Genomic DNA, 56,259 nt, shown 5'->3' with positions numbered 1-56,259 from the left:
GGCTCTGGGGGCGACGAACCGGATTGTCGAGCCACCGTTGCAGGCGCTCGACCAGGGCTGGAGCGCAGTCGTCGATCGATCGGCCGTCGAGGGTGCCGCAACCAAGCAGGTTCAGGGCGCCGTGGTTGGCCAGTTGCACGTATCGACGTTCGTCGAGCACCAGGATGCCGGTGCGCATGCGTTGCAGGATCAGGGTATTGAGGGTTTCGAGGCCGACCACTTCGCTGGCCCGCTGTTGCGCCAGGGTTTCGCTGACTTCAACGCGCCGTGTCAGGCCTTGCACCAGCAATGCCGCTGCAAAGCACAGGGTGCCGAGCGTACCCACTTGCAGGTAATCATTGGCGCTGGCGGAATGATCGAGGCTCAGGAGTACGCTGAAACCGCCAATGCCCAAAGCACCGACAGCGGCAATCAACAGGCCGAGACGCCTTCGCAACAGGGTATTGCTGATGGCCACCGAGACGATCAGGAGATTGCCAATGGCGCTGGCGACACCGCCGGCGGCGTAGAACAGGCCGCTGAGCAGTAGAACGTCGATCAGCGCCAGACTGAACATTTGCCCGGGGCGTCGTGTGTTTCCGGGAAACACCACCAGCAAAATATTCAGGGCCAGATACAACCAACTGCCACTGCGCAATAAAGCGTCGTTGGCAGACGTCAGCAGTGGGTTGTCCATGTCGCTGGAAATCAGCACCAGGATGATGCCAATGGTCAAACGGTACAGATGATAGAGGCGCAGCAGTCGCTTGGCCTGTTTGTCGCCGGGACTGATTGTCTCAGCGGTCACTGGAGCCTGGGCCTTGCTCAAGATGAGCCTGGCTGCAATACCATTGTTGTTCCAGATTCAGGGCACGGTCGCGGGGCAGATGTACACCGCAATGGGCGCAACGGACCATCGGCGCGGCTTCTCGCTCGCCAGGAGATTTTGGGGCAGAGGACTGACCCTTGAACTTGCGCCAGAACCATACTGCTGCGGCAATCAGGGCAATCCAGAACAATAGACGAAGCATGGTGAGCTGCTTTTTGAATGATGAGTTGGCAGTTTAGCCAAGGACCTCGCAGGCGCACAGCGTAATAAAACGCTGAAATAAAAAAGGGAGACTCGAAAGTCTCCCTTTTTATGCAACCCAGGTGTCAGTCGAACACACCGAAGGTCATGTAGCTGAACCAGGAACGGTCGTCGTTGTTGCCTTCCGCCTCGTGATTTTCTTCTTCGATCACGTCGCCTTCGGCGTCTTTAGGCTTGAGCTCGCTAGGGATTGCGTCCTTGGCGGCCTGGAACTGCCGCTGCACGTCCTGGTTGGCGCGGGTTTCGCCTGGTGGCAGCGGCGGACGGGACTCGATCACACCCAGGGTCGCCTTGCTCAGCCACGAACGGTTGTCGGCTTCGGCCACCGACGGTACGAACTGACCATCTACCAGACTTGGGTGGTTCGGGTAGTTGAGCTTCAGGGTTTCCAGGCTGGTGGCGGCCAGTTCATCCAGGTGAAGGCGCATGTAGGACTCGGTCATCACTGCCAGGCCGTCGCCGACCGCAGGGGTTTCCTGGAAGTTTTCCACCACGTAACGACCGCGGTTCGCAGCGGCGACATAAGCCTGACGGGTCAGGTAGTAGTCGGCCACGTGAATTTCGTAGGCGGCCAGCAGGTTGCGCAGATAGATCATGCGCTGCTTGGCATCCGGTGCGTAGCGGCTGTTCGGGAAGCGGCTGGTCAGCTGGGCGAACTCGTTATAAGAGTCGCGGGCGGCGCCCGGGTCACGCTTGGTCATGTCCAGCGGCAGGAAACGCGCCAGCAGGCCGACGTCCTGATCGAAAGAAGTCAGACCCTTGAGGTAGTAAGCGTAATCGACGTTCGGATGCTGTGGGTGCAAACGAATGAAACGCTCCGCAGCAGACTTTGCAGCCTCTGGCTCGGTGTTCTTGTAGTTGGCGTAGATGAGCTCGAGTTGCGCCTGATCGGCATAGCGACCGAACGGATAACGCGATTCCAGAGCCTTCAGCTTGGCGATGGCGCTGGTGTAGCTGCTATTGTCCAGGTCGGCTTGAGCCTGCTGGTACAGCTCCACTTCACTGAGGTTTTCGTCTACGACTTCCTTCGATGAGCAAGCAGCGGTCAATGCGAGGATGGCGATCAGCAGCAGGTGTTTCACTTGCATGGCGGCTTGCGTCCCTATGACGGCCGCTGTCTTGGGCGTGGCCGTCCTGTTATGATGAGCGCCCCGTTGAATAGCCTCGGGGCAAAAGACGCCGTATTTAACCACAAGCGCGCAGCCGAAACCAAAGGCTGTGCCGACGCCTAGTCTGAGCATGTCCGATAAAATTGAACTTCGCGCAGAGGTGCCGTCCGAATTGGGCGGCCAACGCCTCGATCAAGTCGCCGCACAATTATTCGCTGAGCACTCGCGCTCGCGCCTTTCCGCCTGGATCAAAGACGGCCGCCTGACTGTGGATGGGGCGGTTATCCGCCCGCGAGACATCGTCCATGGCGGCGCCATCCTTGAGTTGACTGCCGAGCAGGAAGCTCAAGGTGAATGGGTCGCTCAAGACATTGCCCTGGATATCGTCTATGAAGACGACGACATCCTGGTGATCAACAAGCCTGCGGGCCTGGTGGTGCATCCGGCTGCCGGTCATGCCGACGGCACGCTGCTCAACGCCTTGCTGCACCACGTGCCGGACATCATCAATGTGCCCCGCGCCGGTATCGTGCATCGTCTGGACAAGGACACCACCGGTCTGATGGTAGTGGCCAAGACCATTCAAGCGCAGACGCAGCTGGTTACACAGTTGCAGAGCCGCAGCGTCAGCCGCATCTATGAGTGCATCGTGATTGGTGTGGTGACGGCCGGTGGCAAGATCAATGCACCGATCGGTCGCCACGGCCAGCAGCGCCAGCGCATGGCGGTGATGGAAGGTGGCAAGCAAGCCGTCAGCCATTACCGTGTGCTCGAGCGTTTCCGCTCCCACACTCACGTGCGGGTGAAGCTGGAAACCGGTCGTACGCACCAGATTCGCGTGCACATGGCGCACATCAACTTCCCGTTGGTCGGAGATCCTGCCTACGGCGGCCGTTTCCGCATTCCGCCAGCCGCCAACCCGACCATGGTCGAGTCGCTGAAAAGCTTCCCGCGTCAGGCGCTGCATGCGCGGTTCCTGGAACTGGATCATCCGACGACCGGTGTGCGCATGAGCTGGGAATCGCCGTTGCCGGAAGATTTCGTCTGGTTGCTGACCCTGCTCAAGCAAGACCGTGAGGCGTTCATCGGATGAATGACTGGCTGATTCCTGACTGGCCCGCGCCGGCCGGGGTCAAAGCCTGCGTCACCACCCGTGCGGGCGGCGTCAGTCTGGCGCCGTTCGACAGCCTCAATCTCGGCGATCATGTCGACGACAGCCCCGAAGCTGTCGCCGAAAACCGCCGTCGTCTTACCGAGCATTTCTCCATTCAACCGGCCTGGCTGCAGCAGGTCCACGGCACTGTCGTGGCCCATGCGGACCCAAGCCGGGTGGTCACGGCCGATGCCAGCTGGACGTCGACACCCGGTATCGCCTGCACGGCGATGACGGCTGATTGTCTGCCAGCGTTGTTTTGTGACCGTGCCGGCACTCGCGTCGCAGCAGCCCATGCCGGTTGGCGTGGGCTGGCGGCGGGTGTACTGGAAGCTACCCTCGACAGCCTGGCGGTACCACCTGCCGAAGTATTGGTCTGGCTTGGCCCTGCAATCGGCCCGCAAGCTTTTGAAGTGGGGCCTGAGGTGCGCGAAACCTTCGTGCAGCAGTTGCCGCAAGCGGCTGATGCCTTCGTGCCGAGTCAAAACCCCGGCAAATTCATGGCTGACATCTATCTGCTTGCACGCCTGCGTCTGGCCGCTCGCGGCGTCACCGCTGTCTTCGGTGGCGGTTTTTGCACCGTGACCGACCCGCGTTTCTTTTCTTACCGCCGTGCCCCTCGCACCGGTCGGTTCGCCTCCCTGATCTGGCTCGCCCACTAAGCTTCCCTGACCTGCATCAACGTCGCGACGCTTGAAACTCCCAGAATCGACCTCATCTATTGTGGTATCTGGCAGGTTTCTTCATTCAGGACGTTTTATAGGTCCGGCCTGCTCAAAAGGAAGGTGACCCATGCGTATAGACCGTTTAACCAGCAAATTGCAGTTAGCGTTGTCCGATGCCCAATCCCTGGCAGTCGGCCTCGATCATCCGGCCATCGAGCCCGCGCACTTGATGCAAGCTTTGCTCGAGCAGCAGGGCGGTTCGATCAAGCCCCTGCTGATGCAGGTGGGCTTCGACATCAACAGCCTGCGTAAAGAGCTGACCAAAGAGCTCGACCAGCTACCGAAAATCCAGAACCCGACCGGTGACGTGAACATGTCGCAGGATCTGGCGCGCCTGCTGAATCAGGCCGACCGTCTGGCGCAGCAGAAAGGCGACCAGTTCATCTCCAGCGAGCTGGTGCTGCTTGCCGCTATGGACGAAAACAGCAAGCTCGGCAAGCTGTTGCTCGGCCAGGGCGTGAGCAAGAAAGCCCTGGAAAACGCGATCAACAACCTGCGTGGTGGCGAGGCCGTCAACGACCCGAACCATGAGGAGTCGCGTCAGGCGCTGGATAAGTACACCGTCGACCTGACCAAGCGCGCCGAAGACGGCAAGCTTGATCCGGTGATCGGCCGTGACGACGAAATTCGCCGCACAATCCAGGTGCTGCAACGCCGCACCAAGAACAACCCGGTGCTGATCGGTGAGCCTGGCGTGGGTAAAACCGCCATCGCCGAAGGCCTGGCCCAGCGCATCATCAATGGCGAAGTGCCGGATGGTTTGAAGGGCAAGCGCCTGCTGTCCCTGGATATGGGGGCGTTGATTGCCGGTGCCAAATATCGCGGTGAGTTCGAAGAGCGTCTGAAATCCCTGCTCAATGAGCTGTCGAAGCAGGAAGGGCAGATCATCCTGTTCATCGACGAACTGCACACCATGGTCGGCGCCGGTAAAGGCGAAGGCTCGATGGACGCAGGCAACATGCTCAAACCGGCCCTGGCGCGCGGTGAGTTGCATTGCGTCGGTGCGACCACGCTCAACGAGTACCGTCAATATATAGAGAAGGATGCGGCCCTTGAGCGGCGCTTCCAGAAAGTACTGGTGGACGAACCGAGCGAAGAAGACACCATTGCGATCCTGCGTGGCCTGAAAGAGCGCTACGAAGTTCACCACAAGGTGGCGATCACCGACGGTGCGATCATCGCGGCGGCCAAGCTCAGCCATCGTTACATCACTGACCGGCAGTTGCCGGACAAGGCCATCGACCTGATCGACGAGGCCGCCAGCCGCATCCGCATGGAGATCGACTCCAAGCCGGAAGTGCTGGACCGTCTGGAACGTCGCCTGATTCAGCTGAAGGTGGAATCCCAGGCACTGAAGAAAGAAAGCGACGACGCGGCGAAGAAACGTCTGGAAAAACTACAGGAAGAAATCGCTCGGCTTGAGCGTGAGTACTCGGATCTGGAAGAAATCTGGAACTCGGAAAAAGCCGAGGTTCAGGGCTCTGCGCAGATCCAGCAGAAGATCGAACAGTCCCGTCAGGAACTGGAATCCGCCCGCCGCAAAGGCGACCTGAACCGCATGGCTGAGTTGCAGTACGGGGTGATCCCGGACTTGGAACGCAGCCTGCAAATGGTCGACCAGCATGGCAAAAGCGAGAACCAGTTGCTGCGCAGCAAGGTGACTGAAGAAGAGATCGCTGAAGTCGTGTCGAAGTGGACCGGTATTCCGGTGTCGAAGATGCTCGAAGGCGAGCGCGACAAGCTGATGAAGATGGAAAGCCTGTTGCACCAACGTGTGATCGGCCAGGAAGAAGCGGTGGTGGCCGTTTCCAACGCAGTGCGGCGTTCCCGTGCCGGGTTGTCCGACCCGAATCGGCCGAGCGGATCGTTCATGTTCCTCGGCCCGACCGGTGTCGGTAAAACCGAGCTGTGCAAGGCGCTGGCTGAATTCCTCTTTGATACAGAAGAGGCGATGGTGCGGATCGACATGTCCGAGTTCATGGAGAAACATTCCGTGGCTCGCTTGATCGGTGCGCCACCAGGATATGTTGGTTATGAAGAGGGCGGTTACCTGACCGAGGCGGTGCGTCGCAAGCCTTACTCGGTGATTCTGATGGACGAAGTCGAGAAGGCGCACCCGGATGTGTTCAACATCCTGCTGCAAGTACTTGAAGACGGTCGCCTGACCGACAGCCATGGCCGCACGGTGGATTTCAAGAACACCGTGATTGTCATGACCTCCAACCTGGGGTCGGTACAGATCCAGGAACTGGTCGGTGATCGTGATGCGCAGCGTGCGGCGGTGATGGATGCGCTTTCCAGCCACTTCCGGCCGGAGTTCATCAACCGGGTCGACGAAGTGGTGATCTTCGAGCCTTTGGCGCGGGATCAGATCGCAGGCATCACCGAGATCCAGTTGGGTCGTCTGCGCAGCCGTCTGACCGAACGGGAGCTGAAGCTTGATCTCAGCCCCGAGGCGATGGATAAGCTGATCGCGGTCGGTTACGACCCGGTGTACGGCGCACGGCCGCTCAAACGAGCGATCCAGCGCTGGATCGAGAACCCGCTGGCGCAGTTGATTCTGTCCGGTCGGTTCATGCCGGGCGATACCGCTCACGGTGTGGTGGAGAACGACGAAATCGTATTCGTTTGATCCATAACCGCGGCAAAATCGAAAAGGCCTCGCATTGCGAGGCCTTTTTTTCGTTAGGCTGTTGAACTCAAAGGAAAAGGCTTGTAAAGTGCGCCCCGCAGTAAGTCACCCGCCAGGGTTTCCGCTCCCCAAGCAGGAATCCAAAATAAGTTGCAAATCATTAACTTGAAAGCAATTTAGGGGGTTGACAGAGGTGCTGAAGATTGTAGAATAGCGCGCCTCAGACACACGAACGCAGCGATGCGAACGGGTCGAAGAGAACGCAGTAAAGCTTCAAAGTTGTAAATTGAAATGTGTAGTTCCGTGATAGCTCAGTCGGTAGAGCAAATGACTGTTAATCATTGGGTCCCAGGTTCGAGTCCTGGTCACGGAGCCAATTTCAAACCGGGGTATAGCGCAGTCCGGTAGCGCGCCTGCTTTGGGAGCAGGATGTCAGGAGTTCGAATCCCCTTACCCCGACCATTTTTGGGTCGTTAGCTCAGTTGGTAGAGCAGTTGGCTTTTAACCAATTGGTCGTAGGTTCGAATCCCACACGACCCACCATTTTTGAAACCAGTCAACGCTGGAATCGAATCTTAAGATCAGAGGCCAAAAGCGCTGATCGAAGAAGGCGACTTTTGAAAGGTCGCCTTTTTTTTACCGGGGTATAGCGCAGTCCGGTAGCGCGCCTGCTTTGGGAGCAGGATGTCAGGAGTTCGAATCCCCTTACCCCGACCATATTAAAAATCCTCGTATCGAAAGATACGGGGATTTTTTTTTGTTCCGGTTTTTTGTGGCGCCCATGAGAAGCTTCGCTGGCAAGCCAACTCCTACAAGATCGATGCAGTCCTGTAGGAGCCGGCTTGCCAGCGAAGAGGCCCTCGGATCTTAGTGCAGTTTCAAGCGTGGCTCGGTGCCACGCCCGATCTTGCTGCCCAGCATCAGCATCGCCGTGCGGAACGGTCCGTACAGCGCCATCTGGTGCATGCGGTACAGCGACACGTAAAACATCCGGGCCAGCCAGCCTTCGAGCATCACGCTGCCGGTGAGGTTGCCCATCAAGTTACCCACAGCCGAAAAACGCGACAGCGAGATCAGCGAGCCGTAATCGGTGTACTTGTACTCTGGTAGCGCTTTGCCTTCGATGCGCAATTTCAGCGATTTGGCCAGCAACGAAGCCTGTTGATGCGCCGCTTGAGCACGTGGCGGGACGTTGCGATCACTGCCCGGTTGCGGGCAGGCCGCGCAGTCACCGAAGGCGAAGATGTTCTCGTCGCGGGTGGTTTGCAGGGTCGGTAGCACTTGCAGCTGATTGATGCGGTTGGTTTCCAGACCATCGATGTCCTTGAGGAAGCCCGGTGCACGAATCCCCGCTGCCCAGACTTTCAGGCTGGCCTTGATCTCGTTGCCATCGGCGGTGATCAGGCTGTCGGCCGTGACTTCACTGACCGCCGCATTGGTCATGACGTTGACCCCGAGCTTCTCCAGGGTTTTATGCACAGGTCCACCAATCCGTTCCGGCAGTGCGGGTAATACCCGTGGGCCGGCTTCGATCAAGGTGATGTGCATGTTTTCCGGTTTGATTCGGTCCAGACCGTAAGCCGCCAATTCGTGAGCGGCGTTGTGCAGTTCGGCGGCCAGTTCGACCCCGGTGGCACCGGCGCCGACGATGGCTACGCTGATCTGCTCGACGGTATCGGTCTGCCCCGCATGGGCGCGCAGGTAGTGGTTGAGCAGTTGTTGGTGAAAGCGCTCGGCCTGTTTGCGGGTGTCGAGGAACAGGCAATGCTGCGCCGCACCTTGAGTGCCGAAATCATTGGTGGTGCTGCCGACGGAAATCACCAGCGAGTCGTAAGGCACTTCACGTGCGGGTACCAATTCCAGACCGGCTTCGTCATAAGTGGCGGCGAGCTGGATTTTCTTGTTCGCACGATCAAGCCCGCTCATGCGCCCCAGCTGGAACTCGAAGTGGTTCCATTTCGCCTGGGCTACATAGTTGAGTTCGTCTTCGGAGGAGTTCAGGGAACCGGCCGCCACTTCGTGCAACAACGGTTTCCAGATGTGGGTCAGGTTCGCGTCGACCAGCATCACGCTGGCCGTGCCGCGCTTGCCCAGAGTCTTACCCAGACGGGTAGCCAACTCCAGACCGCCGGCGCCGCCGCCGACAATAACAATACGATGGGACATGGGGATAACTCGCAAGGCTAAAGGAAATCTTTGTCGTTACCCAAGCGAGCGCAAGGCAGCTCATAGCGTCAGGTAACTGATAAGTCGGCTCAACAGGCCCAGACCAATGGTCACTGCCAGGACCAGTACAAGGAGCATCCACGGCCGGAAAGGCCGGCGCTCGACTTGGTGCTGGGACAAGTGCAGGTACTCTTCGACATGCTTCTGGTCGTCGGGGTTCAGGCGGCTGGTCATATTTGGGCCTCGTCAGTAGACGTTGCTAAATGTGTAGAAGCTACAGGGGTTTTACCCGGGGTTGAACGCAGCATAGCCGCTGTCCGGAACAGGCTCGACGTTCACTGTATCGTCCAGGCGAATGATGCCACTTTGTAACACCCGGGCGGTGATTCCGCCATGCCCCCGCACGGCCTGGAAGGTGCCGGGGCCGAGGTTGTTTTCAAGGCGTGCACAGGGTTGGCACCAACCGGTGGTTTCGAAAATCGCCTGGCCGATGCGAAATCGCCGACCCTTGAGGCTGAACAGGTTGATCCCACTGATAACGAGATTGCGCCGCAGATCTTGAGGCCCGACCGGATGATCCTGGGCACGGCCCAGCAGCGAACTGATCACCGCCAGATGTTCCCACTGAATGAGTGTCACCTGCCGCGCATTACGCACGCCGGGGCGGGCGTGATCGCCCGTCAGGCCGGCTTCAAGTCGTGCTTCCACGGCGTCCAGTTCAATCATCTGCGTATGTGATTGGGGGCGTACGCCAATCCAGCGCACGCGCCCTTGTTGCGGCACGTCGGCAATCAGTTGCTGCAATGGGCTCACAGGCTGATTCCGACGTCGAACACAATGCTGCGCCCCAAGTTGCTGCGCAGGAAATCCGGTGCCTCCGGGTGGGCGAACAGCACGCGGGCGAACGTTGGGCCGACTAGCGACAACGATCTCCAGCCCTGGCGCAGATATTCAGTGGGTGGAGGGAAGTGGCTGTTGAGGTCCAGCACCTCTCGCTTGAGGCTGGCGAAGGCGATGATGTCCAGCTCGCCCAGGTCCATGCCGCGTTCTTTGTAGTTGTGGGCTTTTTTGCGCAAGGTCGGCGCCAGTCGCAGCAGGAACTCATTGGCGGGAATGCGTCGTGGCTTGGCCTCGCGGCGCACCAATTGGCTCAGGGAAAACGCGCTGCGCCGACGTTGCAGTTCGTCGCGCCATTCATCGTTGAGGCGCCGGCCTTCATCGAGCACAAAGAACACTTCGAAGTTGGCGTCGCGAAACAGCACGTCCGGCGGCTCCCCGGCAGGGGCGAACTCGTCGGCGCGGTAGGGGATGTTCAAGCCTTGCAACAGGCGCTGGCAGACCCAACGCTCACGCTCCCATTTGCGGGCATTGGACAGGAACGCGTTGGCTTGCTCGGCCGCGATGGTCAGCAGGCGTAAATAATCTGAGTCATCCATAGGCCCAAGCTTAGCGTTCAAATGTGATCGCAAAGAAGACAATTTTCTCGCAGAGGCTCATAGCCTTCCGCTCCCATGCCCGTTTCAGGGCTCTGCACAAAACGGATAGTGATCTGCGCTCACTGGCTATTGCCACGTTTCGGGTAGCTCTACCCTCGGCTGTACGGACGTAAGCCGTGTTACCGACGCTCTAAAAAAACAACAACAAGAGATATATGCCATGCGCAAGATCGACGTACATGAGGTTATCGACAACGCTCGCTTCAACCGTTTTCACTGGATGGTGCTGTTCTGGTGTGCCCTGATCATCATCTTCGACGGTTACGATCTGGTGATCTATGGCGTGGTTTTGCCGATGCTGATGAAAGAGTGGGGGCTCAGTCCTCTGCAAGCGGGTGCACTGGGCAGCTATGCACTGTTCGGCATGATGTTCGGCGCGCTGTTCTTCGGACCGCTGTCGGACAGGATCGGCCGCAAGAAAGCCATCACGATCTGCGTGATGCTCTTCAGTGGTTTCACGGTGCTCAACGGATTTGCCCGCAACCCCACGGAGTTCGGTCTCTGTCGCTTCATTGCCGGGCTCGGCATTGGCGGCGTGATGCCTAACGTGGTGGCGCTGATGAACGAGTACGCGCCGAAAAAAATCCGCAGCACGCTGGTCGCGATCATGTTCAGCGGTTACTCGGTGGGCGGCATGCTGTCCGCCGGGCTGGGCATTGTGCTGATCCCGAGTTTCGGCTGGCAGTCGGTGTTTTACGTGGCGGTCCTGCCGTTGCTGTTGTTGCCGCTGATCATGTATTTCCTGCCCGAATCGGTGGGCTTCATGTTGCGTCAGGGGCGTAATGAAGAAGCGCGAAACATTCTTCAGCGCATCGATCCGGCCTACGTCGCGCAAACGTCTGATCAATTGCACATGGCCGAAGTGAAAGGTACGGGCACCCCGGTGTTGCAGTTGTTCCGTGAAGGCCGCGCGCTGCGCACGCTGATGCTGTGGCTGGCGTTTTTCTGCTGCCTGTTGATGGTGTACGCGCTGAGTTCCTGGTTGCCGAAACTGATGGCCAACGCCGGTTACAGCCTGGGTTCGAGCCTGTCGTTCCTGCTGGTGTTGAACTTCGGTGCGATCTTCGGCGCGGTCGGCGGCGGGGTGTTGGGCGACAAACTCAATCTGCCGAAAGTGCTGGCGGTGTTTTTCGCCATGGCGGCGGTGTCGATCACGCTGTTGGGCTTCAACAGCCCGATGCCGGTGTTGTACCTGCTGATCGCCATTGCGGGTGCCACCACCATTGGCTCGCAGATTCTTTTGTACGCCTGCGCCGCGCAGTTTTATTCGATGACGATTCGTTCTACCGGTCTGGGCTGGGCGTCGGGCATCGGGCGCAACGGGGCCATCGTCGGTCCGCTGCTGGGTGGTGCCCTGCTCGGGATCAGCTTGCCCCTGCAACTGAACTTCATGGCGTTTGCCTTGCCCGGTGCTGTAGCGGCCCTGGCCATGACCGTGTTCGCCATCAGCAGTCGACGCAGCGCCGCTGGCGTCAACCCGGCTCTCTCAGCGACCGGTGCCTGAAATCATGAAAGCGTTTTTCCAGGACTTCTCGTTGTCAGCCGCCGTGGCTGGATTCATTGCCACGGTGATTTCCTATGCCGGTCCGTTGGTGATCATCTTTCAGGCGGCAGAAGCGGCACATCTTTCGCGAGAAGTGTTGTCGTCCTGGATCTGGGCGATCTCCATTGGCAGCGCTGTGCTCGGTATCGGTTTGAGCCTGCGCTACCGCGTTCCGGTGATCATCGCCTGGTCGGCGCCGGGCTCGGCGTTGTTGGTGACGCTATTGCCGGACATCTCCATGGCAGAAGCGGTGGGGACTTATCTGGTCAGCAGCCTGATCATTTTCGTGGTGGGCATCTCGGGCGCTTTCGACCGGATCATCAGCAAGCTGCCCTCCGCCATCGCCGCGGCGATGCTGGCGGGGATCCTGTTCAGTTTCGGCACCGGGTTGTTCGTGTCGATGCAGCACAAGCCGATGCTGGTCCTGGCGATGTTTGCCACGTACCTGATCTGCAAGCGTGTGATGCCGCGTTATGCGGTGATGATGGTGTTGTTGGTGGGGTGCTCGATTGCCGCGATCTCCGGTGATTTGCATCGTGAGGCGCTGGTGATCGGCCTGGCCACACCGGTGTGGATCACGCCGGCGTTCAGCCTGGGCGCGATCCTGAACATCGCCTTGCCGTTGGTGATGGTGGCGCTGACCGGTCAGTTCGTGCCCGGTATGGCGGTGCTGCGTGCCAGCGGATACCCAACGCCGGCGAGCCCGATCATCGCCAGCAGCGCGCTGGGCACGGCACTGTTGGCACCGTTTGGTTGCCATGGACTGAATCTGGCGGCGATCACTGCGGCGATCTGCACCGGTCGCGAAGCCCACGAAGATCCTCGTAAACGCTACGTGGCCGGGGTCGTCGGCGGCCTGTGTTACCTGCTGTTGGGGATCTTCGGCGCCACATTGGTCTCGCTGTTTTCAGCGTTCCCCAAAGAGCTGATCGCGGCACTGGCCGGGCTGGCCTTGTTTGCCGCCATTGCTGGCGCGTTGACGGGCGCGATGGCGGTGCCGAGCGATCGCGAAGCCGCGCTGGTGACCTTTCTGGTCACGGCGTCGGGCATGTCGTTGTTCGGTTTGTCTGCGGCATTCTGGGGGCTGATTTTCGGCATGGTCACCCATGTGCTTTTGAGCGCCCGTCGTCCCGTCCTCCCTCGTAAATCCACTGCACCTGAAGTCCTTCAACCAGTCGAAAAATAACAACAAGAGAAAAACGATGAAACAGATTCTCCCAACAACCGGTTCAGCGTTGTCCCTGGCTGTCGTCTCGAGTTTCTCCACCGGCACGATGGCGGCCGAAAAAGGCTTTATCGAAGACACCACGGCGACGTTGCAGGCACGCAATTATTACTTCAGTCGCGACTACTCCGACATCGTCGGCGCTAACCAGCAATCGAAGGCAGAAGAGTGGGCGCAAGGCTTCATTCTCAACGTGAAGTCCGGGTACACGCAGGGCGCCGTCGGGTTGGGTGTGGACGTCATCGGCCTGCTCGGCCTCAAGCTCGATAGCAGCCCGGACCGGGTCAATACCGGTTTGCTGCCGGTGCAGGACGACGGCCGGGCGGCGGACAACTACAGCCGTCTGGAAGGCGCGTTGAAGATGCGCTACTCCAAAACCGAGCTGAAAGTCGGTGAGCTGCAACCCAATCTGCCGGTGTTGGCATTCAGCGATATTCGCCTGCTGCCACCGAGTTATCAGGGCGCAAGCATCACCTCCAACGAGATCAATGGCCTGACGCTGCAAGGTGGTCATTTGAGTTCAACCAGCCTGCGCAACGAGGCGGGCGACGAAAAGATGCAAGCGATGCTGGGTCATGTGCCGCAGCGTCAGGTCAGCAGTGACGGTTTCAATTTTGCCGGCGCTGATTATGCCTTCAACGACAAGCGCAGCACGGTCAGCGCCTGGTACGGGCAATTGGAAGATATCTACAACCAGCGTTTTCTCGGTTTAAAGCACAGTGAGCCGGTGGGCGACTGGGTCCTCGGCGCCAACCTCGGTTACTACGACTCGCGAGAGGACGGCAAAAAACTGCTGGGCAACATCGACAACCAGGCGTTCTTCTCGTTGCTGTCGGCCAAGCGTGGCGGCCACACATTTTACGTCGGCTATCAGGGCATGTTCGGCGACAGCGCGTTTCCACGGGTATTCGCCAACATCTCACCGCTGGGCAACGAAGTGCCGACGTACGAGTTCGCCTATACCGATGAGCGCTCCTGGCAAGCGCGCTACGACTACGACTTCGCGGCGCTCGGCGTACCGGGGCTGACCAGCACAGTGCGCTACATCAGCGGCAACAATGTCGATACTGGCAAGGGGTTTGAAGGCAAGGATCGCGAGCGTGACCTGGACGTCGGCTATGTGTTGCAGAGCGGCAGCCTCAAAGGCCTTGGCATCCGTGTGCGCAACGCGATGGCGCGCTCAAACTACCGCAGTGATATCGACGAGAACCGCTTGATCCTCAGCTATACGTGGACCTTGCTGTGAGCCATTGATCACAGGCTGCTGGTGCAATCACCGATGACGTTGTAGGTCACGCGGTGGGTCTGGCCCTGATGATCGACGTACTCCATGGTCGCCGGTACAACCCCGCACGCGGTTGCGGTGTCCGACACCGAAACCACCTTGGCGATGTCCAGTGGCTGCGCGGGGTTGTACTGGCCCGCGAGAGGGGCGTTGTCGGCGGCCATGGCCGAGGTGGCGATGACGGTCAGCAACAGGCTGATCAACGTTTTCATGTTGGCGTGCTCCGTGTCGGTTTCGATGTTTGAATTTTAGTCTTTGCCACCCACGGATAAAGGGGCGAACGGCGGATGCAGCCTTACATGAAACGTAACAATCACCGTTCGAAGGAGGCTTATGGATCCCGATCCGCTGGAGGAGGGGCACGATGTGGTGATTTCGATCGCGCCCGAGCTCGCCGACTCACAAATGGTGGCGCAGGCCGTCGGGCAGATCTACAGCGTGCCCTGCGCATCCCCGGCCTATCTGCGGTGATGAACGATCCGCGCACTGGGCTTGAAGTCGAAGGGCAGGCGAGGGGCGGTGTAGACTGAGGGTCTGTTGTTTTTCGCTCAGGAGGCGCGCATAGCCATGATCGGTGCAGAGTTGCTGTCATCGCAGACCCTTGCGGTCGGCTGGCTGATCTATGTGCCGGTGTTGATCTGGGCGATCTGTCGCGCACCGTGGGTTGAATTGTTCACCGACAGCCGGCGTCAGCATCTGCTGTTTGGAACGGTGTTCGCGCTGTTTCTGTTGTGGCTGGTGCGGCGCGACTTCGATACCGGCGTGTCTTACCACTTCATCGGCATGACAGCGGTGACGCTACTGCTGGACTGGCCCTTGGCGCTGGTCGGCGGGTTGGTTGCACAAATGGGGCTGGTGCTGCTCGGGCGTCAGGACCTGGCGGCCGTCGGGGTCAATGGCGCGCTGCTGATTGCGTTGCCGGTGCTGGTCACCGAGTGTTGCGCGATCCTGGTGGAGCGGGCACAGCCGCGAAATCCCTTTGTGTATATCTTCGTTTCCGGTTTCTTTGCCGCCGCGCTATCGGCGTTGCTGTGCCTGCTGCTGGCGCTTTGGCTGCTGTGGTTCGACGAGCGTTTTGCCATGCCGTACTGGCTGGAAGATTTTGTCGGTTACCTGTGGCTGATCATTTTTCCCGAAGCGTTTATCAACGGCATGATCGTCAGTGCGCTGGTGGTGTTTTGCCCTGAGTGGCTTGAAACGTTCAACCGCACACGCTACCTCTCGGCGCCGTGGAACGACGACGATCCCAAGCCCTGATCGACATCAAGGCCTGGGATCGCCCACTCGATGGATCAGTGACGCGGGTCGAAATCACCGCTGAACATTTCGTCCTCGGCATCGGGTGCCACCGGGATTTTGTGTTCTTCCGACGCCCAGGCGCCCAGGTCGATCAGTTTGCAACGGTCGGAGCAGAAGGGCCGGAATTTGCTTTCGGCAGTCCATTCCACAGGGGCGCCGCAGGTCGGGCATTCGACGGTTGTTGGTTGGCTCATGACTGGCCTCCACGCAAAGTAAGATAAAAGTGATGCAGGCGTTCGACCTCGCTGTGCAGCCAGACGAGGTCACGGTCATTGACCACGACGTCGTCGGCATGGCTCACGCGATCCTGACGGCTGGACTGCACCTTGAGGATCGCCTGGACTTGCTGTTCACTGGTCTGGTCACGCTGACGGGTGCGTTCGATCTGGAGCTGTTCGGGAGCATCGATGACCAGCACTCGCTGCGTCATGGCGTACTGTCCGGACTCGATCAGCAGTGGCGAAACCAGGATCGCATACGGTGATTTTGCCTGCGCCAGGTGGTGAGCAATCTCCTCGCCGATCAGCGGATGCAGCAAGGCTTCCAGCCAAAGGCGTTCATCCGGCACTTCAAAGATCAGCTTGCGCAGTGCGGCGCGGTCCAGTTGCCCATCGGCTTGCAGCACGCCGGGGCCAAAGTGTTCGGCGATTTGCACCAGTGCCGGACGCCCCGGCTCCACCACCCAGCGGGCAGCATGATCGGCGTCGACCACGTGCACGCCCAAGTCGATGAAGTGTTGGGCGGCCGCGCTTTTGCCGCTGCCGATGCCGCCGGTCAGACCGAGAATCCAGGGTTTTTCCACAGGGGTATTCATTTCAAACCGACAGACTGCCAATAGAAGCCGGTTATTTGACCACCCCAGAGCAAGGCAATCCAGCCGGCAATTGCCAGATAGGGGCCAAAAGGGATCGGCGTCGAGGTTTTTTCGTTGCGAAGGCGCAGGCTGATCAACCCCAGAATGGCCCCCACCAGCGAGGACAACAGGATGGTCATCGGCAGGATCTGCCAGCCTCCCCAGGCCCCCAGCATCGCCAACAGCTTGAAATCGCCGTGACCCATGCCGTCCTTGCCGGTGATCAGCCTGAACAGCCAGAACATCGACCACAGCGTCGTATAGCCAGCGATTGCGCCCCATAGCGCGGTTTGCAATGGCACGAACAGGCCAAAGCTGTTGACGATCAGCCCCAGCCACATCAATGGCAGTACCAGAACATCCGGCAGTATCTGATGTTCGGCATCAATCAGGCTCATCGCCAGCAAGCCCCAGGTCAAGACCAGCACCATGCAAGCCGCCCATCCGAACCCGAAATGCCAGGCGATGAAGGCCGATAACAGGGCGCAGGCCAGTTCAGTCAGCGGATAGCGTTTGCTGATCGGTGCCGAGCAGGCCGAGCAGCGTCCCCGCAGAAACAGAAAACTGAGCAGCGGAATGTTTTCCCAAGCGCGGATCCGGTGTCCGCAGTGCGGGCATTCAGAATGCGGCAGCATCAGGTTGTAGGTCGGCAGCGATGGTTCATCGGCCAGCCCGAGAATGTCATGGGCTTGCATGCGCCAGTCGCGTTCGAGCATTTTCGGCAGGCGCCAGATCACCACATTGAGGAAACTGCCGACCAGCAGGCCGATCAGCCCGGCAACGATGACGAAGGCCTGCGGGTGAAACGTCAGAATGTCGTTCAAGGGCATGTCAGATCGCTGAGCCGAGTTGGAAGATGGGCAGGTACATGGCAACTACCAGTCCGCCGACGATAACACCCAGGACCACCATGATGAATGGCTCCATCAGACTGGTGAGGTTATCGACCATGTTGTCGACCTCGTCCTCGTAGAACCCGGCGACCTTGTCGAGCATAGCGTCCAGCGCGCCGGACTCTTCACCGATGGCGGTAATTTGAATCGCCATGCTCGGAAACACACCGCTTGTGCGCATGGCGAAATTCAATTGCATACCGGTCGAAATGTCTTGTTTGATGCGCAGCACGGCACGCTTGAACACGATGTTGCCGGTCGCGCCGGCCACGGACCCCAAGGCCTCCACCAGCGGCACGCCAGCGGCGAAGGTGGTCGACAACGTGCGGGCGAACCGGGCCACGGCGGACTTGTACATCAAGGTGCCCACCAGCGGCAGCTTCAGCAGCCAGGCGTCCATTCGCTCGCGAAAGCCCCGGGACGTCTTGACCGCGTGGCGCACACCGAAGACCGCACTGAGCAAGCCGCCAAGCACCGCCCACCACCAGGCCTGCATGAATTGCGACAGGCCGATGACCATCACCGTGAACGCCGGCAGTTCAGCGCCAAAGCCCTTGAATACGGATTCGAACTGCGGCACCACGTTGACCAGGAGAATCCCGGTGACAATGGCCGCAACTAACACCACCACCAGCGGGTAGGTCATGGCTTTCTTGATCTTGGCCTTGAGGCTCTCGCTTTTTTCCTTGTAGGTCGCAACGCGCTCCAGCAGGGTGTCCAGGGCGCCGGCCTGCTCACCGGCGTCCACCAGGTTGCAGTACAGATCATCGAAATATTGAGGTTTCTTGCGCAGGGCAGCGGCGAAGCTATTTCCGGCCGCGACGTCTTGTTTCAAATCGTCCACGAGGCTGCGCATGGCCGGGTTATCGAAGCCTTCAGCGATGATGTCGAACGACTGCAGCAACGGCACGCCGGCCTTCATCATCGTCGCCATTTGCCGGGTGAACAGCGCAATGTCCCGGGCGTTGATGCGCTTGCCCATGCTGAAAAGCGACGGCGTTTTCTTGCGCACCTTGCCCGGGGTGATGCCTTGCTTGCGCAATTGCGCCTTGATCAGCGCGGGGGCCTGCCCGTTGAGCTCGCCGGTGACTTTCGTGCCTTTGCGGTCCGTACCTTCCCAGGCGTACACACTGATTTTTGCTGCCTTGACCGCCATGTTCCGCCCTTGGTGACCCGGTTGATTTAACACTGCCCCGCGAGACTTATAGCCTAGTCAAACGATGAAGCCCAACCCACGTCGGTCAGGTGACAAAAAGCGTCAGATAGTGCGGATCCTGGGGGTAGGAAAGAGCGTTGTGCGGGCCGCATTCCTCGCCAACACGGGACCGGCGGCTTGGCACAACCTGTGCTCCGTAACGTCAGATCATGAGATTTCGACTCATGCACGGAGCTTTCTATGAACGACCAAAGAGGTTTTACCTTGATCGAGCTGCTGATCGTCGTGGCGATCATCGGGATCCTGGCGACCTTTGCTTTGCCGATGTATTCCAAGTATCAGGCGCGGGCCAAAGTCACGGCCGGGCTGGCCGAAATTTCCGCGATGAAGGTTCCGTTCGAGGATGTGATCAATCAGGGCGGTACGCCGGCGACGGCTAATGTGGTGCCGGGTGGCGGGACCTCGACCAGCAACTGCGCGCTGACGGTGACAGGTGTTGCCGCGTCGGGTGCCGGTTCGATTGTTTGCACGCTGCAGAACGCACCCGGCCAGGTTCAGGGCAAAACCATTACCCTGACCCGGGACGGCACCACCGGTTGGTCATGCGCGAGCACGGTTGCGCAGGATTATGTGCCTAAGGGTTGCATCGGTTCTGCGACCTGATGCACTTCCTTTGTGGGCGTGAGCTTGCTTGTGGTGGTCGTTAACGATAACGCGTGAACGGGTTAAACGCGGCGATCTTGAGTCCATCGCGAGCGAGCTCGCGCCTGCAGGAGTGCGAGTGATCGCAGGTTATGTTGTCTGCCGAGAACTCATCTCATTTATGAAGAAAAGCTCAAAAAATTCATGAGCTTAGGAACTTTCCCCAAAGCCGCAACTTGCATGCAGTGTTTGAGCGAGTCATGCATTTTGCATGATTTCGAAAAAAGCCTGTTTTGTTAAGTATTTGATTTTTATGATTTTTTATCGATGTGAAAAGTTGGCACACCGTTCGCAATATCTCCGGTAACCCTGCTGACATGACACCCGGCAGACTTTTCCGAAAAACAGGAGTTACTCGTATGAAGAAGTTCGCTATCACTGCCGCTGCTGCTACCGCGCTGACCCTGACCCTGGCCAACACTGCCTTTGCTCAAACCACCCAGGCTACCCAGTCGCCAATGGTGCTGGCTGCCGGTGAAGTGACCGAAGCGAAGGAAGCTACTTCCGATACCTGGATCACCACCAAAGTCAAAGCCGACCTGATGACTGAAAAAGGCATTCCAGGCAGCGACATCAAAGTTGAAACCAACAAAGGCGTGGTGTCCCTGTCGTCCACCGTTGCGGTCACTGATGCGCAAAAAAACACCGCCGTGGCGATCACCAAGAAAATCCAAGGCGTCCAAGCGGTTTCTGCTGACGGCCTGAAAGCCCAGTAAGGCAAGTCTGGAAGACTCAACATACAACCCTGTGGGAGCGGGCTTGCTCGCGAAAGCGGTCTTTCATTCAACGTATGTGTTGAATGTCAGTCAGCCATCGCGAACAAGCTCGCTCCCACATTTATGTTGGGGGTCTCACTCCGCGTCGAGATGCATCGGTGTAATCACCCGGCCGTCACTTTCGGCCTCGCCCAGATTGGCATCGATGAAGTACACCCGGTCATCTTCCAGTTTGCCCTTGTCGACCAGATAATCCTTGATGCTGCTGGCACGTTCCTGGCCCAGTTGACGCAACAGCACATCGCTCGAACTCCAGAACTTGATCACTTCGGCTCGCATTTTTGCTGTGCGTTCTTCCTTGCCCAGATCCTTCCATTCCGGCAGCGGCTGGGTCTTCAGACGGATGCGGAAGATGCCTTCCAGAAGCGGGCCTTTTTCACTGTCCGGTACTTCCAGCAACGAAGCCTGCGCGGGAACCTTGTCGCCACGGCGCTGGAGCATTTTGTAGTAGTTGTACTGGTATTCCCGTTCCAGACGTTGCTCGGCGATCAATGGGCCATCGCTGCTCTTGGCCGCAGTGCCCTCGATTTCCAGGCGCAGGGCCGGACGCTCTTTGAGCGCGCTGGCCAGCTTGTCCAGGGCGCCTTCAGCATCCTTGCTCAGGTCGCTTGTGCCCGGTGCGAACGAGACAGTACCCAGATCCTCTGAACCACCACCATTGACCAATCCGCCGATCATTTTGAAGGGCGCTGCCGCTGCTTTGACGATCAGGTTGCGCAGGGTTTGCCAGACAATCGGCATAACGCTGAACTGTGGATTGTTCAGGTCGCCGGTGACGGGCAACTCGATGGAAATCTTGCCGTCGACGTCCTTGAGCAAGGCGATGGCCAACTTCAATGGCAGGCTGACGGCATCCGGGCTGTCGACTTTTTCACCCAGTTGCAGTTGCTCGACCACCACTTTGTTCTCAGCCTTGAGCTGGCCGTTGGTGATCAGGTAATGCAGGTCAAGATTGAGTCGACCCTTGCGGATACGGTAACCGGCGAACTTGCCCGAGTAAGGCGTCAGCGTGGTCAATTCCACCCGTTTGAAACTGGTCGCGATGTCGAGGCTGGCCATCGGGTCGAACGGGTTGACCGCGCCCTTGATGGTCACCGGCGCATAGCGATCGACCTTGCCTTTGATGTCCACACTGGCCGGTTTTGCCTGGCGACTGTCGATGGTGCCAATTTGCCCGTTGAGCTGCTGGATGGCGGTGGCGAAGTTCGGTGTCAGGCTGAAGTCGGCAAAGTTGGCCGAGCCGTCGTTGATGGCAATGCCGCCGATGTGGATGCCCAGCGGTTTTTCTTTGCTGGCGGGTTTGGCGGCGGTCGCCTTGGTGCCCGAGTCGGCCGGTTGGGGGATCAACAAATCATCGATGTTGGTGGTGCGGTCATCGTTGATCATGAAACGCGCGTAAGGCTGCAGCAGGTTGATCTTGTCGATCGACAGACTGTCGCCGTGCTGATAATTCAGGCCCTCGACCACCACTTGCTGCCACTTGAGGAAGTCGCGGGTTTTCAGGGTGTCCAGGGTATGCAACTGATCGATCTGGGCACGGCCGGTGACGCTCAAGGCCAGCGGTTCGGTGCTCTTGAGGTTGACCGCCAGATTGCTGCCGAGCATGCCGCTGCGCAATTCGAGGCGAATGAATGGATTGATGTAGGACTGGGCGACACGCAGGTCGATGTCCTTGGTTTGCACATTGAGTTTGGCACTGACCGGAGCGAGGTTGACCTCGCCGTCGGCCATGATTTTGCCTTGCTTGCCCACGCCGGTATCGAGCCTGAGCTTGAAAGGCGAGCCATTGAGGCTGTCAAAACCTTCGAGGTCGATGTTCAGCGGCGCCAGTTCCAGCTCCACGGCGGGTTGCGCCTTGCGGTCCGCCAGATGCACTTTGTAATCGCGCAGTTGCACGTCCTTGAGCAGCACTTGCCAAGGCTTGTCCGGGGCAGCCGATTCAGGGGCTGGTGAGTCGGCGGCGGCTGGCGCGGTAGCCGGTTCGGCGTCGGCCTTGGCGGCCGCTTTGGAGGGCTGGCTGGCGAAGAGTTTCTGCCAGTCGAGCTGACCGTCGGACTCCAGTGCAGCCCAGGTCTCCAGCTTGTTGCTGCGGATCTTGCCGACCACCACTTGCTGCTTTGCCAGGTCCACGGTGGTTTCACTGATATCCAGACGCTCTAGCTTCACCAGCGGACGACCGTCCGGGGCCTTGATGGCGAAAGGGGCAATGGTGGCCGAGACATTGCTCAGCAACAGCTCGGTTTCCTTGGACAGGTTGAGTTTGTAGTCGGTGCTGATGCTGAGAATGCCGCTTTCGAGGTCCAGGGGCACGGCATCGCGCACGTAGGGCCAGAAGGCTTTCATCTTGCCATCGGTGATTTTCAGCTTACCTTCGGAGGCGAGCGGGATCAGGCTGAAGTTGCCGGTCCAGTCGATCTGTCCGCCGTTGGGGCCGATGGCCATCAAGGTCATGTCGGCGCTGTCTTCGGGCAGGGTGCTGAGGTTTTTCAACTCGAAATCGAGTGTGTCGTAGAGGAATTCGATGGGTTCGCTGGGACGGGCATCTTCGAAATGCACGGCACCACCGGCGAATTTGATTCGTTCGATGCGCAGCGGAAACGGCTTGGCATCCGGGTCGGCGGGCGTCGGCTCACTCGCAGGCACCTTGAACAAACCGAGCAGATTGAGCTTGCCGTCCTTGGCGAACAGGATTTCTGTCTTGGCTTTGTCCAGTTCGACATCGGACAGGTGCAGCGCTTTGGTCCAGAGGCTGTCGATCTGCAGGTTGGCGTACAGGCGTTCGAAACCGACCTGCTCCTTGCCCGGTTCACCGATGTTCAAGCCCCAGAGAGTCAGCTCAAGGCTGAACGGATTGAGCTCGATCCGCTGGAGGGTGGCGGGCGTGTTGGCATAGTTGGCCAGTTGCTGATTGGCAATGCGTAACGCAACACCCGGCAAAATCAGAAAGCCCAGCAAGCTGTAGAGGGCCAGAGCAGTCAACAAGGCGCCGATGGCGCGAATCAATCCTTTGGGCATGTGTGGCTTCATCTGTCTGAATCGGAGTGCCTTGGAGTATGGCATGCGAATCCGGTTCCAAAGCAATTGCCAAGTTCAGGAAACTTCAGATTTATCCCACAGCCATCACAGCTGAAGAATCAGGGTTTTCAGCGGTGGCTGCTGATCCAACGACGGGAAATCACCGCCCGGTTTCATCACCGTCCACTCCCGGACGGGCCGCCCGGCTTTCTCTGCGCAGCGCAGGACCTGCTCGCGCCAATCGTCCATGCTGACTTTTGCCAGGTTGTTGCAGCAGATCAGCACGCCGTTTTCGGCAGTGCTCAACAGTGCCGGTTTCAGCAGGCTCTGATAGTCGCGCAGCAAGTCGACAGTACCGAACGCGCTCTTGGCCCAAGCGGGCGGGTCGAGCAAAACCAGATCGTACTGGCGTTGTTCCAGGCGTTGATAGGTCGGCAGTTTTTGCCCGCGACGCTGGCTGATCGGCAGTCCCGCCAATTGGCGAATCGCCGGAAAGTAGTCGGACTGGATGAATTCCATGGTGGGCAATTGCGGGTTCAGCAGACCGTTTTCCCGGCCGACCGCCAGATTGCCTTCGGCGAAGTCCAGGTTGCACACCTCGCGGGCGCCACCGGCCGCCGCGCTGAGACCGACACCGCAGGTGTAGGCAAACAGGTTCAACACACTTTTGTTTTTACTGTGATCCTTGACCCAGCCGCGAGTGTTGCGCAGGTCGAGGAACAGCAGCGGATCCTGACCGGCATGGCGCCCGCGAACCCGATAGTTGAGGCCCCACTCGTGACCGATCAGGTCTTGCAGGGCGGCATCGTCGGCACGATAGACGATGTCTTCGCGGTCGATGCGTGAGTTGCCACGGGAACGGTCGTTGTAGACCAGCAGCAAGTCGAGGCCCAGGTGTTGGTTGATCGTCTCGTGCAGTTGCAGCAGCGCCTCGCGCTCCAGCGGCTGGTGGAAGCTCTGTATCAGCAGTTGCGGGCCGTAGCGGTCGATGGTCAGACCGCCGGCGCCTTCCTGGCTGCCGTGAAACAAGCGATAGCAGTCGGTGCCCTGCTGATGCAGTTCGGTAAGCAGGTCCTGGCGATGATCGAGGGCGGCGCGCAGCGCCTGATTCAAGGAAGACATGCTGGGCGCCTTGCAGGAGGATTTGGGCGCGGGAGTTTAACACTGTGGGGCTGGGATGAGGGGCTTGCCACAGAGTGATCACAGCCAAAGTGCTGTGTTCAGGTCAGCAACCCCATCCGCCGTTTAGCACGATGGACTGACCCATTACGCACCGCCCAACGCAACATCGGCACACTGCGATTGACGCTGGCGCGGATCAATTTGCGTTGCAAAGGGTTCTGGCTGACGCCGAGCATGTCGCTGGCCCAGTCCGGCAGCAGGTCGATCCCGGCCTGCATCATCAACCCGCCGAAAGGCTTGGCCAAGCGACTGGGGGAGGGGGCGTTCAACAGCAGGCGCAGCACTTCGCGACTGCGTTCGTCGCACAGCAGTTGCGGGCGAATGCGCTCAAGGTATTCGGATATTTCCTGCCGCGACCGCGGCACATTCCGGGCACCCAAGCGTTCTGCAACCAGCGCGATTTCTGCGTAATAACGATCCTGATCCGCGAGGGACAAATGCGGATTGCGATAGCGCAGGTGTGCGGCTAGAAAGTTACTGACCTCGGCCACGTGCACCCAGGTCAACAGGTCAGGATCGCTGGCCGCATAAGGGCGCCCATCCGGCGCCGTGCCGGTCACTTGCAGGTGAATGGTGCGGACTTTCTCGATCAACCAGTCGGCGTCCTGGCGCGAGCCAAAGGTCGTGCCGGAGATGAATTGCCCGGTGCGGCGCAGGCGACCGAGCATGTCTTCGCGAAAATTCGAATGGTCCCAGACCCCGGCCAGCGCCAACGGATGCAAGGCTTGCAGCATCAAGGCGCTGATGCCGCCGATCAGCATGCTGCTGAAGTCGCCGTGAACTTGCCAGCTCACCGAATCTGGTCCGAACAGGCCGGGATCGCCCTTGGGGTTTTCCAGATCGAGCTGGCCGAGGGACAAACCGGTCAGGCTCATGATCTGGGTTTCGATGCGGGTGCGGATGAATTCCATAAATGAACCTGCAGGAGCGAGCATGCTCGCGATGGACGTTAACGATAACGCGTGCTTCCTGAATATACGCGGTGCGCTTTAGTCCCTCGCGAGTGAACTCGCTCCTGCAGAAGGCAGCACGTCATTGATTCAGGCGTTTATCGATCAGGCCTTGCACCACGCTTGGATCGGCCAGGGTCGAGGTGTCGCCCAGGCTGTCGAGTTCATTGCAGGCAATCTTGCGCAGGATACGCCGCATGATCTTGCCTGAACGGGTTTTCGGCAAGGCTGGCGCCCATTGGATCAAATCCGGTTTGGCGAAGCTGCCGATTTCATTGCTGACCAGAGCCAGCAGTTCTTTCTTCAGTTCATCATTGGTTTCGACGCCGTTCATGGGCGTGACGAAGGCATAGATGCCCTGACCCTTGATGTCGTGGGGATAGCCGACCGCAGCGGCCTCGGCGATGCTCTCGTGCAACACCAGGGCGCTTTCCACTTCGGCGGTGCCGATGCGGTGGCCGGACACGTTGATCACATCGTCGATGCGCCCGGTGATCCAGTAGTCGCCATCTTCATCGCGCCGCGCGCCATCGCCAGTGAAGTAGTAACCGGGGTAGGGCTTGAAGTAGGTATCGACCATGCGCTGCGGGTCACCGTAGACGCTGCGGATTTGCGCGGGCCAGCTGGATTTGATCGCCAGCACGCCGCTGCCGGCGCCTTTGATTTCCTTGCCCTGTTCGTCGAGCAACACCGGTTGTACGCCGAACATCGGTTGTGTGGCGCAACCCGGTTTGATCCGTTGCGCGCTGACCAACGGGCTGAGCATGATGCCGCCGGTTTCGGTCTGCCACCAGGTATCGACAATTGGGCAACGCTCTTCGCCGACCGCATGGAAATACCATTCCCACGCTTCTGGATTGATCGGCTCGCCGACGGTACCGAGCAGCCTGACGCTGGCGCGTGACGTTTGCTTCAATGGCTCCGGGCCCTCTCTCATCAGGGAGCGCAAAGCGGTCGGGGCGGTGTAGAAAATGTTCACCTTGTGCTTGTCGATCACCTGCCAGAAGCGTGACGTGCTCGGGTAACTCGGCACGCCTTCAAAGATCAGCGTAGTGGCGCCGTTGGCCAGCGGGCCGTAGACGATGTAGCTGTGCCCCGTGACCCAGCCGACATCGGCGGTGCACCAGAAGACCTCGCCGTCGCGGTAGTCCAGCACGTATTTGAAAGTCATCGCCGCTTGCAACAGGTAGCCACCGGTGGTGTGCAACACGCCTTTGGGTTTACCGGTGCTGCCCGAGGTGTAGAGGATGAACAGCGGGTCCTCGGCGTCCATCGGCTCAGGCGGGCAATCGGCGCTGACGTCGCGCAGGGCCTGGTGATAGCGGATGTCACGGCCTTCGATCCAGTTCACTTCACTCTGGCTGTGCTCGACGACGATGACAGTGCTGACGTTAGGGCAACTTTGCAGCGCCTTGTCGACTTTCTCTTTGAGTGGTACGGGTTTTCCGCCCCGTACGCCAGCGTCGGCGGTGATGACGGTCTGGCAGTCGGCGTCGAGAATGCGGTCGCGCACGGAGTCGGGCGAGAAGCCCCCAAACACGACCGAGTGCACCGCGCCGATGCGGGTGCAGGCGAGCATGGCGTAAGCCGCTTCCGGGATCATCGGCAGGTAGATGCACACGCGATCGCCTTTCTTCACACCACGGCTTTTCAGCACATTGGCCAGGCGGCAGACGTTTTCATGCAATGTTTTGTAGGTGATCGAGCGGGAGTCGGCAGGGTCGTCGCCTTCCCAGATGATCGCGATCTGATCGCCGCGTTTTGGCAGATGGCGGTCGATGCAGTTGTAGCTGACGTTCAGCTTCGCCCCGGCAAACCAGCTGGCTTCGCCGGTTTTCAGGTTGTAGCGCTGGACGGTATCCCATGGCGCGCTCCAGTCGAGAAAGCGCGTGGCCTGTTCGGCCCAAAAGGTGCTGGGGTGTTCGATAGATTCGCGGTAGAGGCGGTGGTAGTCGTCTTGACTCAATTGTGCAGCCCGGCGGACGGCATCGGCTTTGGGGAACGTGCTGATATCGAACATGACGGTTCCTTATTTTTGTTTTGCGACAAAGATAAAGATGCGCCGAGAGGTCAATGGGTTCAAGAGGGGAGCTGTGCGACCCTCGTAGGAGCTGGCTTGCTAGCGAAAGCGGTGGTTCAGTCAATATTTATTGGACTGACACACCGTCTTCGCTGGCAAGCCAGCTCCTACAGAGGAGTGCATTACTGCCGAGCCATCAAATCACCCGCGGTGACGACCGCGGAAGTAGTTGATCAGGCCTTGTGTCGAGGCATCATCGGCCGGAGTTTCTTCGCTGCCGACCAGACGGTTGTAGACGCCTTTGCCCAGCTCTTTGCCCAGCTCCACGCCCCACTGGTCGAAGGCGTTGATGCCCCAGATCACGCTCTGCACGAAGACTTTATGCTCGTACATCGCCACCAGCGCGCCGAGGCGACGAGGGCTGATGCGTTCGACCACCAGGGTGTTGCTCGGACGGTTGCCCGGGATCACCTTGTGCGCCGCGAGTTTTTGTACTTCGTCTTCGCTCAAGCCTTTGTCGCGCAGCTCGGTTTCGGCTTCGGCAAGGGTCTTGCCGAGCATCAGCGCCTGGCTCTGCGACAGGCAGTTGGCGTACAGCCATTGGTGGTGGTCGGACACCGGGTTGAAGCTGACAATCGGCACGATGAAGTCGGCCGGGATCAGCTGGGTGCCCTGGTGCAGCAACTGGTGATAGGCGTGTTGACCATTGCAGCCGACGCCGCCCCAGATGACCGGGCCGGTGTCAGTGGACACCGGGGTGCCATCCTGACGCACGCTCTTGCCGTTGGATTCCATGTCCAGCTGTTGCAAGTGCTTGGTGATGTTGCGCAAGTAGTGGTCGTACGGCAGGATCGCATGGCTTTGCGCACCCCAGAAGTTGCCGTACCACACGCCGAGCAAGGCCAGCAGCACCGGCATGTTCTGTTCGAATGGCGCGGTCTGGAAGTGCTGGTCCATGGTGTAGGCACCGGACAGCAGTTCCTTGAAGTTCGACATGCCGATGGCCAGGGCAATCGGCAAACCGATGGCCGACCACAGCGAATAACGCCCGCCGACCCAGTCCCACATCGGGAAGATGTTTTCTTCGCGGATGCCGAACGCCACGGCGGCGGCGTTGTTGCTCGATACCGCGATGAAGTGGCGGTACAGCTCGGCTTCCGAACCACCCTGGGCCAGATACCAGGCGCGAGCGGCCTGGGCATTCTTCAGGGTTTCGAGGGTGTTGAAGGATTTCGACGAAACGATGAACAGCGTGGTCTCGGCACGCAGCTTCATGGCCAGTTCGTGGAATTCGCTGCCGTCGATGTTCGCCAGATAGTGGCAACGCACGCCTTTCTGGGCGTAGGACAACAGCGCTTCGGAGACCAGCTCCGGGCCGAGGAAGGAACCACCGATGCCGATGTTCACCACGTCGGTGATCGGCTTCTCGGTGTAACCGCGCCACAGGCCGTCATGGATCCGGCCGACGAGGTCGGTGATCTGGTTCAGCACCTTGTGCACTTCAGGCATCACGTTGACGCCGTTGACCGACAGCTTGTCGCCAACAGGACGGCGCAGGGCGGTGTGCAGGGCCGGGCGGCCTTCCGAGGAGTTGACGATTTCGCCGTCGAACAGCGCTTTGATCGCGCCCTTGAGGTCGACTTCGTTGGCCAGGCCCACCAGCAGGTTGCGGGTCTCGGCGTTGATCAGGTTCTTCGAATAGTCGAGAAACAGTCCGCAGCTGCTGAGCGTGAATTGAGTGAAACGCTGCGGGTCGGCATTGAAGGCCTCCCGCATGCTGAAATCCTGCATGGCTTGGCGGTGGTCTTTCAACGCTTGCCAGGCAGGCAGAGCGGTCACGTCGTGAGGGGTGCGGTAATACGCCATCGCTGCGGGTTTCCTTTTTACTTGAACGGCCTTTTGAACACTAAAAGTCCCGAGACGCTGTGGGTGGGCGTCCCGGTCAACTGCGTCGACACGATTTCATGGCGCAGGGCGGATACAGTAACCCCCGCGCCATGATCTGTCTTGACTTTGTCTGACCCGTTTTCGGTACTTTTTTAACATCGAAGTTAGGAATGGTCCGACAAACGGAGCAGGCACGGCTCGGTTCAGGCAACTTGGACCGGAATGGCATTGCTGGTGTGACTCAATTCGTTACCCGGCGCCATGTAGAGCATGCGCGGCTTGAAGTTGAGCAGTTCGGCTTCGCTGTAATGAGCGTAAGCGCAGATGATTACGCGATCGCCGACCTTGGCTTTGTGCGCAGCGGCGCCGTTGACCGAGATCATGCGCGAACCTTCTTCACCGCGAATGGCGTAGGTGGTGAAACGTTCGCCGTTGTCGACGTTGTAGATCTGGATTTGCTCGTACTCACGGATACCGGACAGGTCCAGCCATTCGCCGTCGATGGCGCAGGAACCTTCGTAATCAAGGACAGCGTGAGTGACTTCAGCGCGATGCAGCTTGGCTTTGAGCATGATGGCGTGCATGAGTGTTTCCCAGGTCGGCGGGCAAATGGCCCGAAGGGTTGGTGGGGGCAATAAAATGTGAAACAGGCGCAGATCCAATGGTGGGAGCGAGCCGGCTCGCTCCCCCAGGGGATTGCGGTGTTTAAGCTGGCGCGTCGAGATTCAGGTGCAGGTTGTCGATCAACCGCGTCGTACCGAGGAACGCCGCCACCAGAATCACCAGATCGCGGTCTTGCGCTGTTGCCGGACGCAAGGTCAGGGCATGGCGAACTTCCAGGTAATCCGGACGCAGGCCGGCCGCTTCGAGCTGTTTGATCTGGGTGTTGATCAGCGCCGGGAAATCCCGCTCACCCTGTTTGATCGACTCGGCAATCGCGTTCAATGTGCGATAAACCACCGGCGCCACGGCCCGCTGTTCTTCGCTCAGGAACCCGTTGCGCGACGACAGCGCCAGGCCATCAGCCGCACGCACGGTCGGCTCGCCGATAATCTGAATTGGCATGTTCAAGTCATGCGCCAGCGCGCGAATCACCGCCAGTTGCTGGAAGTCCTTCTGACCGAAGATCGCCAGGTCCGGCTGGACCATGTTGAACAGCTTGCTGACCACCGTCGCCACACCTTCGAAATGCCCGGGACGGCTAGCACCGCACAACCCTTCGGACAATTGCGGGACGCTGACGCGGGTCTGGCCGGCCATGCCGTCGGGGTACATCTCTTCCACGGTGGGTGCGAACAACAGGTCGCAACCGGCTTCAAGCAGTTTTTCCTGATCGGCGGCGAGGGTGCGCGGGTACTTGTCGAGGTCTTCGCCTGCACCGAACTGCAGCGGGTTGACGAAAATGCTCGCGACCACGAAATCCACCCGTTGGGTTGCTTTGGTAATCAATGCGACGTGACCGCTGTGCAGGTTGCCCATGGTCGGCACGAAGCCGATACGCTTGCCTTCGTTGCGGGCGCGGGCCACAGCGGCCCGCAGTTCGCGTACGGTTTTTACGGTGTTCATGCAGAGAATCCGTGTTCGATACCTGGGAAGGTCGCTGATTTGACTTCAGTCACATAGGCGCGCAAAGCCGCATCGATGGTGCTTTGGCCGGTCATGAAGTTCTTCACGAATTTTGGCACGCGCCCGGTAATGGACAGGCCAAGCATGTCGTGCAAGACCAGAACCTGACCGTCAGTGCGATTGCCGGCACCGATCCCGATCACGGGAATACTCACCGCTTGGGTAATTTCTTCCGCCAGTTCGCTGGGCACGCATTCGAGCAGCAGCATTGCCGCGCCGGCCTGTTCCAGGGAAATGGCGTCTGCACGCATCTGCCGCGCCTGGTTTTCATTGCGGCCCTGAACCTTGTACCCGCCGAGGATGTTCACCGATTGCGGTGTCAGGCCCATGTGCGCGCACACCGGGATGCCACGTTCGGCCAGCAGGCGGATCGAGTCGGCCAGCCACAAAGCACCTTCGACCTTGACCATGTGCGCGCCGGCCTGCATCAACAGGGCGCTGTTGGTCATGGCTTGTTCGGTGGTGGCGTAGGCCATGAACGGCAGGTCGGCGAGGATCAAGGCATCGCTGTTACCGCGTTTGACGCAGGCCACGTGGTAAGCCATTTCCGCGGTGGTGACGGGCAGGGTGCTGTCGTGACCCTGCAGAACCATGCCGAGGGAGTCGCCCACCAGCAGCACTTCGACACCCGCCTGATTGCAGGCGTTGGCGAAGGTTGCGTCGTAGCAGGTCAGCATGGTGATTTTCTCACCTTTTTGCTTCAGACCTTGCAGGGTGGTCAGGGTGATGGCTGGCATGAAAAGTTCCTCATTCAGGCGCTGTGAAAACTACTGCGAGTAACGCGCGTGATTCTTCGGTAAACACAGGCGCACGTTCTTTTGTCGTGCTTTTAAGGCCTGGATTGCGCCCTTTAAAGCCGTGTTGACGGCAGCGGGACGCCTATAGTCGTGAGGAGAACGAGGGAAGTCAATTGCGTGTGTTACCGCATTGTTACGGGTGAGGTGTTACCGGGGTAACTGATGCGATTCAGCAGTCGAAGCTGCGACCAGCGTGGAAGCGGGCTTGCTCGCGAAGGGGGCATCGCATTCAACATTTTTGTTGATGGATACACCGCTTCGCGCGCAAGCCCGCTCCCACAGGGGATTTTGGTCAATTCTGGGGGAGGCGTTCCAGACCGACGAACGGGCATGCCTTGAGCAGTTCGGCCAAGGTGCGGCCATCGGCCAGGCGCAGATCCGCAGGTGCCAGCTCGGCCAGCGGATACAGAACGAAAGCCCGTTCCTGCATATGGTAGTGCGGGACTTTGAGGCGCGGCTCATCAATCAAACGATCACCAAACAGCACAATGTCGAGGTCCAGCGTGCGTGGGCCCCAGCGTTCAAGGCGTTCGCGGCCCTGTTCGTTTTCGATGGACTGCAAGGCATCCAGCAGGGCCAGCGGCGCCAAGGTGCTGTCGAGCGCGGCGACCGCGTTGGTGTAACGCGGTTGGCCGGGCAGCAGCGAATCGCTTTGGTAAAACGCAGAAACCCCGACCAGTTCAGTCTGGGGCAACTGCGCCAGTGCATCGATGGCACTGCGCAACTGTTCGGCGGGGTCAGCGAGGTTGCTGCCCATGCCGATGTAAATGCGTTCCATCGATTACTCGCCCGTGGTGCTCGAAGCGCCAGCGGCGCGTTTGCGTTTGGAGCCACCGCTGCGGCGGCGCTTGCGCGGTGCCCCGGTGCCGTCTTCCTTGCCGCTGAGGTCGCGGATCATGTCGCGACGTTCGCTTTCATTGGCGTCCTGATAGTCGGTCCACCATTCGCCCAGGCCATCGGTCTGCTCGCCTGCGCTTTCGCGTAGCAGCAGGAAGTCGTAGCCGGCGCGGAAACGCGGGTTGTCCAGCAACAGATCGGCACGCTTGCCACTGCGGCGCGGCAGGCGTTCCTGCATGTCCCAGATCTCGCGGATCGGCATGGTGAAGCGTTTTGGAATCGCGATCCGCTGGCACTGCTCGGCAATCAACTCGTGCGCCGCTTCCTGCATCGCCGGAATCGGTGGCATGCCCCGTTCTTGCAGACGCAGAACGCGTGCCGGCAGGGCAGGCCAGAGCAGGGCCGCAAACAGGAACGCAGGCGTCACCGGTTTGTTCTGCTTGATCCGCAGGTCGGTGTTTGTCAGGGCTTCGCTGATCAAGGTGTGCGTGTACGTCGGGTTGTACTCCAACGCCTCGGCACTGGCCGGGAACAGCGGGTCGAACAGTTGCAGGTCGACCAGCATTTCAAACGTATCGGCGGCATGGCCGGAGAGGAACAGTTTGAGCACTTCCTCGAACAGACGGGCCGACGGGATTTCGCGCAGCATCGGCGCCAGATCACGGATGGGCTGGGCGCTGTGTTTCTCGATGCCGAAATTCAGTTTGGCGGCGAAGCGCACGGCCCGCAGCATCCGCACCGGGTCTTCCTGGTAGCGCTGCTTCGGATCGCCGATCAGGCGGATCAAGTGATTGCGGATGTCGTGTACGCCGTTGGCGTAGTCGAGGATGCGCTCACTGACCGGATCGTAATACAGGGCGTTGATGGTGAAGTCGCGACGTTGCGCGTCTTCTTCCAGCGTGCCGTAGACGTTATCGCGCAAAATGCGCCCGCTCTCGTTGCGGGAAGACTGGTTGCTGTCTTCCTCTTCGTCGTTTTGCGGGTGATTGGCGCGGAAGGTCGCGACTTCGATGATTTCGCGTCCGAAGTGAATATGCACCAGCTTGAATCGGCGACCGATGATCCGCGCATTGCGGAATTCGGCCCGTACCTGTTCAGGGGTGGCGCTGGTGGCAACGTCGAAATCTTTCGGCGTGATGCCCAGCAGCATGTCGCGCACGCAACCGCCGACCAGGTAAGCCTGGTATCCGGCGCTCTGCAGGCGTTCGACGATATTCACCGCATAACGGCTGAATTGTGCCTTTTGCAGCGAGTGTTGGCCGCTGTTGAGGACTTCAGGCGTACTGCGAATGTGTTGCGTATGACGCTTTGGAGAACGGAATGACTGGAACAGCTTCTTCAGCATGGGATGCACTGTTTGAAGGAATGTTCGGCCATACCAGAAGAATGACCGCATGATGGGCGGGGATTCTAGCATTTAGTCGGGGGATGGTGTAGGACGACGCGTTATGACCCTGTAGGAGCGGGCATGCGCGCGATGGTTGTCAACGATTACGCGGGGAATCAGATGCCCAGCGGCGCCTATGAGTTTTCGCGAGCATGCTCGCTCCTGCAGGGGGCTGGGTGATTTCTTTGAATCGCAGAAACCACAAGGGGAGCCGAAGCTCCCCAAGAAGTAGTTGCATGCTCTATTTTTATTTTTGGTTTCGGGCTTTTTGTTTTTGTTAAGTGCCCACGCCATGAAGCTTTTCCTTCATGGCCCTCCCAATCGGGAGCCAAGAGCAAACGGATTGCTTTGGTCGCTGAATTGCAGTGATCTTTCGATCCAACCAGTACAGGCTCTGTCTTAGGACAGTTTTTTGTTGTTCTCAGCCTGGTCGTGGGGCTAGCCCCAAATACAACGCCTCTCCAAAAGAATCAGTTAGCTGCGCCTCTCGCCGTCTTGTTTTTATTGTGCGTGAGTCGATACGTCTTATTTTTATTGTCTTGTGCATTGCTTGTTATTGTTCTTGTACCAAACATATAGCAGGGTGCGTGCCAACTTTTGTGAAGCCCAGTAAAACAAGGGGTTAGGTCGGTAGGCGGGGTTTTGGGAGGCGAAAAAAAGCCGGGGCTTCGTTACCGTAAGCCCCGGCTTCTGTTACGTGAAAAAGCTGAGGTAACAGTTTTTTCACACAATCCTGTGTTACCCGCACATGAGACAGGTGCGGTTCAGCTTTCGCTAGTCACCCCGGTCTTGCGGCGCGGTATGCCCAGGCGCTGACGGCGCTCCCACAGGCATTTGCGACTGACGCCGAGTTTGCGTGCCAGCTCGGTTTCGGTCATGTGGTCTTGATGTTCGAGCACGAAATGCTGGAAGTAGTCCTCCAGGGACAAGTCTTCGGTTGGCTCATGGTTGGTGTTACTGGAGCTGCCGTTACCCTGTTGCGGGGGCAGGCCGATGAAATCGTCGTCTTCCAGATCGCCCAGTTCGATGTCGATACCCAGCAGCTCGGCGGAAATCTCCGGGCTCTCGCACAGGATGACGGCGCGTTCGACGGCATTTTCCAGTTCGCGGACGTTACCCGGCCAGGAGTAGTGACGAATCGCTTGCTCGGCATCGGCGGCGAACTTCAGGTCCGTGCGGTTGATCCGTGCACTCTGTCGCGCCAGGAACGCAGTGGCGATTTCGTTGACGTCTGCACCACGCTCGCGCAGGGCCGGCAGTTTCAGGGCGATTACGTGGAGGCGGTAATACAAGTCTTCACGGAACTGGCCGATCTTCGCCAGGCTCTTGAGGTCGCGGTGAGTCGCGGCAATCAGGCGTACATCGACCTTTTGCGACTGGACCGAGCCGACCCGGCGGATTTCGCCTTCCTGCAATACGCGCAACAGACGCGCCTGGGCTTCCAGTGGCAATTCGCCGATTTCATCGAGGAACAAGGTGCCGCCGTCCGCTGCTTCCACCAGACCCGCACGCCCGGCGCTGGCGCCGGTGAATGCGCCTTTTTCGTGGCCGAACAGTTCGGACTCGATCAGGCTTTCCGGAATGGCCGCGCAGTTCACCGAAATCATCGGTGCCTTGGCACGTTTGGAGAGGTTGTGCAGGGCGCGCGCCACCAGCTCTTTACCGGTGCCGGACTCGCCCTGGATCAGGACGTTTGAGTCGGTCGGTGCGACTTTGCGGATCTTGCCGTAGAGGTCCTGCATGGGTGGACAGGAACCGATGATGCCGATTTCGCCGTTGCTGTTGTCGGCTCCGGATTTCGCCGCGCCATTGACGGCCTTGCCGGCCACTGGCTCAGCACCGGTCTGTGCCGATTGCCGGTCGCGCAGGATTCGCGCAGCAGCTTGCAGCATTTCATCGTGGTCGAACGGCTTGGCAATGTAGTCCACCGCACCCATTTTCATCGAATCGACCGCCGAGCGCAGGCTGGCATAGCTGGTCATGATCAGCACCGGCGTGCCCTGGGCAAGCTTGATCAGCTCCGTGCCGGGTGCGCCCGGCAGACGCAGGTCACTGACGATCAGGTCGAACGAGGGAATGGTGAAGCGTTCTTGTGCTTCCTGCACTGAACCGGCTTCGCTGACCTGGTACTGGTTACGTTCCAGCAGGCGGCGCAAGGCGGAGCGGATAATGGTTTCGTCTTCGACGATCAAAATGTGCGGCATTGATTCGATACTCTCGACGGTCTCAGTTCACAGCGGACGTCGCTTCGACATGACGCGGTAAAGTCACCCGGATACGGGTGCCGCGTTGGCTGTGTACATCAGCCGGGCTGTCGATGGTGATTTGTCCATAATGCTCTTCAACGATGGAATAGACCAGTGCAAGGCCCAGACCGGTGCCTTCGCCAGGATCCTTGGTAGTGAAGAAGGGTTCGAACAATCGGTCCATGATGCTCGACGGAATACCACTGCCTTCGTCTTCCACGATCAGATCGACCGTGTGTTCGCCGGCTTCGCTTTTGACTCGCACCGCGCTGCCGGGAGGCGAAGCGTCGCGGGCGTTTGAGAGCAGATTGATCAATACCTGTGCCAGCCGCTGCGGGTCGCCTTCGACCCAGTGATCCGGATCGCACAGGTTATAGAACTGCACTTCAAAATTGCGCCGGTTCAGGGCCAGCAAGCCGATGGCATCCTGGGCCACTTCGGCCAGACAGACGGGCTCGTCGCTGTGTTGATGGCTGCCGGCATGGGCGAAGCTCATCAGCGATTGAACGATGCGCGACACGCGTTTGGTCTGCTCAAGGATCTGCCCGCTGATTTCTTTCAGCTCGCCATCATCCTCGCGCTCTTCGCGCAGGTTCTGCGCCAGGCAGGCGATGCCGGTGATCGGGTTGCCGATTTCATGGGCTACGCCGGCCGCCAGTCGGCCAATGCTGGCCAGGCGCTCGGAGTGCACCAGCTTGTCTTCGAGCATCTGGGTTTCGGTCAGGTCTTCCACCAACAACACCAGGCCGCTGTTACCCGGCGCGAGCGGTTCGTCGATGGCCGCTTTGTGCAGGTTCAGCCAACGAGTCTGGCCGTCGAGTGTCAGGTGTTGTTTGTGCAGGTGTTCGTCCGGCAGGTTGATGAAGCCCAGCAGCAATTCCTTCCACGGATCGGCGATGGTGCTCAGGCGCGATCCGACCACGCGTTGCGCGGCGATCCCCGTCAGCTCTTCCATGGCTTTGTTCCACATCAGGATTTCCTGGTCCTTGGCCAGCGAGCAGACGCCCATCGGCAGTTCCTGCAAGGTCTGACGGTGATAACGGCGCAGGGCATCGAGTTCGGCGGCCAGGCCGGTCAGGCGCGAGTGGTAGTCCTCGAGGCGGCTTTCGATAAAGTGGATGTCTTCGGTGACATAGTTTTCGCCACCGGCCTTGTAAGGCAGGAAGGTCTCGACCATGTCCTGGGCAACGCTCGGTCCCATCAGGCCGGAGAGGTTGGCTTCGATGCGGTCGCGCAAGCGGCGCAATGCATACGGTCGGCGTTCGTCGAAGGGCAGATAAAGATCGCGCAGCGCCTGCTCGACTTCCTTCTGCGCGGCTTTGGCGCCCAAGGGTTTGGCCAATTGCGTCGCGAATTCCTGTGGGGAGGCCGCATGCAATTCACGTCGCTGCGGCCGGTGCACGTTGTCCACGGCACAGGCTTCGGCAGCGCTGGCCTCTTCGGTGCTGGCATTGGTGAACAGCGAAATCAGGGTGAACATCAATACGTTGGCGGCCAGGGAAGCAATCGCCGCCATGTGCCAACTGGTGTCATCCAGCACGTAAATCATGTTCAGCAGCGGTATATAGAAACCCTGCAGGTTGCCGACCAGCGGTAGCAGCATGGTGACCAGCCACACCAGGATTCCCGCCAGCAAACCGGCGATGAAGCCGCGACGGTTGGCGGTCGGCCAGTACAGGACTGACAGCACGCCGGGCAGGAACTGCAACGTCGCAACGAACGCGACGATGCCGAGGTTGGCCAGGTCTTGTTCCGCACCCAGCATCAGGTAGAAACCGTAACCGGCCATGATGATCGCGACGATCAATGCCCGGCGGGTCCACTTCAGCCAGCGGTAGATATTGCCTTCGGCGGGCGGTTGATAGAGCGGCAATACCAGGTGGTTCAGCGCCATCCCCGACAGTGCCAGTGTGGTGACGATGATCAGGCCGCTGGCGGCGGACAGACCACCGACATAAGCCAGCAATGCCAGGGCCTTGCTGTTGGCGGCGATGCCGATGCCCAGCGTGAAGTATTCCGGGTTGGTGGTGGCGCCGAGTTTCAGTCCCGCCCAGAGAATCAGCGGCACTGCCAGGCTCATCAGCAGCAGGAACAGCGGCAGACCCCAACTTGCGCTGACCAGCGAGCGCGGATTGAGGTTTTCGGTGAACGTCATGTGATACATGTGCGGCATCACAATCGCCGAGGCGAAGAACACCAGCAGCAATGTGCGCCATGGGCCTTCCTGCAAAGGCGTGTGCAGGGCGGCGAGGGCGGTCTGGTTTTGCAGCAGCCACAGCTCAAGCTGTTGAGGCCCGTCGAATACGCCGTACAGCGCGTAGAGCCCAATGCCACCAAGGGCGATCAGCTTGATCACCGATTCGAAGGCAATCGCGAACACCAGTCCTTCGTGTTTCTCGCGGGTGGCGATGTGCCGGGAGCCGAAGAAAATCGTGAACAGCGTGATCAGCGCACAGAAGCTCAGCGCCACGCGGTGCTGCACGGGCTCGCGGGTGAGGATGCCGATGGAGTCGGCCACCGCCTGGATCTGCAACGCCAACAGCGGCAATACGCCGACCAGCATGAAAATCGTGGTCAGCGCACCGGCCCAGGTGCTGCGAAAGCGGAAGGCAAACAGGTCCGCCAGAGAGGACAACTGATAAGTGCGGGTGATTTTCAGGATGGGGTACAGCAACACCGGCGCCAGCAGAAATGCCCCGGACACCCCGAGGTAGCTGGACAGGAAACCGTAGCCATACTGATAGGCCAGGCCCACCGTGCCGTAAAACGCCCAGGCACTGGCGTAGACCCCCAGCGACAGGGTGTAAGTCAGCGGGTGGCGAATGATCGCCCGGGGGATCATGCCCCGTTCGCTGATCCAGGCCACGCCGAACAGCACCGCCAGGTAGGCGGCACTGATCAGGATCATCTGGGTCAGGCTAAAGCTCATCGGCATCTTTTTGGCTCTGCAGGATGAAGGTCACGACGATCAGAATCAGCCAGAGCAGATAAGGGCGATACCAGGCGCCAGTGGCGTCGATCCACCAATCCATGATGGCCGGGGAAAACAGGTAAATCCCCACTACCAAAAGCAGGACCAAGCGATAAATGTACATCCCGGCCTCTCTTTTTTATGCGCGTGCCCGAAAACGTGCGGCGATGGTAACGGATGGGCGCGCCACTGCAAGTGCGATCACAGCAGTTGAGCCTCGGGCAGGCTCAGTGTGCGCGGGATCAGTGATGCATCCCAGTGGGCGATGCCCCAGTCGAGCACCTCGCGTGGCGTGGCGAAAATCAGTTCGTTGCCCGGATTCTGCCCCAATGCGCGAAGGGCCCGCAGCAATAAAGGTATTGCCTGATCTTCGGTCAGCGGCGGCGAACGATAAGACTTGCCGAGTTTGTTGCCATCGGGCTGGGTAATCAGCGGAATGTGCAAATAGCGCGGTTGCGGCAGGCCAAGCAGTTCTTGCAGGTAGAGCTGGCGCGGCGTGGAGTCGAGCAGGTCGGCGCCACGGACAATGTCGGTGATGCCTTGCCAGGCATCGTCAAGCACTACAGCCAGTTGATAGGCGTAGAGCCCGTCGCGGCGGCGAATCACAAAATCGCCGACATCGCGGCCCAGATGCTGGCGGTATTCACCTTGTACTCGATCGGCGAAGTGATACTCGAGCTCCGGGACGCGCAAGCGTATGGCGGCGTCTTCCGTGCCGTGACCGGCGTTGCGGCATAGCCCTGGATAAATCCCGTGATAAGGCTCCAGCTGCTTGCGCGAACAGGTGCAGGCGTAGGCCAGACCATGATTGAACAGGCGATTGAGCACTTGGGCGTAGGCATCGTGACGGTCGCTTTGGCGAATCAGCTCGCCATCCCATTCAAACCCGTAACTCTCCAGCGCCTTGAGAATCGCCACTTGCGCGCCGGGTTCCTCACGGGGCGGATCGAGATCTTCCATGCGCATCAGCCAGCGCCCGCCTACCGAGCGGGCATCGAGGTAGGACGCCAGCGCGGCGACCAGTGAGCCGAAGTGCAGATGGCCACTGGGTGTGGGCGCGAAACGTCCGATGTAGTCAGGTCTGGTGATGGCGGTCATGAAGGCAACGTTACTTTTCCAGGCGGTCGTCAGATTCCTGTAGGAACGAGCTTGCTCGCGAAGGTCGTCAACGATAACGCTGGGAGCCTGTTGCTACTCGGCGATCTCAGGTTCATCGTCGGAACGCCGCCCGGAGCAAGCTCGCTCCTACAGTGATGGCGATTTTAATCGCAACGGGCATCAGCAAATATCAGAAACAAAAACGGAGCGTTCGCACGCTCCGTTTTTCGTTCAAGCCGCAATTATTTGCCGACTTGCTTTTCCTTGATTTCCGCCAGGGTCTTGCAGTCGACACACATGTCGGCAGTAGGGCGGGCTTCCAGGCGCTTGACGCCAATTTCGACGCCGCAGGATTCGCACCAGCCGTACTCTTCGTCCTCGATCAATTGCAGCGTTTTGTCGATCTTTTTGATCAACTTGCGCTCACGATCGCGGGCTCGCAGTTCGAGGGCGAACTCTTCTTCCTGGCTGGCACGGTCTGCCGGGTCCGGGAAGTTGGCTGCTTCGTCCTTCATGTGATCAACCGTACGGTCGACTTCCTGCATCAAGTCCTGTTTCCACTTGTTCAGGACTTTGGTGAAGTGCGCGCGCATGGGCTTGCCCATGTATTCCTCGCCCTTCACTTCTTTGTAGGGTTCGAAGCCGCTGATCGACTGATTTTGCTGCTTTGCTTGGGTGGACATGAAATAGACCGCCTCTACTCTTGTAATCCATCTGCGCAGGATTGCTCCATCACCGACACCTGCCGGCCCTGCGGCTGCAAGCGGGCGAACTTACCAGATCAAATCAGACCGCGCTACTCCCGGATGTCGAGGCTGCGGCCCGTTGCGCTTTCAAATGCTGATAAAGCGCTGTCTGGTGGCTCTGGAACGCTGCTCAATTATTGATTTTAGTCAAACCTGGGGCGCGCGTTTGAGTCGTTTGCGGCCGGGGTCATAAGGCCTCTGACCGCTTTAGGCTCTCGCTCGTTCCTGCGCTTGGGTAGAATCGATTTTTTTCCCTGTTGAAGGAAGGCCCATGGCTCAGTCCTACAGTGCCCGCAGTCGTGCGATCGAACCTTTCCATGTGATGGCGCTGCTGGCGCGGGCCAATGAATTGCAGGCGGCCGGCCACGATGTGATCCATCTGGAAATCGGCGAGCCGGACTTCACCACAGCCGAACCGATCATTCAGGCCGGCCAGGCTGCGCTGGCATCGGGCCGCACCCGCTACACCGCTGCCCGTGGCATTCCCGAGTTGCGTGAGGCGATTTCAGGCTTTTATCAGCAGCGCTATGGCTTGAGCATCGATTCACGACGCATCCTCATCACGCCCGGTGGCTCTGGTGCGTTGTTGCTGGCCAGTGCTTTGCTGGTGGATCCGGGCAAACACTGGTTGTTGGCGGACCCCGGTTACCCGTGCAACCGACATTTCCTGCGACTGGTTGAGGGCGCCGCACAGTTGGTTCCGGTAGGTCCCGACGTGCGCTATCAACTGACGCCGGACCTGGTCCAGCGTTACTGGGATCACGACAGCGTTGGCGCGCTGGTGGCGTCTCCGGCTAACCCGACAGGGACGATCCTGACCCGGGATGAGTTGGCCGGGCTGTCTCGTTCGATCAAGGAACGCCACGGCCATCTGGTCGTGGACGAGATCTATCATGGGCTGACTTACGGCACCGATGCTGCCAGCGTACTGGAAGTCGACAATGACGCCTTTGTGCTGAACAGTTTTTCGAAGTATTTCGGAATGACCGGTTGGCGTCTGGGTTGGCTGGTGGCGCCCGATGTCGCGGTTGGTGAATTGGAAAAACTCGCGCAGAACCTCTACATAAGTGCGCCGAGCATGGCTCAGTATGCTGCGCTGGCCTGTTTCGAGCCGGCAACAATCAGCATCCTCGAAGAGCGCCGCGCAGAGTTCGGTCGACGTCGGGATTTCTTGCTTCCCGCTTTGCGCGAGTTGGGTTTTGGCATTGCGGTAGAGCCGGAAGGGGCGTTCTATTTGTACGCCGATATCAGCAAATTCGGCGGCGATGCCTTCGCGTTCTGTAAGCATTTTCTCGAAACCGAACATGTGGCGTTTACTCCTGGACTGGATTTCGGGCGGTATCAGGCCGGTCATCATGTGCGTTTTGCCTACACGCAAAATCTTCAGCGCCTGCAGGAGGCGGTCGAGCGTATCGCTCGCGGCTTGCGGAGCTGGCAAGGCTGATGCGTTTTCATCCTCCACTGGAAGAAGGTCGACTGATTCGTCGATACAAGCGTTTTCTCGCTGATATCGAAACCGTTAGCGGCGAGTTGCTGACCATTCACTGTCCGAACACCGGATCGATGCTCAATTGCCAGGTCGAGGGCGGGCAGGTCTGGTTCAGTCGTTCCAACGATCCCAAGCGCAAACTGCCTGGCACCTGGGAAGTCGGCGAAACCCCGCAAGGGCGGTTGTTCTGTGTGAACACCGCGCGGGCCAATGGATTGATCGAAGAAGCGCTGCGGGCAGGCGTGATCGGCGAGCTCAATGGCTTTACCGGGTTAAAGCGTGAAGTCGCATACGGTCAGGAAAACAGCCGCATCGATTTTCGCCTCGACTATCCCGAAGGGCCGGCCTATGTCGAAGTCAAAAGCGTAACGCTGGGCTTCGACGGGACGGCGGTGGCGGCGTTTCCCGATGCGGTGACCCTGCGCGGGGCCAAGCACCTGCGGGAGTTGGCCCATTTAGCCCGGGACAGCATTCGTGCAGTGCAGTTGTATTGTGTGTGCCTGACTGGCATCGAGTCGGTGCGGCCTGCCGTCGAGATCGATTCAGCGTATGCCGCTGCACTGCGCGAGGCGGTGGCTTGCGGCGTGGAAGTGTTGGCTTATGGCGTGCGCTTGAGTCATGAGGAAATGGTCGTTGATCGACGCCTGGACGTGTTACTCGGCGATTAAAGGCTGACCCAGATTCCCTGTTCGTCCTCGCGGCAGGGGATGTTCTTCAGCGATCGTCCCTCGCACGGACCGGCAATGCATTCGCCATCCTCGATCAAGAACAGTGCGCCGTGGGTCGCGCACTGGATCAGGCTTTGGCTGTTGTCGAGAAACTGATCGGGGTGCCACTCGAGTGAGACGCCACGGTGCGGGCAACGATTAAAGTAGACATAAACCTGCCCGCCCCGGCGCACGGCAAACAGCTTCTCTCCCTCGAGTTCGAAACCTCGACTGCTGTCATTGATCAACTCGGCACCCGCGCAAAGCAACTTCATCTCAATCCTCTGTTCCGCAACGCGCCGAATATGTCGCGGCTGATTGTTCGAATACTAACAATTATCCAAGGACGGGTTCACGATCTCCGGCACTTTTGTGCAGACAAAAAAAGACCCGGCAAGAGCCGGGTCAAATAACCGTGATTAGCCTGATGAGGAGATAATCTGAGAGTCCGAACCAAGGGCTTTGCAGAATATCGACCAGTCTCGCGACCAGTTGTGATAATCATATCGATTCTCATTACCAAGTCAACAGCTGATTTCCTATTTGCCTGCTCCATGTCGCAGACTTTCGGCAAGTCTATGAAATCATTGGATTTTGATCTGTCGTTTTCAGTGAATTGATTTGCTTGATCTGTAAGCCAGCGCTCCTCGCTCAATTCTTGTGACGCGACGAGATGGCTTCCAGCTGTTTATTCAGGGCCTCTTTGCGTTCGGCAGGAATGTCATTCCAGTGCACGTCCATCAGGGCGCCTTCTATTGCATACAGCAACACCTTGGACGCCCGAAATCCGCGCGTACGCACGGCCCGATAAGCGTCCACCGCCCCCAGGCGACGCAAGTCCGAGGCACTGTGGATGCCAACGGCGTGCAGCCACTGTGCCGACGTCTTGCCAAGGTTCTTCAGGTGTTGCAGTTCATCATTCATCAAGCCTCCTTGCGATGGCCGAATGCAGATCGTGGGCAAGCATTTGAGGAGTGTAGCCATCAGTAGGAAAAGCGTGATTGTTTGGTCGTTTTCGACGCAAATGCTTCTAAGGGGCAGAATGGGCTGGAGGGCTGAAAATCCGCGAATGCGGCGAAAAACAGCAGGAAACAATGGGCTTTTGCCGGCAAAAGAGACTCAGCGTCCAGCGCGAAGAGAGGGCTGGACTTGTCAGTTTGCGGCCTTGCTCAGCGAGTTCGGTAACGCAGCCGTGTACCGAAATTCATCGACATCAGGATCTCGTCAGCACTGAGCTCGGGGGGGAAGTAGGCGCCGGAAATTTGCGCGTGGCCCAGGCTCGCACCTTCCAGGTTGGCTTTGCTGAAATCGATGCCGCGCAAGTCGGCGGAACGGAAGTAAGCGTTGCGAAAGTCCACGTCATCGGCGTTGAGCTCTCGCAGGTCGAGGCCGCGGAAGTCGCCACCGACCATGTCGATTGGGCCATCAGTGGGGCGTTCGCTGTTGAAGCCCCTGATGTCGTCTTTGTGCAGCAAAACATAAAGCGGGGTGTCGAGGAGTTTTGGCTGGCTCATGTCGCATCACCTGTTGGTTTTATGACGCCAGTATAGTGCCACTACTTAACAGCCGTGAAGCCAGTGGAGGCTCCACGGCTGAAATACTTCTTACAGTCCTGGCAGGCGCTGGCGAATTTGCTCAACAACCGTATCGAGGGTCCCGCTTTCATTGGTCTGGACGCGTTTGCTGCAGAGGATTTCCGCCGGTGTCAGCGCTTCGCGGCTGGCTTGCTGGGCTTCAATAACAGCGAGGGTGGCATCGGACGGGTCTTTCTTGTCTGCCTGGCGCATGGCCAGCCAGCTTTCGATCACGGCTTGCGGTGCATTGCAGTCGAGGATCAGGAACGGTGCGCCTGTGGCCTCGGCAACTTTCGCGGCGCTGTCGCGCTGGTCACGCTTGAGGTAAGTGGCGTCGATCACTACCGGGAAACCGGCACGCAGGATGACGTCGGCGATTTCATGCAGTCGGGCATAGGTCGAAACGCTGGCGTCGGCACTGTAGATACCGGCCTGCACGTCATTCTGGACGGTTTGCTCACCGAACAGGCGCTTGCGCTCAACGTCGGAACGCAGGCGAATCGCCCCCAGTGCTTCCACCAGACGCATGGCGACATGGCTCTTGCCGACAGCGGAAACGCCGTGGGTAATGGCCATGAAGCGCGAAGGAATGGTGCTGTAGCTTTCCGCCAGGTTGGCGTAATTGCGGTACTGGCGCAGGGTGGTCGCGCGCTGCACAGGAGTGGCATCGGCCGGCATGCTGAACAGGGCGACTTTGGCGCGAACCAGCGCGCGGTAGGCTTTATAGAAGTTCAGCAGTTCGAGGCCACGGTAATCGCCGGTCAGTTCCAGATACTGACTGATGAAACGACGCGCCAGGCTCTTCAGGCCTCGGTCCTCCAGGTCCATTGCGAGGAAACCGGTGTCGGCATACACGTCAGTGAAGCGAAACGGTTCGTTGAATTCGATGCAGTCGAAAATGACGACTTTGCCGTCGATCACGGTGGCGTTGCCGAGGTGGATGTCACCGTGGCATTCGCGGATGAAGCCTTCAGCCTTGCGCTGGGCAAACAATGGCTTGAGGCGCTCGAAGCTGCTTTCGGCCCAGGCTTGCAGCGCGTCGAGTTGCAGCAGATCGGCTTTGTCGCTGAGGAACGGACGGATCTGTTCGAAGTTCTGCCGTACCGGCGCCATCACGCTGTCCGGGGTGCCGGCGTCGTGCTCGCTCGGGACTTTTGGTGCGCTGAGGTGGAAGCGGGCGATTTGTTCGGCCATTTCGTCGACATGGGCAGGGGTCAGTTCGCCGTTGGCTTGCAGGGTGCTGAGCAACCCGTTTTGCGCGAACTGGCGCATCTTCAATGCGTATTCGATGGCTGGGCCGTCGCCGCCCAATTGCGGTGCCTCGATGCTGCCGGTGACCGGAAGCACCTCGAGGTACAAGTCGTCGGTCAGGCGCTGGTTCAGGCGCAGCTCTTCGTTGCAGAAGTGTTCGCGAGCCTCAAGCCCGGTGAAGTCGAGAAAGCCGAAATTGACCGGTTTCTTCACTTTATAGGCGTAGGGGCCTGTGAGCAGAACCCAGGAGATATGAGTTTCGATGACCTGGAATCCCTCTACCGGATGCGGGTAGAGGGCAGGGTTTTGCAGGGCAGCGATCAGGGACTGGCTCACAGGCGATCCTTCAGAGTCTGGGAAATTCAAGGCGTCCATTATGGCCGCAAGTCCGCTCGACGCAAACCTCGGAGCGCGTCTGTTGAGGATGAATAAAGTGCGTATAATCCGCCGCCATGACTCGTACCCGATCTTCCCGTACCCCTAAAAAACCACCTTCCAAGGGCATGCGCCCATGGTTGAGCTGGGCCATTAAACTCAGCCTGGTCGGCCTTGTGGTGCTGGCCGGCTTTGCGGTTTACCTCGACGCGATCGTCCAGGAAAAGTTCTCCGGCAAGCGCTGGACCATTCCTGCGAAGGTCTATGCGCGCCCGCTCGAACTTTTCGTCGGACAGAAGTTGAGCAAAACGGACTTCCTGACCGAACTCGATGCCCTGGGCTATCGCCGCGAAAGCGTGGCCAATGGCCCGGGCGCGGCAGCGGTCAATGGCAACACCGTCGACCTCAATACCCGTGGCTTCCAGTTCTATGAAGGCATGGAGCAAGCGCAACCGGTTCGCGTGCGTTTCTCCGGGGACTACGTGGCCGAATTGTCGGCGACCAACGGTTCGAAGCTGTCGGTTGTGCGTCTGGAACCGCTGTTGATCGGCGGCCTGTACCCGAAGAACCTTGAAGACCGGATTCTGATCAAGATCGATCAGGTTCCGCCGTTCCTGCTCGAGACCCTGGTCGCTGTCGAGGACCGCGATTTCTATCATCACTTCGGTGTTTCGCCGAAGTCGATTGCCCGTGCGATCTGGGTCAACGGTTCTGCGGGGCGTATGCGCCAGGGCGGTAGTACCCTGACGCAACAGTTGGTCAAAAACTTCTACCTGACCAACGAACGCAGCCTCAGCCGAAAACTCACCGAAGCCATGATGGCGCTTCTGCTGGAACTGCATTACGACAAACCCGAAATCCTTGAGGCTTATCTCAACGAAGTGTTTGTCGGCCAGGACGGGCAGCGTGCGGTGCACGGTTTCGGTCTCGCCAGCCAGTTCTTCTTCAGTCAGCCATTGGCTGAACTCAAGTTGCATCAAGTGGCGTTGTTGGTCGGCATGGTCAAAGGCCCGTCTTCCTACAATCCGCGTCGTTATCCCGAGCGCGCACTTGAGCGTCGCAACCTGGTGCTGGATGTGCTGCAAGAGCAGGGCGTAGCCACGGCCGAGCAAGTTGAAGCGGCGAAGAAAATGCCGCTGGGCGTGACCAAGCGCGGCAGCCTGGCGGACAGCTCGTTCCCGGGCTTCCTCGATCTGGTCAAGCGTCAGTTGCGCGAAGACTATCGCGACGAAGACTTGACCGAAGAAGGCCTGCGCATCTTCACCAGTTTCGATCCGATCCTGCAGATGAAGGCTGAAGCTTCGGTCGACGATACCTTCAAGCGCTTGTCCGGGCGCAAAGGTTCCGATGAGGTTGAAGCGGCGATGGTCGTGACCAATCCGGAAACCGGTGAAGTGCAGGCCATGATCGGCAGTCGTCAGGCCAGCTTTGCCGGGTTCAACCGGGCGCTGGATGCTGTGCGACCGATCGGCTCGTTGATCAAGCCTGCGGTTTATCTGACAGCGCTCGAGAAACCGAGCCAGTACACATTGACCAGTTGGCTGTCAGACGAATCCTTCTCGGTCAAAGGGGCGGATGGTCAGGTCTGGAAACCCCAGAACTATGATCGTCGATCCCACGGTACGGTTTTCCTTTATCAAGGTCTAGCGCATTCCTACAACCTGTCGACAGCGCGTCTTGGTTTGGCCGTGGGTGTGCCAAATGTGCTGAAAACGGTAGGGCGACTGGGGGTGACTCGCGAGTTTCCGGCTTTCCCGTCGATGTTGCTCGGTGCTGGCGGCATGACGCCAATCGAAGTGGCGACCATGTACCAGACCCTCGCCAACGGTGGCTTCAACACGCCAATGCGCGGGATTCGCAGCGTGCTGACCGCCGAAGGCGAGCCGCTCAAGCGTTATCCGTTCCAGATTCAGCAGCGTTTCGATCCGGCTTCTATCTACTTGATCCAGAGCGCCATGCAGCGCGTCATGCGTGAAGGCACCGGCAGCTCGGTTTACAACGTATTGCCCAAGACTCTGACCCTGGCCGGCAAGACCGGTACCAGTAACGATTCACGGGACAGTTGGTTCGCAGGCTTCAGCCAGGACTTGCTGGCGGTGGTCTGGCTGGGTCGCGATGACAACGGCAAAACGCCGTTCACCGGTGCCACCGGCGCGTTGCAGGTCTGGACCAGCTTCATGCGCAAGGCCGATCCACTTCCCCTGGACATGCCGCAGCCCGACAATGTTGTCCAGGCGTGGGTCGATTCGCGTACCGGCCAAGGTTCTGACGCCGGTTGCCCGGGTGCCGTGCAGATGCCGTATATTCGCGGCAGCGAACCGCCTCCCGGCGCCGCTTGCGGTGGTGAAAACCCTGCTGAGTCGGTGATGGATTGGGTCAAGGGCTGGATGAATTAAGCAAAGAGGGTTTCAAGTGAACAAGTGGTTGATTCCAGCGGTTGCCGCCGTAGCTTTGCTCAGCGGTTGTTCCTCTGTACAACGGGGTTCGATCCCGGTCGTGGATTCCGGTACTACGGTGTCCAACAGTGAGCGGATTTCGACGAACGGCGGCTACCGCCAGACGACGGTGAAACGTCCTGTGCAAGCCCAGACTCAAGCGATTCCGCAGGGTGATACCGGGGTTGTCGTGATGGTGCCGGGTGGCGGTGCGACGACCTCGACGCCGATCAGCACTACACCGATTACCCCAGGCCCGATCACGCCGGGTCCGATTGAAACGTCGCCGGTTCAATCTGCACCGATCAATCAGGGCAGCTACAGCATGCCGTCGACGCCTAGCGGAATCCCGTCGGCCAGTGCCGGTGGTCTTTCCGCAGACGAACAACTGGATGGCCCGGTGCTGGCCCTGTTGACCACGGCTCAGCAACAACAGGCGAGCGGTGACCTCAATGGCGCGTCTTCCAGCCTCGAGCGCGCCCAGCGTGTCGCGCCACGCGAGCCACAAGTGCTCTATCGTCTGGCGCAAGTCCGCATGGCGCAGGGGGACGCGGCGCAGGCCGAGCAGTTCGCTCGCCGTGGCCTGACTTTCGCTAATGGACGACCGGCGCTTCAGGCCAGTCTGTGGGAATTGATCGCCCAGGCACGTGAGAAACAGGGCGATCCTTCAGGCGCAGCGCTGGCCCGTCAGAAAGCCAAGGTTACGTCGTGATGGATGTGCGTTTTCCGAAGATAGCCGATCAGTTGCTACTGATCGAGCGTGAGCTGCGGGTGCAAGGCTGGTGGGATGAGGTCGAGCCATCGGCTGAAGCACTGTCCAGTGTCGAGCCGTTCTCGGTCGATACCCTGGACTTCGAACAGTGGCTGCAATGGATCTTCCTGCCGCGCATGAAGGCGATCCTGGAACAGGATTTACCGTTGCCAAACGCTTCGGGAATTCAGGAAATGGCCGAAATGGTCTTTGCCGGGCGCAATGTGCAAGGCAAGGATCGGCAGCTGCAGGTCCTGCTCAAAGAGTTTGATCAACTGATCACTGCTTCCCGCTGAAGTCGTTCGCTCGGTAAAACGGGGAATGGCCAGTCGGTCGGCGATGAAGAAGTGCGTGCGCGTGCCAATTCTTTACCAAAAGTTGCGCAATTGAAGCTAACACCCGTCGGTTTTATGGGTTTTTTCTTGCGTTCTCATGCGCTTACCAGAATAAAGCGCATAGACGACTTGACTTGCAACGGACGAAACAGAAGAATCCAAAGTCCGCTGTACAGGGACTGCCAGAAGCAGACCCTCTCAGCAGATCATGAGGCGCATATCCGCGTCGACCTGTTACACCCGCAACGCGTTACCTCGCGCTGGGTGGGAAAGCCCCGCAACACTTGGGACGATCCCAATACTTGCTCAGTCAGTGCTGACGTAGTCGGCGACCACCGTCGCTCATGCTCTGCTGAGAAGTAAACCTATTAAGACCCGTCCCATTTTTCGTGGGCGGTATTCTGGCGTTTTAGAGGTGAGCAACGTGGAGCTTTTATCTGGCGGTGAGATGCTCGTCCGCTTCTTGCGTGACGAAGGCGTCAAATATATCTACGGGTACCCGGGTGGTGCTCTTCTTCATGTTTACGATGCCCTGTTCAAAGAACCGGAAGTGACCCACATCCTGGTTCGTCACGAGCAGGCGGCTACCCATATGGCTGACGGCTACGCCCGTGCCACCGGTAAAGCCGGTGTGGTACTGGTGACTTCCGGTCCTGGCGCAACAAACGCCATTACCGGTATTGCCACTGCCTACATGGACTCCATTCCAATGGTGATCATTTCCGGTCAGGTGCCTAGCACCATGGTCGGCACCGATGCGTTCCAGGAAACCGACATGATCGGTATCTCCCGGCCGATCGTGAAGCACAGCTTCATGATCAAGCACGCGTCGGAAATCCCGGAAGTCATGAAGAAGGCTTTCTACCTGGCGCAATCCGGTCGTCCTGGCCCGGTCGTTGTCGATATTCCGAAAGACATGACCAACCCGGCCGAGAAGTTCGAATATGTCTTCCCGAAAAAAGCCAAGTTGCGCTCCTACAGCCCGGCCGTTCGCGGTCACTCCGGACAAATCCGCAAGGCAGCAGAAATGCTCCTGGCAGCCAAGCGTCCAGTGATGTACGCAGGCGGTGGTGTGATTCTCGGTGGTGGCTCCGCGCCGCTGACCGAACTGGCGAAAATGCTTAACCTGCCAGTAACCAACACCCTGATGGGCTTGGGTGCCTACCCTGGCACCGACCGTCAGTTCATCGGCATGCTCGGCATGCACGGCAGCTACACCGCCAACCTGGCGATGCACCATGCTGACGTGATCCTCGCCGTCGGTGCGCGTTTCGATGACCGTGTAATCAACGGCGCTTCGAAGTTTTGCCCGAACGCCAAGATCATTCACATCGACATCGACCCGGCTTCGATTTCCAAGACCATCAAGGCCGACGTGCCTATCGTTGGTCCGGTCGAGAGCGTCCTGACCGAAATGGTTGCGATCCTCAAGGAAATCGGCGAGACCCCGAACAAGGAGTCTGTAGCCAGCTGGTGGAAGCAAGTTGATGAGTGGCGCGGTGATCGTGGCTTGTTCCCTTACGACAAGGGCGACGGCAGCGTCATCAAGCCGCAGACCGTGATCGAAACCCTGTGCGAAGTGACCAAGGGCGACGCCTTTGTGGCTTCGGACGTGGGCCAGCACCAGATGTTCGCTGCGCAGTACTACACGTTTGACAAGCCCAACCGCTGGATCAACTCCGGCGGTCTGGGCACCATGGGGTTCGGTTTTCCGGCCGCCATGGGCATCAAGTTGAGCTTCCCGGATACCGACGTCGTTTGCGTCACCGGTGAAGGCAGTATCCAGATGAACATCCAGGAACTGTCGACCTGCTTGCAATACGGTTTGCCGGTAAAAATCGTCATCCTGAACAACGGTGTGCTGGGTATGGTTCGCCAGTGGCAGGACATGAGCTACGGCAGCCGTCATTCGCACTCCTACATGGAGTCGTTGCCTGATTTCGTCAAGCTGGCAGAGGCCTATGGTCACGTCGGCGTGCGCATCACCGATTCGAAAGATTTGAAGTCGAAGATGGAAGAAGCGTTCGCCATGAAGGATCGCCTGGTTGTGATCGATGTTTCGGTCGATACCAGCGAGCACGTCTACCCGATGCAGATCAAAGACGGCTCCATGCGCGATATGTGGCTGAGCAAGACGGAGCGTACTTAATCATGCGGCACATTATTTCCTTGCTTCTGGAAAACGAACCGGGCGCTCTGTCTCGTGTGGTTGGCCTGTTCTCGCAGCGCAACTACAACATCGAAAGCCTGACCGTGGCGCCAACCGAAGACCCGACCCTGTCGCGTCTGACGCTGACCACTGTCGGTCACGATGAAGTCATCGAGCAGATCACCAAGAACCTGAACAAACTGATCGAAGTGGTAAAACTGGTCGACTTGTCGGAGAGTGCTCACATCGAGCGCGAACTGATGCTGGTCAAGGTCAAGGCCACCGGTGCCCAGCGCGCCGAGATCAAGCGCACCACCGATATTTATCGTGGACAGATCGTCGATGTCAGCGCCAGCGTATATACCGTTCAACTGACCGGTACCAGCGACAAGCTCGACAGCTTCATTCAGTCCATTGGCACCGCTTCGATTCTGGAGACCGTCCGCAGTGGCGTCACCGGTATTGCCCGCGGCGACAAAGTACTCAGCATCTAAACCAAATTAGCGAATGGCCTGAACGGCCTGATATAGGGGAATTTCATGAAAGTTTATTACGAAAAAGACTGCGACCTGTCGATCATCCAGGGCAAGAAAGTAGCCATCATCGGTTACGGTTCCCAGGGTCATGCTCAAGCGTGCAACCTGAAAGACTCCGGCGTTGACGTGACTGTTGGTCTGCGTAAAGGTTCGGCCACTGTTGCCAAGGCTGAAGCCCACGGCCTGAAAGTAACTGACGTTGCTTCTGCTGTTGCTGCTGCCGACCTGGTCATGATCCTGACCCCGGACGAGTTCCAGTCCTCCCTGTACAAGAACGAAATCGAGCCGAACATCAAGAAAGGCGCCACCCTGGCCTTCTCCCACGGTTTCGCGATCCACTACAACCAGGTTGTGCCACGCGCTGACCTCGACGTGATCATGATCGCGCCGAAGGCTCCGGGCCACACCGTACGTTCCGAGTTCGTGAAAGGCGGCGGTATCCCTGACCTGATCGCGATCTACCAGGACGCCTCGGGCAACGCCAAAAACGTAGCACTGTCCTACGCTGCAGGCGTTGGTGGTGGTCGTACCGGCATCATCGAAACCACCTTCAAGGACGAGACCGAAACCGACCTGTTCGGCGAACAAGCCGTTCTGTGCGGCGGTACCGTTGAACTGGTTAAAGCCGGTTTTGAAACCCTGGTTGAAGCTGGCTACGCGCCGGAAATGGCCTACTTCGAGTGCTTGCACGAACTGAAGCTGATCGTTGACCTCATGTACGAAGGCGGTATCGCCAACATGAACTACTCGATCTCCAACAACGCCGAATACGGCGAGTACGTGACCGGCCCGGAAGTCATCAACGCCGAGTCCCGTCAGGCCATGCGCAACGCCCTGAAACGTATTCAGGACGGCGAATACGCCAAGATGTTCATCAGCGAAGGCGCTACCGGCTATCCTTCGATGACCGCCAAACGTCGTAACAACGCCGCTCACGGTATCGAAATCATCGGCGAGCAACTGCGCTCCATGATGCCGTGGATCGGTGCCAACAAGATCGTCGACAAAGCCAAAAACTAAGTCACGCTCTTGCACGAAAAACGCGGCTTAGGCCGCGTTTTTTCGTTTGGGAGGCCGGTTCTGGTATAAAGCTGCATCGTTTGCGGTCGAATCGTCGTCCCAGGCACCTGTCCAAACTTTCCACCCCGTTGCAAGGTAATGTCCATGAGCGAACGCCCCGAAGAGCCAAACCAGGCTCCTGACGCCGAAAGCCTGCTACCCGTCGATGAACATGTCGAGGAAGGGCATGACGCTGAAGGTCGTAAAGTCCGGCATCGTGGTATCTATCTTTTGCCGAACCTGTTCACCACCGCGAACCTGTTCGCCGGCTTCTATTCCATCATCAACTCGATGAGCGCACAGGCGGCCTTGAGCGCTGGCGACTCAGTCAACGCAAGCAAGTACTTCGCTTTTGCAGCTATCGCAATTTTCGTTGCCATGGTGCTCGATGGCCTCGATGGTCGCGTTGCTCGCATGACCAATACCCAAAGTGCTTTCGGCGCCGAGTACGATTCCCTGTCGGACATGGTCGCTTTCGGCGTTGCGCCGGCATTGCTGGCATTCGGCTGGGCCCTTGGCGATATGGGCAAGGTTGGCTGGATGGTGGCGTTCATCTATGTGGCGGGCGCGGCGTTGCGTCTCGCGCGTTTCAACACGCAGGTCGGTACCGCCGATAAGCGCTACTTCATCGGCCTGGCCAGTCCGGCTGCCGCAGGTGTGGTGGCGGGGATTGTGTGGGCCTTCAGCGATTACGGCATCCAGGGCTCCAAGATGTCTTTCCTGGTTGCGCTGATGGTGGCTGCGGCCGGCATGCTGATGGTCAGCAACATCAAGTACAACAGCTTTAAAGAGCTTGACCTGAAAGGGCGAGTGCCTTTTGTGGCGATTCTCGCCGTAGTGTTGGTGTTCGCGGTTGTGTTCAGCGATCCACCGCGCATTCTGCTGCTGGTTTTCCTCGCCTATGCAGCGTCGGGTCCGGTGCAATACCTGTTGCATCTTCGTCGGCGCAAAAGCGTCGAGTAATGTAATTTCCCTCATACTCCGCAGTCTATTGGTGCATCTGTTCTCCAATGCTGCGGAGTAGCCATGCTGATCAAAGTCCCAAAAGCGTCTGACTGTCATGAGTCGGATGTCACGCCTGAATCCCTCTATCTTTCTCGACGCCATGTATTGGGTGCTGCTGTTGCCGGTTTGGCGATCAGTGGTCTATCTCGGTGGGCGGCGGCTGACAATGTGGAGCGTTATGCGGGCGTTGAGCCCGGAAAGGCGCCTTCCTGGTTCAGCGAAAAGTTTCCCTCAATTGAGTGGGGGGCAGTAAACGTCAAAGATGAGGCGATCACGCCGTTCAAGGACGCAACCCACTACAACAACTTCTATGAGTTCGGTACGGATAAGGGTGACCCGGCTGCCAACGCCCGTGCGCTGAAGACTCAGCCGTGGACCGTTGTTGTGGATGGTGAGGTGGGTAAACCGGGGCGATATGCGTTGGAAGACTTCATGAAGCCTTACCAATTGGAGGAGCGCATCTATCGACTTCGTTGTGTTGAGGCGTGGTCGATGGTGATTCCATGGATCGGATTTCCTCTCTCGGCTTTGCTCAAGGAAGTTGAGCCAACATCCAGCGCCAAATTCATCCGGTTCGAAACCCTGCAGGACCCCAAGAGTATGCCGGGACAACGCTCCGGTTTTGCCCTGATCGATTGGCCTTATATAGAAGGGCTGCGATTGGATGAGGCGATGAACCCGTTGTCGATTCTTGCGGTGGGCATGTATGGGCGTGAACTACCGAATCAGAACGGGGCGCCACTGCGTCTGGTGGTGCCCTGGAAGTACGGCTTCAAAAGCATCAAGTCGATCGTGCGAATCAGTTTGGTCAGCGAGCAGCCTAAAACCACCTGGCAGAGCATTGCCTCGGACGAGTACGGTTTCTATGCGAACGTGAACCCTACGGTTGACCATCCGCGCTGGACCCAGGCACGCGAACGTCGACTGCCAAGCGGGCTGTTGAAGCCGAATGTGCGCGAGACGCAAATGTTCAACGGTTACGCGGATGAAGTCGCTTCTCTCTATGCAGGGCTCGATCTGCGGAAGAACTACTGATGCGCTATCCGTTTTGGCGTATCGGAGTATTCCTTGCGGCGATGATATGGCCATTGCTTTGGTTGTATCAGGCTTGGGGGGATGCGCTTGGGCCTGATCCGGGCAAGGTATTGGTTGACCGGTTGGGATTGGGCACGCTTGTTCTGTTGCTCATTACGTTGAGCATGACGCCTCTGCAAAAACTCACGGGTTGGGCGGGGTGGATGGCTGTCCGGCGGCAACTGGGATTGTGGTGTTTCGCTTATGTGGTTCTGCACTTGAGCGCCTACCTGGCATTTATCCTTGGTTTCGATTGGTCGCAGCTTGGCGTTGAGCTGCGTAAGCGTCCGTACATCATTGTCGGAGCATTGGGCTTTCTGTGTCTGCTGGCGTTGGCGGTGACCTCCAATCGATACAGTCAGCGACGATTGGGGGTTCGTTGGAAGAAACTGCATTGCCTGGTTTATGGGGTTCTCGGGCTTGGTTTGCTGCATATGCTCTGGATTGTGCGCGCTGATCTGAGGGAATGGGCTATCTATGCATCTATAGGTGCCTTGTTGTTAGTGCTGCGGCTACCGCCTTTTGCTCGTCGAATCCCGCGTTTAGTGGCTAAAAAGGGCACTTCTGCCAAAAAGGCGTAAATAGCTGTTGACGGCAGATCTCGGGTGTCTATAATTCGCCCCACTTCCGGCGCAGTCGAAACGGAAAACTCCTTGGTAAACAATGAGTTACGAA

General features: G+C 58.8%; 51 protein-coding genes, 4 tRNA genes and 1 pseudogene (1 of these 56 only partly in view). 25 read left to right on the top strand and 31 right to left on the bottom strand.

Going from position 1 to position 56,259, the window contains the following annotated elements; all coding sequences use genetic code 11:
• The 3 genes from QYH43_RS21960 to QYH43_RS21950 all read right to left on the bottom strand — a co-directional run.
• Positions 1–787, bottom strand: the 5' end (the start) of a protein-coding gene (locus QYH43_RS21960) for a PAS domain-containing sensor histidine kinase (RefSeq protein WP_301158081.1). It extends 794 nt beyond the left edge of the window; only the first 787 of its 1,581 coding nucleotides appear in the window; the start codon lies at positions 785–787; its stop codon lies beyond the left edge, outside the window.
• Positions 777–1,010 (bottom strand): PP0621 family protein, encoded by a 234-nt coding sequence (locus tag QYH43_RS21955; RefSeq protein ID WP_082344551.1) that lies wholly within the window; start codon positions 1,008–1,010, stop codon positions 777–779. Before QYH43_RS21955 ends, QYH43_RS21960 begins: the two co-directional genes overlap by 11 nt.
• Before the next feature lie 124 nt (positions 1,011–1,134).
• Positions 1,135–2,157 carry an outer membrane protein assembly factor BamD gene (locus QYH43_RS21950; RefSeq protein ID WP_095057155.1) on the bottom strand — a complete coding sequence of 341 codons (1,023 nt, stop codon included), beginning with the start codon at positions 2,155–2,157 and terminating at the stop codon, positions 1,135–1,137.
• A gap of 151 nt (positions 2,158–2,308) precedes the next feature.
• Here QYH43_RS21950 and rluD point away from each other — a divergent pair, with 151 nt between their 5' ends.
• The 7 genes from rluD to QYH43_RS21915 all read left to right on the top strand — a co-directional run bounded on the left by rluD (position 2,309) and on the right by QYH43_RS21915 (position 7,405).
• Entirely contained in the window at positions 2,309–3,271 is a 963-nt protein-coding gene (gene rluD, locus QYH43_RS21945) for a 23S rRNA pseudouridine(1911/1915/1917) synthase RluD (RefSeq protein ID WP_095057154.1), read from the top strand.
• On the top strand, positions 3,268–3,993 hold the full coding sequence (gene pgeF / locus QYH43_RS21940; RefSeq protein WP_301158080.1) for a peptidoglycan editing factor PgeF: 726 nt from the start codon (positions 3,268–3,270) through the stop codon (positions 3,991–3,993). Before rluD ends, pgeF begins: the two co-directional genes overlap by 4 nt.
• Positions 3,994–4,123: 130 nt before the next feature.
• Positions 4,124–6,688: an ATP-dependent chaperone ClpB gene (clpB, locus tag QYH43_RS21935; RefSeq protein ID WP_095057152.1), complete on the top strand. Its 2,565-nt coding sequence runs from the start codon at positions 4,124–4,126 to the stop codon at positions 6,686–6,688.
• A 300-nt stretch (positions 6,689–6,988) separates the two neighbouring features.
• Positions 6,989–7,064 (top strand) — tRNA-Asn (locus QYH43_RS21930).
• A gap of 9 nt (positions 7,065–7,073) precedes the next feature.
• Positions 7,074–7,150, top strand: a tRNA-Pro gene (locus QYH43_RS21925).
• Between the two features lie 5 nt (positions 7,151–7,155).
• Positions 7,156–7,231: transfer RNA gene (locus tag QYH43_RS21920), tRNA-Lys, on the top strand.
• Positions 7,232–7,328: 97 nt separating this feature from the next.
• Positions 7,329–7,405, top strand: a tRNA-Pro gene (locus tag QYH43_RS21915).
• A gap of 150 nt (positions 7,406–7,555) precedes the next feature.
• On the opposite strand, the gene QYH43_RS21910 is transcribed toward QYH43_RS21915, so the two are convergent.
• From QYH43_RS21910 to QYH43_RS21895, 4 genes are read right to left on the bottom strand one after another with little or no spacing between them, the layout of a single operon-like run.
• Positions 7,556–8,854, bottom strand: a complete 1,299-nt coding sequence (locus tag QYH43_RS21910) for an NAD(P)/FAD-dependent oxidoreductase (protein WP_301158079.1) — start codon at positions 8,852–8,854, stop codon at positions 7,556–7,558.
• 60 nt (positions 8,855–8,914) lie between these two features.
• Positions 8,915–9,088, bottom strand: coding sequence for a DUF3094 domain-containing protein (locus tag QYH43_RS21905; protein ID WP_085718464.1), 174 nt, complete (start codon positions 9,086–9,088; stop codon positions 8,915–8,917).
• A 51-nt stretch (positions 9,089–9,139) separates the two neighbouring features.
• Positions 9,140–9,667, bottom strand: coding sequence for an MOSC domain-containing protein (locus QYH43_RS21900; RefSeq protein ID WP_301158078.1), 528 nt, complete (start codon positions 9,665–9,667; stop codon positions 9,140–9,142).
• Positions 9,664–10,290 (bottom strand): DUF1780 domain-containing protein, encoded by a 627-nt coding sequence (locus QYH43_RS21895; RefSeq protein WP_095057149.1) that lies wholly within the window; start codon positions 10,288–10,290, stop codon positions 9,664–9,666. The genes QYH43_RS21900 and QYH43_RS21895 overlap by 4 nt, the downstream gene beginning before the upstream one ends.
• A gap of 220 nt (positions 10,291–10,510) precedes the next feature.
• On the opposite strand from QYH43_RS21895, the gene QYH43_RS21890 reads away from it, so the two are divergent.
• From QYH43_RS21890 to QYH43_RS21880, 3 genes are read left to right on the top strand one after another with little or no spacing between them, the layout of a single operon-like run.
• The gene (locus QYH43_RS21890; protein WP_095057148.1) at positions 10,511–11,854 is read left to right on the top strand and encodes an aromatic acid/H+ symport family MFS transporter; all 1,344 of its coding nucleotides are present in this window, start codon (positions 10,511–10,513) and stop codon (positions 11,852–11,854) included.
• Between the two features lie 4 nt (positions 11,855–11,858).
• Positions 11,859–13,079 (top strand): benzoate/H(+) symporter BenE family transporter, encoded by a 1,221-nt coding sequence (locus QYH43_RS21885; protein WP_301158077.1) that lies wholly within the window; start codon positions 11,859–11,861, stop codon positions 13,077–13,079.
• A 16-nt stretch (positions 13,080–13,095) separates the two neighbouring features.
• Positions 13,096–14,364 carry an OprD family porin gene (locus QYH43_RS21880; protein ID WP_301158076.1) on the top strand — a complete coding sequence of 423 codons (1,269 nt, stop codon included), beginning with the start codon at positions 13,096–13,098 and terminating at the stop codon, positions 14,362–14,364.
• 8 nt (positions 14,365–14,372) lie between these two features.
• Here the strand turns inward: QYH43_RS21880 and QYH43_RS21875 are convergent, their stop codons facing one another.
• Positions 14,373–14,615, bottom strand: a complete 243-nt coding sequence (locus QYH43_RS21875) for a DUF2790 domain-containing protein (protein WP_095057145.1) — start codon at positions 14,613–14,615, stop codon at positions 14,373–14,375.
• 124 nt (positions 14,616–14,739) lie between these two features.
• Between QYH43_RS21875 and QYH43_RS21870 the strand changes: the two are divergent.
• Both QYH43_RS21870 and QYH43_RS21865 read left to right on the top strand, forming a co-directional pair.
• Positions 14,740–14,868 (top strand): annotated as a pseudogene (locus QYH43_RS21870) (LysR family transcriptional regulator); the annotation flags it as partial.
• 102 nt (positions 14,869–14,970) lie between these two features.
• Entirely contained in the window at positions 14,971–15,660 is a 690-nt protein-coding gene (locus QYH43_RS21865; RefSeq protein ID WP_095057144.1) for an energy-coupling factor ABC transporter permease, read from the top strand.
• A 35-nt stretch (positions 15,661–15,695) separates the two neighbouring features.
• Here the strand turns inward: QYH43_RS21865 and yacG are convergent, their stop codons facing one another.
• The 4 genes from yacG to QYH43_RS21845 are packed head-to-tail and all read right to left on the bottom strand — an operon-like array spanning position 15,696 to position 18,604.
• Entirely contained in the window at positions 15,696–15,896 is a 201-nt protein-coding gene (gene yacG / locus QYH43_RS21860; RefSeq protein ID WP_007970539.1) for a DNA gyrase inhibitor YacG, read from the bottom strand.
• A complete protein-coding gene (gene coaE / locus QYH43_RS21855) occupies positions 15,893–16,516 on the bottom strand; it encodes a dephospho-CoA kinase (protein ID WP_301158075.1) in 624 nt (207 codons plus the stop codon). The genes yacG and coaE overlap by 4 nt, the downstream gene beginning before the upstream one ends.
• Positions 16,513–17,385 (bottom strand): A24 family peptidase, encoded by an 873-nt coding sequence (locus tag QYH43_RS21850; protein WP_301158074.1) that lies wholly within the window; start codon positions 17,383–17,385, stop codon positions 16,513–16,515. Before QYH43_RS21850 ends, coaE begins: the two co-directional genes overlap by 4 nt.
• Position 17,386: 1 nt before the next feature.
• Positions 17,387–18,604, bottom strand: a complete 1,218-nt coding sequence (locus QYH43_RS21845; protein ID WP_301158073.1) for a type II secretion system F family protein — start codon at positions 18,602–18,604, stop codon at positions 17,387–17,389.
• Positions 18,605–18,844: 240 nt separating this feature from the next.
• On the opposite strand from QYH43_RS21845, the gene QYH43_RS21840 reads away from it, so the two are divergent.
• Both QYH43_RS21840 and QYH43_RS21835 read left to right on the top strand, forming a co-directional pair.
• Positions 18,845–19,267, top strand: coding sequence for a pilin (locus QYH43_RS21840; RefSeq protein ID WP_095057140.1), 423 nt, complete (start codon positions 18,845–18,847; stop codon positions 19,265–19,267).
• Positions 19,268–19,665: 398 nt separating this feature from the next.
• The gene (locus QYH43_RS21835) at positions 19,666–20,022 is read left to right on the top strand and encodes a BON domain-containing protein (protein WP_301158072.1); all 357 of its coding nucleotides are present in this window, start codon (positions 19,666–19,668) and stop codon (positions 20,020–20,022) included.
• A 135-nt stretch (positions 20,023–20,157) separates the two neighbouring features.
• On the opposite strand, the gene QYH43_RS21830 is transcribed toward QYH43_RS21835, so the two are convergent.
• The 15 genes from QYH43_RS21830 to dksA all read right to left on the bottom strand — a co-directional run bounded on the left by QYH43_RS21830 (position 20,158) and on the right by dksA (position 40,781).
• Positions 20,158–23,142 (bottom strand): DUF748 domain-containing protein, encoded by a 2,985-nt coding sequence (locus tag QYH43_RS21830; RefSeq protein ID WP_301158071.1) that lies wholly within the window; start codon positions 23,140–23,142, stop codon positions 20,158–20,160.
• 60 nt (positions 23,143–23,202) lie between these two features.
• Positions 23,203–24,219 carry a class I SAM-dependent rRNA methyltransferase gene (locus tag QYH43_RS21825; RefSeq protein ID WP_301158070.1) on the bottom strand — a complete coding sequence of 339 codons (1,017 nt, stop codon included), beginning with the start codon at positions 24,217–24,219 and terminating at the stop codon, positions 23,203–23,205.
• Between the two features lie 98 nt (positions 24,220–24,317).
• The gene (locus QYH43_RS21820) at positions 24,318–25,190 is read right to left on the bottom strand and encodes an oxygenase MpaB family protein (RefSeq protein WP_095061364.1); all 873 of its coding nucleotides are present in this window, start codon (positions 25,188–25,190) and stop codon (positions 24,318–24,320) included.
• A 121-nt stretch (positions 25,191–25,311) separates the two neighbouring features.
• The gene (acs, locus tag QYH43_RS21815) at positions 25,312–27,249 is read right to left on the bottom strand and encodes an acetate--CoA ligase (RefSeq protein ID WP_095061366.1); all 1,938 of its coding nucleotides are present in this window, start codon (positions 27,247–27,249) and stop codon (positions 25,312–25,314) included.
• A gap of 201 nt (positions 27,250–27,450) precedes the next feature.
• Positions 27,451–29,115 (bottom strand): glucose-6-phosphate isomerase, encoded by a 1,665-nt coding sequence (gene pgi / locus QYH43_RS21810; RefSeq protein ID WP_095061368.1) that lies wholly within the window; start codon positions 29,113–29,115, stop codon positions 27,451–27,453.
• A gap of 224 nt (positions 29,116–29,339) precedes the next feature.
• The gene (gene panD / locus QYH43_RS21805) at positions 29,340–29,720 is read right to left on the bottom strand and encodes an aspartate 1-decarboxylase (RefSeq protein ID WP_003228271.1); all 381 of its coding nucleotides are present in this window, start codon (positions 29,718–29,720) and stop codon (positions 29,340–29,342) included.
• 121 nt (positions 29,721–29,841) lie between these two features.
• Positions 29,842–30,702 carry a pantoate--beta-alanine ligase gene (gene panC / locus QYH43_RS21800; RefSeq protein ID WP_301158069.1) on the bottom strand — a complete coding sequence of 287 codons (861 nt, stop codon included), beginning with the start codon at positions 30,700–30,702 and terminating at the stop codon, positions 29,842–29,844.
• A complete protein-coding gene (panB, locus tag QYH43_RS21795) occupies positions 30,699–31,499 on the bottom strand; it encodes a 3-methyl-2-oxobutanoate hydroxymethyltransferase (RefSeq protein WP_095061372.1) in 801 nt (266 codons plus the stop codon). Before panB ends, panC begins: the two co-directional genes overlap by 4 nt.
• Positions 31,500–31,851: 352 nt before the next feature.
• On the bottom strand, positions 31,852–32,337 hold the full coding sequence (gene folK / locus QYH43_RS21790; protein WP_095061374.1) for a 2-amino-4-hydroxy-6-hydroxymethyldihydropteridine diphosphokinase: 486 nt from the start codon (positions 32,335–32,337) through the stop codon (positions 31,852–31,854).
• Between the two features lie 3 nt (positions 32,338–32,340).
• Positions 32,341–33,741, bottom strand: coding sequence for a polynucleotide adenylyltransferase PcnB (locus QYH43_RS21785; RefSeq protein WP_301158068.1), 1,401 nt, complete (start codon positions 33,739–33,741; stop codon positions 32,341–32,343).
• 806 nt (positions 33,742–34,547) lie between these two features.
• Positions 34,548–35,987, bottom strand: a complete 1,440-nt coding sequence (locus QYH43_RS21780; RefSeq protein ID WP_095061380.1) for a sigma-54 dependent transcriptional regulator — start codon at positions 35,985–35,987, stop codon at positions 34,548–34,550.
• Positions 35,988–36,009: 22 nt separating this feature from the next.
• Complete coding sequence (locus QYH43_RS21775) at positions 36,010–38,964, bottom strand: sensor histidine kinase (RefSeq protein WP_177408858.1); 2,955 nt, start codon at positions 38,962–38,964, stop codon at positions 36,010–36,012.
• Entirely contained in the window at positions 38,948–39,124 is a 177-nt protein-coding gene (locus tag QYH43_RS21770; RefSeq protein WP_003176118.1) for a hypothetical protein, read from the bottom strand. Before QYH43_RS21770 ends, QYH43_RS21775 begins: the two co-directional genes overlap by 17 nt.
• 77 nt (positions 39,125–39,201) lie before the next feature.
• On the bottom strand, positions 39,202–40,098 hold the full coding sequence (gene gluQRS, locus QYH43_RS21765; RefSeq protein ID WP_301158067.1) for a tRNA glutamyl-Q(34) synthetase GluQRS: 897 nt from the start codon (positions 40,096–40,098) through the stop codon (positions 39,202–39,204).
• Between the two features lie 242 nt (positions 40,099–40,340).
• Positions 40,341–40,781, bottom strand: coding sequence for an RNA polymerase-binding protein DksA (dksA, locus tag QYH43_RS21760; protein ID WP_053162448.1), 441 nt, complete (start codon positions 40,779–40,781; stop codon positions 40,341–40,343).
• Between the two features lie 334 nt (positions 40,782–41,115).
• Here dksA and QYH43_RS21755 point away from each other — a divergent pair, with 334 nt between their 5' ends.
• Together QYH43_RS21755 and sfsA are read left to right on the top strand one after the other, a co-directional pair.
• Positions 41,116–42,288, top strand: coding sequence for a pyridoxal phosphate-dependent aminotransferase (locus QYH43_RS21755; RefSeq protein ID WP_301158066.1), 1,173 nt, complete (start codon positions 41,116–41,118; stop codon positions 42,286–42,288).
• A complete protein-coding gene (gene sfsA, locus QYH43_RS21750; RefSeq protein ID WP_301158065.1) occupies positions 42,288–43,001 on the top strand; it encodes a DNA/RNA nuclease SfsA in 714 nt (237 codons plus the stop codon). Before QYH43_RS21755 ends, sfsA begins: the two co-directional genes overlap by 1 nt.
• On the opposite strand, the gene QYH43_RS21745 is transcribed toward sfsA, so the two are convergent.
• The 4 genes from QYH43_RS21745 to QYH43_RS21730 all read right to left on the bottom strand — a co-directional run bounded on the left by QYH43_RS21745 (position 42,998) and on the right by QYH43_RS21730 (position 46,201).
• A complete protein-coding gene (locus tag QYH43_RS21745) occupies positions 42,998–43,315 on the bottom strand; it encodes a Rieske (2Fe-2S) protein (RefSeq protein WP_095061390.1) in 318 nt (105 codons plus the stop codon). The genes sfsA and QYH43_RS21745 overlap by 4 nt on opposite strands.
• A gap of 376 nt (positions 43,316–43,691) precedes the next feature.
• Complete coding sequence (locus QYH43_RS21740) at positions 43,692–43,964, bottom strand: TfoX/Sxy family protein (RefSeq protein WP_007971093.1); 273 nt, start codon at positions 43,962–43,964, stop codon at positions 43,692–43,694.
• A 245-nt stretch (positions 43,965–44,209) separates the two neighbouring features.
• Positions 44,210–44,554, bottom strand: a complete 345-nt coding sequence (locus QYH43_RS21735) for a pentapeptide repeat-containing protein (protein ID WP_301158064.1) — start codon at positions 44,552–44,554, stop codon at positions 44,210–44,212.
• A gap of 90 nt (positions 44,555–44,644) precedes the next feature.
• Complete coding sequence (locus QYH43_RS21730; RefSeq protein WP_301158063.1) at positions 44,645–46,201, bottom strand: bifunctional aminoglycoside phosphotransferase/ATP-binding protein; 1,557 nt, start codon at positions 46,199–46,201, stop codon at positions 44,645–44,647.
• 116 nt (positions 46,202–46,317) lie between these two features.
• On the opposite strand from QYH43_RS21730, the gene mrcB reads away from it, so the two are divergent.
• The 9 genes from mrcB (at position 46,318) to msrQ (ending at position 56,165) form a co-directional block, all read left to right on the top strand.
• Positions 46,318–48,636 carry a penicillin-binding protein 1B gene (gene mrcB / locus QYH43_RS21725; protein ID WP_095152633.1) on the top strand — a complete coding sequence of 773 codons (2,319 nt, stop codon included), beginning with the start codon at positions 46,318–46,320 and terminating at the stop codon, positions 48,634–48,636.
• 16 nt (positions 48,637–48,652) lie between these two features.
• A complete protein-coding gene (locus tag QYH43_RS21720; RefSeq protein ID WP_095061398.1) occupies positions 48,653–49,387 on the top strand; it encodes a tetratricopeptide repeat protein in 735 nt (244 codons plus the stop codon).
• Positions 49,387–49,722 carry a YqcC family protein gene (locus tag QYH43_RS21715; protein ID WP_095061400.1) on the top strand — a complete coding sequence of 112 codons (336 nt, stop codon included), beginning with the start codon at positions 49,387–49,389 and terminating at the stop codon, positions 49,720–49,722. The genes QYH43_RS21720 and QYH43_RS21715 overlap by 1 nt, the downstream gene beginning before the upstream one ends.
• Positions 49,723–50,185: 463 nt before the next feature.
• Entirely contained in the window at positions 50,186–51,910 is a 1,725-nt protein-coding gene (locus QYH43_RS21710) for an acetolactate synthase 3 large subunit (RefSeq protein ID WP_095061408.1), read from the top strand.
• 2 nt (positions 51,911–51,912) lie between these two features.
• Complete coding sequence (gene ilvN, locus QYH43_RS21705; RefSeq protein ID WP_003176102.1) at positions 51,913–52,404, top strand: acetolactate synthase small subunit; 492 nt, start codon at positions 51,913–51,915, stop codon at positions 52,402–52,404.
• 45 nt (positions 52,405–52,449) lie between these two features.
• The gene (gene ilvC, locus QYH43_RS21700; RefSeq protein ID WP_053123857.1) at positions 52,450–53,466 is read left to right on the top strand and encodes a ketol-acid reductoisomerase; all 1,017 of its coding nucleotides are present in this window, start codon (positions 52,450–52,452) and stop codon (positions 53,464–53,466) included.
• Positions 53,467–53,610: 144 nt separating this feature from the next.
• Complete coding sequence (gene pssA / locus QYH43_RS21695) at positions 53,611–54,468, top strand: CDP-diacylglycerol--serine O-phosphatidyltransferase (protein ID WP_095061402.1); 858 nt, start codon at positions 53,611–53,613, stop codon at positions 54,466–54,468.
• Positions 54,469–54,531: 63 nt separating this feature from the next.
• A complete protein-coding gene (msrP, locus tag QYH43_RS21690; protein ID WP_095061404.1) occupies positions 54,532–55,545 on the top strand; it encodes a protein-methionine-sulfoxide reductase catalytic subunit MsrP in 1,014 nt (337 codons plus the stop codon).
• The gene (gene msrQ / locus QYH43_RS21685; protein ID WP_095061406.1) at positions 55,545–56,165 is read left to right on the top strand and encodes a protein-methionine-sulfoxide reductase heme-binding subunit MsrQ; all 621 of its coding nucleotides are present in this window, start codon (positions 55,545–55,547) and stop codon (positions 56,163–56,165) included. Before msrP ends, msrQ begins: the two co-directional genes overlap by 1 nt.
• Positions 56,166–56,259 lie beyond the last annotated feature (94 nt).

Origin of the sequence: Pseudomonas sp. C32, assembly GCF_030417915.1 — a bacterium.
GTDB lineage: Bacteria > Pseudomonadota > Gammaproteobacteria > Pseudomonadales > Pseudomonadaceae > Aquipseudomonas.
The sequence above is the reverse complement of the archived record's forward strand: the minus strand, read 5'-3'. Positions and strand labels throughout refer to the sequence as shown.

Bases quoted from the DNA above. Each gene is read 5' to 3' on its own strand.
- QYH43_RS21955 (WP_082344551.1), bottom strand. From the start codon at position 1,010: ATGCTTCGTCTATTGTTCTGGATTGCCCTGATTGCCGCAGCAGTATGG.
- QYH43_RS21950 (WP_095057155.1), bottom strand. From the start codon at position 2,157: ATGCAAGTGAAACACCTGCTGCTGATCGCCATCCTCGCATTGACCGCT.
- rluD (WP_095057154.1), top strand. From the start codon at position 2,309: ATGTCCGATAAAATTGAACTTCGCGCAGAGGTGCCGTCCGAATTGGGC.
- pgeF (WP_301158080.1), top strand. From the start codon at position 3,268: ATGAATGACTGGCTGATTCCTGACTGGCCCGCGCCGGCCGGGGTCAAA.
- clpB (WP_095057152.1), top strand. From the start codon at position 4,124: ATGCGTATAGACCGTTTAACCAGCAAATTGCAGTTAGCGTTGTCCGAT.
- QYH43_RS21910 (WP_301158079.1), bottom strand. From the start codon at position 8,854: ATGTCCCATCGTATTGTTATTGTCGGCGGCGGCGCCGGCGGTCTGGAG.
- QYH43_RS21905 (WP_085718464.1), bottom strand. From the start codon at position 9,088: ATGACCAGCCGCCTGAACCCCGACGACCAGAAGCATGTCGAAGAGTAC.
- QYH43_RS21895 (WP_095057149.1), bottom strand. From the start codon at position 10,290: ATGGATGACTCAGATTATTTACGCCTGCTGACCATCGCGGCCGAGCAA.
- QYH43_RS21890 (WP_095057148.1), top strand. From the start codon at position 10,511: ATGCGCAAGATCGACGTACATGAGGTTATCGACAACGCTCGCTTCAAC.
- QYH43_RS21885 (WP_301158077.1), top strand. From the start codon at position 11,859: ATGAAAGCGTTTTTCCAGGACTTCTCGTTGTCAGCCGCCGTGGCTGGA.
- QYH43_RS21880 (WP_301158076.1), top strand. From the start codon at position 13,096: ATGAAACAGATTCTCCCAACAACCGGTTCAGCGTTGTCCCTGGCTGTC.
- QYH43_RS21875 (WP_095057145.1), bottom strand. From the start codon at position 14,615: ATGAAAACGTTGATCAGCCTGTTGCTGACCGTCATCGCCACCTCGGCC.
- QYH43_RS21865 (WP_095057144.1), top strand. From the start codon at position 14,971: ATGATCGGTGCAGAGTTGCTGTCATCGCAGACCCTTGCGGTCGGCTGG.
- yacG (WP_007970539.1), bottom strand. From the start codon at position 15,896: ATGAGCCAACCAACAACCGTCGAATGCCCGACCTGCGGCGCCCCTGTG.
- coaE (WP_301158075.1), bottom strand. From the start codon at position 16,516: ATGAATACCCCTGTGGAAAAACCCTGGATTCTCGGTCTGACCGGCGGC.
- QYH43_RS21850 (WP_301158074.1), bottom strand. From the start codon at position 17,385: ATGCCCTTGAACGACATTCTGACGTTTCACCCGCAGGCCTTCGTCATC.
- QYH43_RS21845 (WP_301158073.1), bottom strand. From the start codon at position 18,604: ATGGCGGTCAAGGCAGCAAAAATCAGTGTGTACGCCTGGGAAGGTACG.
- QYH43_RS21840 (WP_095057140.1), top strand. From the start codon at position 18,845: ATGAACGACCAAAGAGGTTTTACCTTGATCGAGCTGCTGATCGTCGTG.
- QYH43_RS21835 (WP_301158072.1), top strand. From the start codon at position 19,666: ATGAAGAAGTTCGCTATCACTGCCGCTGCTGCTACCGCGCTGACCCTG.
- QYH43_RS21830 (WP_301158071.1), bottom strand. From the start codon at position 23,142: ATGCCATACTCCAAGGCACTCCGATTCAGACAGATGAAGCCACACATG.
- QYH43_RS21825 (WP_301158070.1), bottom strand. From the start codon at position 24,219: ATGTCTTCCTTGAATCAGGCGCTGCGCGCCGCCCTCGATCATCGCCAG.
- QYH43_RS21820 (WP_095061364.1), bottom strand. From the start codon at position 25,190: ATGGAATTCATCCGCACCCGCATCGAAACCCAGATCATGAGCCTGACC.
- acs (WP_095061366.1), bottom strand. From the start codon at position 27,249: ATGTTCGATATCAGCACGTTCCCCAAAGCCGATGCCGTCCGCCGGGCT.
- pgi (WP_095061368.1), bottom strand. From the start codon at position 29,115: ATGGCGTATTACCGCACCCCTCACGACGTGACCGCTCTGCCTGCCTGG.
- panD (WP_003228271.1), bottom strand. From the start codon at position 29,720: ATGCACGCCATCATGCTCAAAGCCAAGCTGCATCGCGCTGAAGTCACT.
- panC (WP_301158069.1), bottom strand. From the start codon at position 30,702: ATGAACACCGTAAAAACCGTACGCGAACTGCGGGCCGCTGTGGCCCGC.
- panB (WP_095061372.1), bottom strand. From the start codon at position 31,499: ATGCCAGCCATCACCCTGACCACCCTGCAAGGTCTGAAGCAAAAAGGT.
- folK (WP_095061374.1), bottom strand. From the start codon at position 32,337: ATGGAACGCATTTACATCGGCATGGGCAGCAACCTCGCTGACCCCGCC.
- QYH43_RS21785 (WP_301158068.1), bottom strand. From the start codon at position 33,741: ATGCTGAAGAAGCTGTTCCAGTCATTCCGTTCTCCAAAGCGTCATACG.
- QYH43_RS21780 (WP_095061380.1), bottom strand. From the start codon at position 35,987: ATGCCGCACATTTTGATCGTCGAAGACGAAACCATTATCCGCTCCGCC.
- QYH43_RS21775 (WP_177408858.1), bottom strand. From the start codon at position 38,964: ATGCCGATGAGCTTTAGCCTGACCCAGATGATCCTGATCAGTGCCGCC.
- QYH43_RS21770 (WP_003176118.1), bottom strand. From the start codon at position 39,124: ATGTACATTTATCGCTTGGTCCTGCTTTTGGTAGTGGGGATTTACCTG.
- gluQRS (WP_301158067.1), bottom strand. From the start codon at position 40,098: ATGACCGCCATCACCAGACCTGACTACATCGGACGTTTCGCGCCCACA.
- dksA (WP_053162448.1), bottom strand. From the start codon at position 40,781: ATGTCCACCCAAGCAAAGCAGCAAAATCAGTCGATCAGCGGCTTCGAA.
- QYH43_RS21755 (WP_301158066.1), top strand. From the start codon at position 41,116: ATGGCTCAGTCCTACAGTGCCCGCAGTCGTGCGATCGAACCTTTCCAT.
- sfsA (WP_301158065.1), top strand. From the start codon at position 42,288: ATGCGTTTTCATCCTCCACTGGAAGAAGGTCGACTGATTCGTCGATAC.
- QYH43_RS21745 (WP_095061390.1), bottom strand. From the start codon at position 43,315: ATGAAGTTGCTTTGCGCGGGTGCCGAGTTGATCAATGACAGCAGTCGA.
- QYH43_RS21740 (WP_007971093.1), bottom strand. From the start codon at position 43,964: ATGAATGATGAACTGCAACACCTGAAGAACCTTGGCAAGACGTCGGCA.
- QYH43_RS21735 (WP_301158064.1), bottom strand. From the start codon at position 44,554: ATGAGCCAGCCAAAACTCCTCGACACCCCGCTTTATGTTTTGCTGCAC.
- mrcB (WP_095152633.1), top strand. From the start codon at position 46,318: ATGACTCGTACCCGATCTTCCCGTACCCCTAAAAAACCACCTTCCAAG.
- QYH43_RS21715 (WP_095061400.1), top strand. From the start codon at position 49,387: ATGGATGTGCGTTTTCCGAAGATAGCCGATCAGTTGCTACTGATCGAG.
- ilvN (WP_003176102.1), top strand. From the start codon at position 51,913: ATGCGGCACATTATTTCCTTGCTTCTGGAAAACGAACCGGGCGCTCTG.
- ilvC (WP_053123857.1), top strand. From the start codon at position 52,450: ATGAAAGTTTATTACGAAAAAGACTGCGACCTGTCGATCATCCAGGGC.
- pssA (WP_095061402.1), top strand. From the start codon at position 53,611: ATGAGCGAACGCCCCGAAGAGCCAAACCAGGCTCCTGACGCCGAAAGC.
- msrP (WP_095061404.1), top strand. From the start codon at position 54,532: ATGCTGATCAAAGTCCCAAAAGCGTCTGACTGTCATGAGTCGGATGTC.
- msrQ (WP_095061406.1), top strand. From the start codon at position 55,545: ATGCGCTATCCGTTTTGGCGTATCGGAGTATTCCTTGCGGCGATGATA.